The following is a 57,671-nucleotide window of genomic DNA, read 5'->3' on the forward strand; positions in this document are numbered from 1 at the left end:
CCGAGGCGGTGAGCCATCCGCTGCCGCCGGGCAACTGGCAGCAGGTGGCGGTGCCAGGCCCGGATGCGGGCACGGTGCAGGGCAATGAACTCCAGCTGCCGCCGCGCGCGGTGTATTGCGCCCGACGCAGCTGACCGTTTTCTCCGGTGGCGGTACTTGCGGGGACGGGGCCGAAGCGCCCCGTCCCTTTTTTGTGGGTGGGCTTCCGGCGAAAGGCATCCACGCATGGCGTGGATCTACCCAGAGACACCCCAACCAGTAGATCCACGCCATGCGTGGATGGGCCTTGCCGACCAACGGCCGGCATCCGCGCAAAAGAAAACCCGCTGCCTGCGCAGCGGGTTTCCGATGAGTCGCTGCCGGCCAGCGGCCGGCACTACCCGGTCGTGGTCAGAACTTGTAGTTCACGCCCAGCATGTAGGTGCGGCCCCACTCGATGTATTCCAGCGGGCGGTCCTTGCTGCCGGCGTAGGTGCGGTACGGCTCGTTGGTCAGGTTGCTGCCCTGCAGCAGCAGGGTCAGCCCGCGCAGGCTGCTGCTGTCGCTGAAGGTGTAGCTGACCTGTGCATCGGTCACGTTCTCGCCGACCACGTAACGCAGCGTGCGATTGCCGTTGAAGTTGCCGATCTCACCGATGAAGTCCGAACGGCGGCGCTGGCTCACACGTGCTTCAAAGCCGCTGCGCTCGTAGTAGGCGGTGAAGTTGTACACGCGCTTGGACAGTCCCGGCAGGCTGATCGGGTCGGTGCCCACACTGGAGGCGCTCTCCGGATCCAGGATGGTGATGTCGCTCTTGTTGAAGGTCGCGCTGGCCTGCACGCCGAAGCCGCGCAGGCTGTCGGTCAGCATCTCCAGCGGGAACGACCCGGTCAGCTCCAGCCCCTTCAACGTGCCGCCCTTGCCGTTCTGCGGCGTGGAGAAGGTGCCGGTGGTCAGCACCGGTGCGGTCATGCCCGGCGGTGGCACGTAGTTGCCGAGCAGGCCGCTGAAGTCGTAGTTGTCCACCGATTGCGTGTAGACGTAGCTCTTCAGGTCCTTGTAGAAGATCGCCGCAGCCACGTAGGCCTTCTCGCCGAAGTACTTCTCATAGGACAGATCCAGCGCGGTGGCGCGCCACGGATCCAGCAGCGGATTGCCACCGCTGCCACCGGGGCGGCCGTTGTTGGTATCCACGCCGAATTCCAGGCCGGCACGCATCTGGTCCACGCGCGGGCGCGCGACCTGCTTGGCGGCGGCGAAGCGCAGCGTCTGCTGGTGCGGGAACATGAACGCCAGGTTCAAGCTTGGCAGCCAGTCCTTGTAGGTCCTGCCGGCAGAGAAGGGCTGGATGTTGCTGCCCGCCGGCTGCGAGCTGTCCCAGTAGCGCGAATCCGAGCTCTGGTCGGTGTGCTGCATCTGCACGCCGATGTTGCCGCGCACGCCGACCACGCCGATGTCGGTGTTGATGTTCAGGCGTGCCCACGCCGTGGTGATCTTCTCCTCGACCGTCCAGGATTTCGGAATCAGGTAGTCCAGGTTGTCGACCGGGTTGAAGGTCATGTAACGACCGACGGCTGCCGGCACATTCCACGACGGGATGTAGCCGATGCCGGCGAAACCGAGGTTGACCGGGCGGTACTGCAGGTCCGGTGCGATGGTGGATTCGCCTTGGGCGCCGAGCAGGATGTTGCCTTCGGCCTGAGCCTTCTGCTTGCGACGGTCGGCATAGTTCACGCCCACGTCCACATCGGAGAACCAGCTGGACATTGCCTCGGGAACCGGCAGCGTGGCCGCCAGCTTGGCGCCCTTCAAGCGGTCTTCGACCTCTGGCACCTTGCCGTAGCCGGAACCATAGATCGTGTTGGTCAGGAACAGGCTGTCCGGATTGGAATAGTCGCGCCCCGGCGTGATCTGCGAGAAGCTGTTGTTGTTCACCACCAGCCCGATCGTGTCGAACTGCGGGCGCGGCACCAGCTGCAGGTTGTTTTCCAGGTTGATCTCGCGGCGGGTCGCCTTGGAGTAGTTCAGGTCGGCGACCAGCTTCACGCCACCGACGTTGAACTCGTTGTTCCAGCCGAACGCATCGATCTTGTCCTTGCGCTTGTTGTACATGCCGCGCACCAGCGGGTATGCATTGTTGATCGTGCCGCCGGTGAAGCTGCCATCGGCATTGCGGCCGACATTGCTGAACACCGGCAGGATCGCGTTGGGGTTGTTGCTGTCCTCGCCGTTGCCGCTGAGGCTCAGCTCGAACTGGTTGGCGGTGTCGATCTGCTCGGCTTCGGTGTGGAACGCATCGAAGGTGCTGGTCCAGCTGTTGCTGGGGCGGAACTGGATCGTTGCCATCACGCCGTCGCGCTTGTTGTTGCCGGTGCGGCGCAGGGCCTTGATGCCATCGGTGAAGTAGGTGCCAGGTGCGATTCCGCGACGCTCGCCCTTGTCGGTGTGTTCGGTGGTCCAGGGCTCGTACAGGCCGACCTGGTTCTCCTGGATCGGCATGTCGCTGTGCGCATAACCAATGGCGATGCCCAAGGTGTTGTCGAAGAACTGGTCGATGTAGCTGGCGCTGAAACGGTTGCCATACGGGTCGATATTGGCGGCGCGGCCCAGGGAGCTCTTCTGGTAGCGGCCGCTGACCGCGATCACCCGCTCGCCGAAGCTGAGCGGGCGTGCGGTCTGCATGTCGATGGTGCCCGACAGGCCTTGGCCGACCAGCGCCGCGTCCGGGGTCTTGTACACGGTCACGCCGTTGACCAGCTCGGACGGGTACTGGTCGAATTCGACGCCGCGGTTGTCGCCGGTGCTGACCACTTCACGGCCATTGAGCAGGGTGGTGGCGAAGTCGGGCGACAGGCCACGCACACTGATCACCTGCGCACGGCCGGCCACACGCTGCGCGGCCAGGCCGGGCAGGCGCGAGATGGATTCGGCGATGCTGACGTCGGGCAGTTTGCCGATGTCTTCGGCGGAGATCGCTTCGACCACCGAGGTGGCGTCCTGCTTGATCGCGATTGCGTTCTCGATGCCGCGGCGGATGCCGGTGACCTGCACCGTATCCAGGTTGGTGGCGGCGGTGGCGGCCGGCGTGGTGGTGCTCTGCGTGGACTGTGCCGACGCCAGCGTCGGCGCCAGGACAACGGCCAGCGCGATGCTCAGCGCGCTGCGCTTGTGGTTCAACATTTTCCCCTCCCAGGCAATGTTGCAGATCGATTCGTGAACGTCCCGGAGTGACCGTGGACGTGCGACGCGGTGGCCGCTGTCGTCGCCGCTATGGTAGGCAGCGCGTTCTTCGCGGGAATCACCCTGCATACGTATTCAATGGCGTTTGCAGGGATGTAATCGCTTTCAGGTTCTGTTTGCGGTAGTGCCGGCCGCTGGCCGGCAATCGCGTTCACCGGGTTGCCGGCCAGCGGCCGGCACTACCGGGGCATTCAAAGCGGCGTGAAACGAATGGCCTGCCCACCCCCCGGTGCCAGCACCAGCGTCAGCACCTCGGCGCTGGTCACCTCTCGGGTTTCGCGCGCGAATGCGAAGGGATTGCTGCGGAAATCCGCGCCCTCGCCATCGCGGTAGATCTCGGCGCGATAGCGCACGCCCGGCTCCAGGAAGCCCAGCGACACCGGCAGCACGCGGCCGTGCTCGTCGGTGATGCTGCCGAGGAACCAGTCGCGGCTGTTGCGGTCGCGGCGCACGATCGTCACGTAGTCGCCCACTTCGCCATCGAGCACGCGGCTCTGCTCCCAGTCCACGGCGACGTCTTCGATGAAACGGAATGCCTCGCGATGCTGCAGGTAGTGCTCGGGCAGGTCGGCGGCCATCTGGATCGGGCTGTACAGCACCACGTACAGCGCCAGCTGGCGTGCCAGCGTGCTGGGAATGGCCTGGCCGTGGCGGCCCTTCAGGCTGAGGATGCCGGGGGTGTAATCCATCGGCCCGGCCAGCATGCGGGTGAACACCAGGTTGACCTCATGTTCCGGCGGGTTCGGCGGCTGGCCCCAGGCGTTGTACTCCATGCCACGTGCGCCTTCGCGCGAGATCCAGTTGGGATAGGTGCGGCGCAGGCCGGTGTCCTTGATCGGCTCATGCGGGTTCACCGACAGGTGCCGCCGCGCCGCTTCCTGGACCACCTTCAGGTGGTGGCGCGCCATGAACTGCCCGTCATGCCACTCACGCCACAGCGGGCCGCCCGAGGGATTGCGGCGGTCGACCTGACCGTCGTCGCAGACGTAACCGGTCTTGAACTGGTCCACGCCCAGCCGCGCATACAGGTCCAGCGCGGCGCCCAGCTGGTCCTCGTAGTGCTCGATGGCGCAGCCGGTTTCATGGTGGCCGATCAGGTGCACGCCCTTGTTCTGGCCATACGCCGACAGCGCTTCAATGTCGAAATCGGGCGTGGCACGGGTGAAATCGAAGTCGTAGCCATTGCCCACCCACATGCCGTCCCAGCCCGGATTCCAGCCTTCCACCAGCACGCCACGGAAGCCGTGCGCGGCGGCGAAGTCGATCACCTTCTTCGTCTTCGCGGTGGTGGCCGCATGCTTCGGCCCGGTCGCCCAGCTCTCGTTGTCCAGGTGCATCGACCACCACACCCCCAGGTACTTGGCCGGCTTCACCCAGCTCACATCACCCAGCGCATTGGGTTCGTTGAGGTTGAGGATCAGGTCCGATTCGACCAGGCCGCCGGCACGGTCGGCAATCTGCAGCGTGCGCCACGGCGTGGCGAAGGGCAGGCCGCGGCGCACCTTCCAGCCTTCGGCCGAGGGCGAGAGCTGCGCGCGCAGGCGCTGGCCCTCGGTGCGGCGCAGCCACATGCCGGCGTAGTCGACCAGCGCAGCCTCGTGAATCGCCACGTGCAGGCCATCGCGGCTGCGCAGGGTCATCGGCGTATGCACCAGCGGAACCTCGCGCAGCGGCGTGCGCTGGTACAGGTACTCGTAGTGGATCGGTTCGCCGGCAGGGATCCACCACGCGGTGGAATCCTGCGCGATGGCGAACTCGGTCAGCTCGTCATCGATGATCGCTTCGTGCAGGTTCGGCTGCTCGGGGAACACATAGCGGAAGCCGAGGCCATCGTCGTAGATGCGGAACACCACATCGAGCCGGCGCTTGCTGCCGGTGGTCTCGGCCAGATGCACGGTCAGCTCATTGAAACGGTTGCGGGTAATCCGGCGCTCGCCCCAGGGCTGTTCCCAGCGGTCATCGACGCTGCGTTGCTGTTGGCCGAGCAGGGCGAAATCCCGGTCCAGGTGCCCATCGCGCAAGGCAAAGCCCAGCTTCGAATCTTCCACCACGGTCTCGCCGAAACGCTCGACGCGATAGCGCGCGGTGCCACCGTCCAGCACCAGGCTGACCTTGAGCACCTTTCCCGGTGATTCGACGCTGGCCACCTGCGGCGCGGCCTGCGCCAGCGTGGCCAGGCCCAGCAGAGCCAGACCGAGCAGGTGCGCGAACACCGCGCGTACAGCAGTGGGTGACATCGGCATTTCCCCTCCCAAGGCGCCGTTGGCAGACCCGGACCATAAGCCAGCGCGGCAGGCCCGCTACCGCGCAACGCCATGAATACGTATGCAGCTGGACGCAGCCGACAGCCCCGCGTCTACCATGGGGCCAAGGCACCTTGAGGGAGGGGCCGCGCCCGCCCGCCGACAACGACGGTGCGGACCTACAACGCGTGCAGAGAGGGAGGGAGGCCGACGGGCGAAAGCCGGTCCGCCGCTTCGATGCTGAAGATCATTTGCCTGACCGCTGCCCTGGGGGCAGCGCTGGAATCGACCGCGCAGGCGGCCGACCTGCAATTCGACGGCCGCCATGCGCGCGCCGAAGCCGCTGCCAACGGCAGCTACGTGCTGCATGCGCCGAAGGCTGAGGTGCGTATCGCGCCCATGCCGATGCGCAGCCAGACCGGCAGCGTGATGTTCGATGCACTGTTCGCGCTGGCCCAGCAGGAGATGGACCAGGACCGCGTGGATGCGATCCGCGATCCCGCGTTCGATGAAGGCCGGCCGGTGCCATGCGAGTGCTTCCAGACCGGCGCGCGCTGGCCCTACGTGTGGACCCGCGATGTCAGCTTCGCCGCCGACCTGGCGCTGGCGCGGCTGGACCCGCAGCGCACCCGGCAGTCGCTTCAGTTCAAGCTCTCGGCAGCGCGCGATGGCCATACGCCCGGCCTGTTCGTCGCGCAGGACACCGGTTCCGGCGGCAGCTGGCCGATCAGCAGCGACCGGGTGGTGTGGTTCCTGGCGGCACGCCACCTGCTGGACGATCGCGCGTTTGCCGACCAGGTCTGGCAGGCGCTGCAGGGCACGCTGGCGCAGGACCGCGCGATGGTGTTCGACGCGCAGGTGGGCCTGTACCGTGGTGAGACCTCGTTCCTGGACTGGCGCGAGCAGACCTATCCGGACTGGACCCGCGAGGACGTGCGCTTCATCGGTGATTCCTACGCACTGTCCACCAACGTGCTGCACTACCAGGCACTGCGCCTGGCCGAACGCCTGGCCGGCCAGCACGGCGACGCCCGCGCGGCCGAGTACAAGGCGTGGGCCGATGCGCTGGCACAGCAGATCGATGCACGCTTCTGGCGCGAGGATATCGGCCAGTACATGAGCTACATCGGCGAAGCCGCGCACCCGGTGCCGTACGTCAAGGTCGATCTGCTCGGGCTGTCGCTGGGCATCCTCGCCGAGGTGCTGCCGCCCGAGCGCGCGCGCCGTGCACTGGCTGCCTACCCGATGGGGCCAGCCGGCAGCCCGGTGGTCTGGCCGCAGGAATCGCAGCAACCGATCTACCACAACCGCGCGATCTGGCCGTTTGTCAGCGCGTACTCTCTGCGTGCGGCGCGGCAGCTGGACGATGCGCCGCGCATCGCCGCTGAGATCCGTTCGCTGATGCAGGGCGCGGCGCTGGCCGGTTCCAACATGGAAAACTACGAACTGGTCAGCCAGGCCGTGCATGTCGAGGAAGGTGCGCTGAGCGGCCCGGTGGTCAACTCCGAACGCCAGTTGTGGTCGGTGGCCGGCTACCTGTCGATGGTGCTTGAAGGTGTGTTCGGTGTGCAGGACGATGGCCGCGTGCAGCCCAAGCTGCCGGCCGTGCTGGTGCCGGAGCTGTTCGGCACGCACCCCCGCATCACGCTGGAAGCCAACGGCAGGCGCTATGTGCTGGAGCGCCCGCAGAACGTGGGCGATGGCCTGCTGGTGGCCGGCAGCGCCATCACACGTGGCACGACTACCACGGTGCAGCTGGTCGCCGACCCGGCAGCAACCGTTTTTTCTGCCACGACTGCGGATGCCAACGCACGTGCGCCCGCAACACCGGCGGCACCGCAGGCTCTGCGCAAGGGCACGGGCTGGAACGTTCCGGTGCAAGCCGAGCAGGTTCTGTGGAAGGACGGCAGGGCCCTCGTCGCCAGCAATGGCCCGGTGCACATCAGCGACGATGGCCTGCAGCACTGCCTCAGCCTGACCCTGCGCGAGGGTGCGCTGGAGTCGCTGCACAGCCCGACGCTCTGCGTCGGTCCGCAGCAGGTGCTGAAGGGCGAGGAACGCTGGCAGTTCACCTCGGTCAAGGCCGGGCAGGTGCGCCTGCGCCTGCAGTACCGCAACCCGAACGGGCCGATCAACACCGGCGTCACCGCTGCGGTCAAGCAGCTGGTGCTGCAGTGCCCGGGCCAGCCATTGCAGCGGCATACGGTCACTCTGCCGCACAGCGTGGCGATGCAGGACTCGACCTCGGCGACATTCACGGTGCCCAAGGGGCAATGCACGGTCGCGCTTGAAGAGGGCTTCAACATGAGCGCGCTGCAGCACTTCGCGCACTACACCGGCGGCAAGGGCGGGCGTGATGGTGTGCTCAACCAGGCCCAGGTGCAGGCACTGACGGTGGCGCCGGTGGCGATGGAAGAGGGCGCACGATGAGTCGTCCCGCCAAACCGCAGTTGTCGTTCTGGCAGATCTGGAACATGTGTTTCGGCTTCCTCGGCATCCAGTTCGGATTCGCCCTGCAGAACGCCAACGCCAGCCGCATCTTCGAGACACTGGGCGCGGACATGGACGCGGTGCCCGGGCTGTGGATCGCGGCGCCACTGACTGGCCTGCTGGTGCAGCCGGTGATCGGTTACCTGTCCGATCGCACCTGGACGCGCTGGGGCCGTCGCCGCCCGTTCTTCATGATCGGTGCGGTACTGACTACGCTGGCGCTGCTGGTGATGCCGAATTCGCCGACGCTGTGGATCGCCGCCGGTACCTTGTGGGTGCTGGACGCCTCGATCAACGTGTCGATGGAACCGTTCCGCGCCTTCGTCGGCGATCAGCTGGCGCCGCGCCAGCGTCCGGCCGGCTATGCCATGCAGAGCTTCTTCATCGGTGTGGGCGCCATCGTCGCCAGCTTCCTGCCGTTCATCCTGGCCCACTTCGGTGTTGCCAATACCGCAGCTGCCGGCGAAGTGCCCGATACCGTGCGCTATGCGTTCTACTTCGGCGCGGTGGTGCTGCTGGCGGCGATCACCTGGACGGTGGTCAGCACCCGCGAGTACTCGCCGGCGGAGCTGGCCGGGTTTGACGATGCCGAGCCGCCGGCGCACCACGCAGGGGCTGCGATCAGTGGCCCCGCGCCGTGGGCACAGGTGGCGCTGTGGCTGGGGCTCGGCGTGGTGCTGGCGCTGCTGATCGCCTGGCGGCAGGGCGACAGGATGCTGTATGTGCTGGCAGGACTGTGCGCCGGCTACGGCCTGCTGCTGGCGGCCGCGCGTGCGTTGCCGGCCACGCATATGCTGGCCGCCATCGTCGGCGACCTGCGCGCGATGCCGGTGACCATGCGTCGCCTGGCGTGGGTGCAGTTCTTCTCGTGGTTCGCGCTGTTCGCCATGTGGATCTACACCACCGCTGCGGTGGCCGGTACCCACTTCGGTTCGACCGATCCACAGTCGGCCGCCTACAACGAAGGTGCCAACTGGGTGGGCGTGCTGTTTGGCGCCTACAACGGCTTCGCTGCGCTGGCGGCGGTGCTGATTCCGCCGATGGTGCGTGCGATCGGCCTGCGCTGGAGCCACCTGGTCAACCTGTGGCTGGGCGGCGCCGGCCTGGTCTCGCTGATGTTCATCCGCGACCCGCATTGGCTGCTGCTGTCGATGGTGGGTGTGGGCTTTGCCTGGGCCTCGATCCTGTCGTTGCCGTATGCACTGCTGTCCGACAGCGTGCCGGCGTCGAAGATGGGTGTGTACATGGGCATCTTCAATTTCTTCATCGTGATCCCGCAGCTGGTGGCGGCCAGTGCGCTTGGCTTTGCCCTGCGTGCATGGCTGGGTGGCCAGCCGATGCATGTGCTGGTGCTGGGCGGCTGCAGCCTGTTCCTGGCCGGCCTGTGCGTGCTGCGGGTTCCGTCCCGTCCGGAGGTGGTGTGATGCGCGGTGTGCTGTCTGTTGCTGTTTCCCTGGTACTGCTGGCCGGCCATGCGGCGGCCGCGCCACGCCCGGACTATGTGGGTACCACCGAACCGTTCGCCAGCGATGCGGTGTACTTCGTGGTCACCGACCGCTTCGTCAACGGTGACCCGTCCAATGACCATCGTGACCAGGGTGGCGCGCACCGCACCTTCGACATCCCGGTGCCGTGCCCGGACAAGGTGGACGGCAACATCGGCTACCTCGGTGGTGATTTTCGCGGCGTGCTCGACAACGCGCAGTACATCCGCAACCTCGGTTTCGGCGCGGTATGGATCACGCCGATCGTGGACAATCCGGACGAGGCGTTCACCGGCAGCAAGCCGATCAGCTGCACCAGCACGCTGACCGACCGCGGCAAGACCGGCTACCACGGGTACTGGGGTATCAACTTCTACAAACTTGATGAGCACCTGCCCAGCAAAGACCTGGATTTCGCCGGGTTGACCAAGGGCCTGCACGGTGCTGGCTTGAAGGTGGTGCTGGATATCGTGGGCAACCACGGCTCGCCGGCCTGGACCATGCCGACGCGACAGCCGCAGTTCGGGCAGATCTTCGACAAGGACGGAACGCTGATTGCCGACCACCAGAACCTGCCGCCGCAGAAACTGGATCCGAAGCACAACCCGTTGCACGCGTTCTACAACAACATCGGTCCGGTCGACAGCAAGGACGGCTCGATCTTCGACGGCAACCTGGCCGAGCTGTCGGACTTCAACCAGGACAATCCGGCGGTGATGGACTACCTGGTCGGCGCCTACCTGCAGTGGACCGCGCAGGGCGTGGACGCGTTGCGCATTGACACCATCGGCTGGCTGCCACACCCGTGGTGGCATGAATTCGTCAAGCGCATCCGCGCCGAGCATCCGGGCATGTTCATGTTCGGCGAAGCGTTCGACTACGATGCCGCGCGCATCGCCGAGCACACCTGGCACGCCAACGCGAACGTGAGCGTGCTCGATTTCCCATTGCGCGGCGCACTGGAGCAGACCTTCGGCACCGCCGCCAAGGGCTTCGAGACCCTGGCTGAGCCACTGCACCTGAGCGGTGGCCCGTATGCCAATCCGTACGAGCTGATGAGCTTCTACGACAACCACGACATGCCGCGCCTTCAGGCCAGTGACAACGGCTTCATCGATGCGCACAACTGGCTGTTCACCGCGCGCGGCATTCCGGTGGTCTACTACGGTTCGGAGACGGGCTTCATGCGTGGCCGTGCCGAGCATGCCGGCAATCGTGCGTACTTCGGCCAGCCGCGTGTGGATGCGGCGCCGAAGAGCCCGATCTTCGCGCCGCTGCAGCGTATCGCCAGGCTGCGCGAAGCCACCCCGGCGCTGCAGCGCGGCCTGCAGGTGAACGAGCGCCTGCAGGGCGATGAGGCAGTGTTCTTCCGCGTGCTGCAGCATGGCGAGGTGGCGCAGACCGCGCTGGTGCTGCTGAACAAGGGCGACCAGGCCAGGACCCTCACCGTGGCGCGTTTCGTCCAGTCCGGCCGCTGGCGCGATGCGCTGGACGGCGGTTCGTTGCAGGTGGATGCATCCCTGAAGGCCGACGTACCCGCGCACGGCGTGAAGGTCTACGTGCTGGACGCCGCCGTGCAGCAGCCGGCATTGCAGGCCGAGCTGGACAAGGCGATGGCCGACCAGAAGGCGCGGGATCAGCGGCTGGGGCGGTAGTGCCGGCCGCTGGCCGGCAACCCATGAATCCATGGCACCTGCCTACCGCTCTGGTGGGTGCCAACCTTGGTTGGCACGCTTTTCGAGCAGTCGAGCAAGCTCGACTCTACAATAGGCACCCCTCACGCCCCGCCGTATCGCCATGACCGACCTCGCCCCGCAGACCCCGATCGAAACCCTGCTGAAGGCGGCGATGGACGGGGCGGTGCCGATCCGCGCCTTCATGGAGGCCTTCGTCGCTTCCGAGGTAGTGCTGCTGACCGGCAGCCTGGTCACCCCGGACGGCAGCGGCTTCGACCCGCTGCTGTTCGACAAGCAGGGCACCCTGCATGTGGCGGTGTTCACCGAGCCGTCGCGGGTGGGCGTCTACAGCCAGCAGGCCGAACACCAGATCCGCTGGCTGATGCTGGACGTGCTGCGCCGCGTGCCGGGTGGCTACGGCGTGGTGATCAACCCGGGTACTTCGCTGGGCTTTGAGATCTCGCCCAGCGGCGTTGGCGAGATCCTGAAGGACTTCGCCCAAGGCTGAGTTGCCGTCGCGCCATTTGTAGCGTCGAGCCATGCTTGTATGTTCCTCCCGGCTCCTACGAGGTATGTAGGAGCCAGGGTGGAGGGACCGTCAAGCATGCATCTGCGGATACTAGCCGACAGACGAGTCGAGCGATCCCCATCCCGCACACGAACGTCGATAAAGGATCGTACGGCCCCCAAAGGGGATCGTCGATGTAGGCAAGCTAACGTCGGTGCGGTACCACCCCAGCCCCTTAAAGATAGCTGGGAGCCGTACAAATGTCTGATTCTCTCGATATTGGCGTGGACGTGGACTCCAAGGAGTTCGTACCGGCAGTGGCCGACCGCAAGGCCGGCGACAGGATCGCCAACACCCGGGCCGGCATAGCCCAGTGGCTCAACACCTTGCCCCAGCGATGCCGGATTGGCATGGAGGCGACGGGGCGGTACTACGAGTTGTTGGCTCGGATGGCTGGCCAGGCAGGCCACGTTGTCTATGTGATCAATCCACGTCTGATCAAGCACTACGGCCGGGCGACGGGCTCGCGTGGCAAGACGGACGCCATGGACGCCGAAGCGATCGCCCGGTACGTGAAGAAGGAGAACGATCGCCTGCGTGAATACGTACCGCGTACCGACGAGCAGCAGCAGATGCACGATTTGCTGCGCAAGCGGCAGACGCTGGTAAAGACACGCGCGCGCCTGGAGCAATCCTTCGGGGTAAGCAAAAGTGCCCCCGGGGAGCTGTCAGATCTGTTCTGCGCTCTGGCTGGGACGCTGTCCGAGCTGGAAAGCGAACTGCAGCGCTTGGGTCGCGATGGAGAGCATGGCACGCTCTACAAGCGCCTGTTGACCATCCCTGGTGTCGGCCCTGCCGTCGCCGCTCACCTGATCTACTACATGACGCGCTGGCCGTTGGCCAACGCCAACGCGTGGATCGCCTGCACCGGCCTGGATCCCCGGCCTAACGAGTCTGGCGGCAGAACGGGACGGCGTAGGCTGTCCAAACAGGGCGCGCCAGTGCTGCGCCAGATGCTCTACATGGCCGCCATGGGGCTCAAGCGGTGTCGTCGGGGGCAACCGCTCTACGACGAGCTGTCAAAACGCGGTCACCCCAGCACCGCCGTCTTCAACATCCTGGCCAGAAAGCTGGCCAGGATCGCCTGGGGTGTCTTCAAAAGCGGCCGGGACTTCGATCCGGCCATGCTGAAGGTGGGTCAAGCCTGCTTCCAGCAGGCTTGACCACGAACATAGGATCTCGACTGCCTTTCGCGCATGGCCTGATGTGTCGAGCATGGCTCGACTTTACAGAAGGCTTCCCTTCGGGCGCCGTCCATGATCCCCTTGGGTGACATCGGGATCGAGGCATTGCCATGGAATTCAGGGGACTACCTGCCGACGCACCGGAACGGCAGCAATTGGCCCAGTGGTACCACGCGGAATGGGGCCAGGACGCCGGCCTGACAGTGGAACAGGAACTGCAGCGGCTCAATCCGCCACAGGACGCCGAAGGTTTCCCGCACCTGATCGCCGTATTCGATGACGGTCAGGTGGTTGGCGCAGTCCAGCTCAAGCGGCGGGAAATGCAGGCGTTCCCACAGTACGAACATTGGCTGGGCAGCGTGTTCGTGGCCGACAGCCATCGCGGGCGTGGGCTGGCTGGCGCGCTGGTGGAGCAAGCAGCGGCGCAGGCGGTGCGGATGGGGGTTTCCGATCTCTACCTGCAGACCGAGGCCCTGGACGGTGGGCTGTATGCGCGGCTGGGCTGGAAGCCGCTGCAGGAAGCCGACAACCGCAGCTATCGCGTGCTGGTGATGGTGCGCAGGTTGGCCGCATGAGCGTATCCACGGCACGCCATTCCCGCTCGGCCCTGATCTTCCTGATCGCGGCGATCGCTGCCGCGCTGGTGTCCATGCCCCTGCTGCGCGCGGTGGGCATGGTGCTATGGCCGGTGTTCGTCATTGCCTGGCTGATCAACCTGGGCGCGGCCTGGCATCTGGCCCAGTGGGCGCGCCAGCAGCGCCGTTCGGCGTGGGCATTCGGGTTGCCGGCGGCGCTCGGTACCGTCGCCTCGATCGTGGTCTATGTGCTGCTGGCGTTGCTGGGGCCGAAGGCCAGGCCTCAGCCGGAAATCACCGGCTGAGTGCTTCGTTCCACTCGTTCCACAGGACACCGTCCACGGCGGTGAGCAGTGTCTGCTGGACCTCGATCAGCGTGTTCATCTCATCCAAAACCGCCTCCAGGTCGGTGATTGAGATCTCGAATCTGGCCGTGCACTGGCTCATGGCATGTACGTGTTCAGTGCCATGCGCTAGCTCGATGGCTTCCTGGAGGACATGGGGCGCGTCGTTGAGAGAGAGCCGCAGGCGAACGTCTTCATCGCCCGTAATGAGAACACTGTTCCCATCCAGCTCCAATTCGAGCTCAAGACCACAGTCGGCCAATACCTCGGCTGCCCAGTTCAGTGATGTGGAGATTCCGTGTGCGGCGAAGTAGATATGGCTGGATGTCATCGCGGCCTCTCGAAGGTTCACGGAGAGTATCGCTTGCCTTGAAATGGAATCTGGTGGTGTCCCTGCATCTCTGGCCAATCAGGACTTTAAATGACGCAATTGGGCGTGGCATGTCGTTTCTGTCTGCAGCAGTGATGCCAGCCATTTGACTGGCACCACCGCATACCTCACATCGTTACCTTGCGCCGGTTGTCATCGCTCACCCGGTCGATCAGCTTGTTGTAGGGATCGAAGCCTGCTTCGTCCGGCTTTTCATCCACCGTCACTGTGATCTTCGGATCGGCGCTGGTGATGTGGTGGCGCTGCAGGTACAGCACCTTCTGGTCGCGCTCCTTGCCCGACGGCCCATTGGCGAACACGCCGACCTCGACCCAGTCATCCATCTTTCCGTCGCTCTCCTTGCCCTTGCCGTCGGCGTACTGCTTGGCGGCGTGCAGGTCCAGGGTCACGTCGTAGCGGCCGTCATCGCGCTTGCGGGCGCTGGCGGCCATCACGCGGTTGTCGTAGAAGCTGATCTTCTCGAACAGGTCGGTGACCAGCTGCTGGCGGTCGGCCGGGGTCTCGGCGCGGATGTAGTCCAGCAGCTCGCGTGAGGTGGTGTACGGCGGTTGCTGGTACCCCTTGTCCTGCAGGAAGCGCTTCAATGCGCGGTTAAGCGCCTGCTCGCCGATCTCCTCGCGCAGCCGGTAGAACACCAGCGAACCCTTCTGGTAGTGGATGTACTGCTGATTCTCCACACGTTCCAGCGGCTGTTCCTCGATGGCCTCGCCGCCGCGGCCGGACAGATAGCCGTCCAGTTCGCGCTTGAGGAACTGGCGCATGTGCTGGCGGCCGTACTCCTGCTCCATCACCATCAGCGCAGAGTACTGCGACAACGATTCGGACAGCACCGTCGCGCCCTGCACGTTGGCACCGATCACCTGGTGCGCCCACCACTGGTGCGCGATCTCGTGCGCGGTCACGTAGAACACGTAGTCCACCTTGTCCGGATCGCGCAGGTCGGCGATGAAGCCGATGGCCTCGGAGTAGGGGATGGTGTTGGCGAACGACTGCGCGAAACGCGCATAGCCCGGGAACTCGATGATGCGTACCTGGCGGTGCTGGTAGGGCGTGAAGTTCGCTTCGTAGTAGGTCAGCGACTTCTGCACCGCTTCGATCATCCGGTCCACGTTGTAGCCGTGCGCCGGGTCGAAGTAGACCTCGATCGGGATGTCCCTGTACTTCGCCCTGCGCACCTCCCAGCGTGCCGACAGATAGGCGTAGAAGTTCAGCATCGGCCGATCCATGGCGTAGCTGAAGCAGCGGCGGCCATTCACCGTGGTCTCCTTCTGCAGGTAGCCCGGCGCCAGCGCCACTTGGTCCGGCGCGGTGCAGACCGTGGTGCGGAAATCGAGCCAGTCGGCATCGTTGGAAATGTAGGTGTTGGCGCGCGCGGCTTCGTCTTCCAGCTTGGGCATGCGCCGCGGCTCACCCAGGCCGCGCTTGCGCCGCTCGTTGCGGTCGCTGATCTCGGCGCCTTCGTTGTAGCCGAACGACGGCAGTACGCGGCTGTTGAAGAACGTGCCGTTGTCGACGATGTTGCTCGGCGCCTGGCCGGCGGTGATGCCGTTGGGTTTCTGCACCACCCGGAAGTGGACGTTGCGGCTTTCACCCGGTTGCAGTGGCGCGGCCAGGCGGTAGATGCGGTAGCCAAGGTCGGCGTCGTGCATCGACAAGGTCTGCCCACCCAGGTCAGCCGCGACCAGCTGCTTGTCGTCGCCCATCGAGACATGCACGTCCTGGATTGGCACGGCATGCGTGTTGCGCACCGTCCAGTTCGCATCGATCACCATCGACTGCGATTCGGGGAACAGGTCCACGCGGTTGTCCACCGCCACGATGCGAGGCTGCGGCAAAGTGCGGTACTTCGACAGCTCGCGCTCGTAGCGGGCCTGCAGATCCAGCTGCTGGTCGGGCGAGATGAACTCGTTGCGGATGTTGGTGCTCCAGTACAGCCAGCCGCCCACGCCGATGAAGGCCAAGGCCGCTACGCCAGCGAAGACCCCGGTCGGGCCGCGCAGGCGGCGGCCGGCCAGGGCCAGGCGCTGGCGCAACCCTTGGCTGACACCGCGCACCCAGAATGCCGATGCCAGGCACATCAACGTCAACAGGAACAGGGCCCAGTAGCCCTGGAACGCCAGCTGCCCGGTCAGGAAGTGGCCGTAGCCGTTCATGTCCGAATAGGGCGCGTTGGGCCAGCTGCCGAAGTTGTACAGGTTCTGCGTGTAGTCGAGCAGGCCGAGCACGCCCTGGCCGATCATCACCACGATCAGCAGTGCGTAGCCGACGAACTTGTTGTTGGTGAGCACCTGCAGCACCAGCGCCAGGCCGCCCATCAGGATGTAGACCACCGAATCCAGGGCCAGGCTGCGCAGGTACAGCATCGGCTCCAGATGCGTGTATCCCTTGGCCAGCTGCACGCCCATCGCCGCCAGCGCGCCGGCGGCCTGGAAGCAGATGATCACCGCCAGCAGTGCGGTGAACTTGGCCAGCAGCGGCACCCAGTTCGGCACCGGCATGGCATCGGTCACTTCATTGATGCGCGCGCTGCGTTCCTTCCAGACCAGCTCACCGGCGAAGAACAGCACGATGATCACCAGCAGCCAGCTGAAGGCGCCCTGCAGGCCCATGATCATCTGCGAGGTGACCGGCCAGATCGAGGTGCCGTACAGGGTCTGCCGGAACAGCGCGCTGGGCAGGAAGTTGGCCAGGCCGAGCACGAGCAGCACGATGAACGGCACGCTGCGCAGGACGCCACGTGTATCGAAGCGGACCTGGCGCAGGAACTGCTGCCACGCCGTGGTGGTAGTGAACGCCGGTACCACGCGCGGCAGCGTTGCGCGGGTGGGGCGGACGGCGCCGGCATCGGCAACCGGTTGCGCCTGCCTGCGGCCCCAGCGCCGACGGCCACTGCCGCTGCGTTCGGTGCGGAACAGCGCGAAGGTGGCGGTGAACAGCGCGGCAGCCACGCCCAACCACAGGGCGCGATTGGCCAGCAGGTAACCGGCCAGCTCGGGAATCCCGTTGTTGCGTTCGGCGGTGGACCAGTAGCGGATCGTGCGGCCCAGTGCGCGCATGCCCAACGGTTCGCTCAGCACCGCGATCCACGTGTTGTCGATGTCGCGCAGCAGGGCCGCGCTGGCGCCGTACAGCACCAGGTAGGCCACCAGGCCGATGTAGACCCACAGGATCGAGCGCGTCAGCGCCGCCAGCAGCGACAGCAGCGCGGTGGTGAACAGCAGGTTCGGAATGACGATGACCGCGAACGTCCACGCATAGCCCTGCCAGCTGATCGGGCCCATGCGCTCGGGATCGACCCACGGCATGAACGGCGCCAGCCACAGGCCGAACGCGATCAGGACGTAGACCAGCAGCCCGGCCGCCAGGGCGGCAGCGATGCGCCCGGCCAGGTAATCGCGGCGCTTCACCGGACTGGCGAAGATCAGTTCGGCGGTGCCGAGTTCGAAGTCACGCAACAGCGCATTGCTGACGAACAGTGCGGTGACCAGCATGCCAAGCAGGGTGAAGATGCCCAGCATCTGCGCGATCACGGTGGGCGCGTTGCTGTGCACGTTGCCAGTGCCGCCACCGATCTGCACGGCGTCGCTGGAGGCGGCGGCGAAGGCGAGCAGGGCGAACAGCCCGGCCAGCAGCCACAGCAGCGGGGAACGCAGCTGCTCGCGCAGCTCGAAGCGGAAGAAGTTGAGGATCATGGCGTGCTCCGCTCAGGCTGCCGCGCGGGCACGGGCCTGCAGGCGCAGGCGCTGGAAGTACACGTCCTCGAGGTCGGGAGCTACGGCCGCAAAGCCGTCGCCGGGGTCGTTGGCGCTGTGCACGTGGATCACCGGGCGGCCACCGACCAGGCGGGTCGACAGCACCACATAGCGCGCTTCGTGGTCGGCCAGTTCAGAAGGATCGACCTGCTTGCGCCAGACCTGGTGCTGCAGGGCGTCGATGGCTTCGGCAGGACGGCCGGTCAGCAGCACCTGGCCCTTGTTCATGATCGCCATCGTCGGGCACAGATCGGTTACGTCCTCGACGATGTGGGTGGACAGGATCACCGCCACGTTCTCGCCGATGGCCGCCAGCAGGTTGAGGAAGCGGTTGCGTTCTTCCGGGTCGAGGCCGGCGGTGGGTTCATCGACGATCACCAGCCGCGGGTCACCCAGCAACGCCTGGGCAATGCCGAAGCGCTGGCGCATGCCGCCGGAGTAGGTGCCCAGCTTGCGCTTGCGGGCGTCCCACAGGTTCACCTGCTGCAGCAGTCCATCGACCACCTCGCGGCGCTGCGCGCGCTGGGTCAGGCCCTTGAGCACCGCGAAATGCTCCAGCAGGTCCAGCGCGCTGACTTTCGGGTACACGCCGAAATCCTGCGGCAGGTAGCCCAGCCGGCGGCGCACCGCGTCCTTGTCGCGCAGTACGTCGATCGGCGCCTCGCCTGGAATGGTGAGGGTAGCCGTGCCGCTGTCGGCCTCCTGCAGGGTGGACAGCGTGCGCATCAGCGACGACTTGCCGGCGCCGTTGGGGCCGAGCAGGCCGAACATGCCGCGCGGAATGTCCAGGTTGACGTTGTTGAGGGCATGCACGCCGTTGGCGTACGTCTTGGACAGCGAATCGATCTTCAGCATGCGACGTACACCTTTCCATGGGCGATGTCTGCGCGTTATCCGCGCATCAGCCTCCGTGCGCATCCGCCGTTGGTCATGGGGGGAGAATTCCGTCGTCGCACGTTGGGGCGTGGGGCGGTGGCCTGGCAGCGCTTACCCGCGCAGCGAAGATTCCCGCACCACCAGCTTCACCGGGATGCTCTGGCTCTCCACCGGTTGCCGGCCGATCAGTGCCAGCAGGCGCTCCACCAGCAGCTGTCCGGCCTGCTTGGTGTCCTGCTGCACGGTGGTCAGCGCCGGGGATACCGAGGCCGCCAGTGGGATGTCGTCGAAGCCGGTCACCGCCACGTCCTGTGGCACCCGCAGGCCAGCCTCGCGGAGCGCGCGCATCGCACCGATGGCGATCAGGTCGCTGGCGGCGCAGATCGCATCGATCGGTTCACCGCGCGCCAGCAGCACCTGGCAGGCCTCCTGGCCGGAAGCCTCGGTGGTGATCGCATCGTGCTGCAGCGCCGGCTCCGCAGCCAGGCCGTGGTCCTGCAGGGCCGCGACATGGCCGCGGTAGCGCTCCTGGAATTCGGGGTAATGGCTGGAGGCATGGCCGAGGAAGGCGATGCGGCGGCAGCCCTGCTGCAGCAGGTGGGTGGTGATGTCATGCCCACCCTGGAAGTTGTCGCTGCCGATCGAGACGCCGGGCTGGCCGGGCAGGGCGGCGCCCCAGCGCACGAAGTGCGTGCCCTGTTCAACCAGCCGCTGCAGGCGGTCGCGCGATTCGTGGTAGTCGCCGTAGCCGAGCAGGATGATGCCGTCGGCCTTGTTGCTGTCCTCGTAATCGGCCTGCCAGTCGGTGGACAACTGCTGGAACGAGACCAGCAGGTCCTGCCCGTGCAGGGCGCAGGCGCGGGTGATCGAGCCCAGCATCGAGTGGAAGAACGGGTTGATCAGCGAGTCGTCGTTGGTCGGGTCTTCGAAGAACAGCAGGGCCAGGGTGCCGGCGTTGCGCAGGCGCAGGCTGGAGGCGTTCTTGTCGACCTTGTAGTTCAGCTCGCGGGCGATGCGCAGGATGCGCTCGCGGGTCTCGGCGTTGACCATCGGGCTGCCACGCAGCGCCCGCGACACGGTCGGCTGGGAGACCCCGGCCAGGTGGGCGATGTCCAGGGAGGTGGCTTTGCCTTTGATCGTCATGGGAACGGATAGGGAACGTGCAGCGATCATGATGCCATGAGGCTGGCCCTCCGCTCGCAGGTGCGCTCCTGTCTGGATGAACGGGATTGATGTTGAAAAATGTGACCAATTTGTCACTTTGACCTGATTTGCACAAAAGCGCATTCAGCAGATGGACAGCTGCCATGGCATGGCCCTAGAGTCCGCGCACCAGGGGACAACAAGGCAGTTGACGTGGGCAGTAACGGATCAGGGATCGATCTGCAGGAGTCACTGTGCGTGGACGATGGAGGCGCGCTGGCGTGCTTCGTCGCCCTGTTGGGGTTTCTGGATCGGCCTGCCGACCCCGACCAGCTCCGGCACCAGCTGGGCCACCCCGAAGGCCGTATCGATACACAGGATCTGTTGCGCCTGGCCAAGCGGATGGACGTCAAAGCACGCGTGGTACAGGCGCGGGTAACCGCGCTGCGCGACCATCCGTTGCCCGCCATCGCCTGCCTGGCCGACGGGCGCTATACGCTCGTGCTCAAGGCCGACGCCGAGAACGTGTTGTGCTTCGACGCGGCGGCCGACGGACGCCCGGTCACGCTGTCCCTTGGCGAGTTCTCGCAGGAGTTCGATGGCCGCCTGTTGCTGATGACCACGCGTGAAAGCGTGGCCGGCGCCGTGAGGCGCTTCGATGTCGGTTGGTTCATTCCTGCCCTGGTGAAGTATCGCCGCCTGCTGCGTGACGTGTTGGTAGCCTCGTTCTTCCTGCAGTTGATGGCACTGATCACGCCGCTGTTCTTCCAGGTGGTGATCGACAAGGTACTGGTGCACAAAGGCATCACCACGCTGGAAGTGCTTGCCCTCGGCCTGCTGGTGGTTTCGGTGTTCGAAGTGCTGATGGGCGGACTGCGCACCTACCTGTTTTCGCACACCACCAGCCGCGTTGATGCCGAACTTGGCTCGAAGCTCTTCTCCCACCTCACGCATCTGCCATTGGCCTATTTCCAGGCGCGCCGGGTGGGCGATTCGGTGGCGCGCGTGCGCGAACTGGAAACCATCCGCGAGTTCCTCACCTCTTCGGCGCAGACGGTCGTGCTGGACCTGTTCTTCGCCATCGTGTTCCTGGCCGTGATGTGGCTGTACAGCCCTGCATTGCTGCTGATCGTACTGATCACGCTGCCTCTGTACGCGGTGGTGGTCATGGTGGTCGGGCCGATGCTGCGGCGCCGCCTGGATGAAAAGTTCGTGCGCGGTGCCGAAAACCAGTCGTTCCTGGTCGAAGCAGTGACCGGTGTGGAGACCATCAAGGCGCTGGCGGTCGAGCCGCAGGCGCAGAACCGCTGGGACAAGCAGCTGGCGGGTTACATCCAGGCCAGCTTCCGCGCCAGCATGCTGGCCAACTGGGGCTCGCAGGCGGTGCAGCTGATCCACAAGCTGGCCACCGTGGCACTCCTGTTCTTCGGCGCGCGGCTGGTGATTGACGGCAAGCTGACCGTGGGCGAACTGGTGGCGTTCAACATGCTTGCCGGGCAGGTTGCCGGGCCGGTGCTGCGCCTGGCGCAGTTGGCGCAGGACTTCCAGCAGGCGCGCATTGCCGTGGAGCGGCTGGGCGACATCCTCAACTCCCCTACCGAACCGGCCAGCTCACCCTCGCGTGCCAGCCTGCCGGCAGTGGATGGCCGCATCGCGCTGGAGCACGTGTCGTTCCGCTATCGGCCTGAGGGGCAGGAAGTGTTGTCGTCGGTCAGTCTGGAGATTGCTCCGGGTGAGATCCTCGGCGTGGTCGGGCCCTCGGGATCCGGCAAGTCGACCCTGACCAAGCTGATCCAGCGCCTGCACACCCCGGAGCGCGGCCGTGTGCTGGTGGATGGTGTCGATCTGTCCATGGTGGATCCGGCGTGGCTGCGGCGACAGGTGGGTGTGGTGCTGCAGGAAAACCTGCTGTTCAACCGCAGCGTGCGCGAGAACATCGCCATGGCCGACCCGGCGATGCCGATGAGCCGGGTGGTGGAGGTGGCCAAGCTGGCGGGGGCGCACGACTTCATCCTGGAGTTGCCCGAGGCCTACGACACGCGCATCGACGAGCGCGGCGGCAACCTCTCCGGCGGGCAGCGTCAGCGCCTGGCGATCGCTCGCGCGCTGGCCATCGACCCGAAGATCCTCATCTTCGACGAAGCGACCTCGGCGCTGGATGCGGAGAGCGAGGAAGTCATCCAGGACAACCTCAAGCGGATGTCCGCTGGCCGCACCGTGATCATCATCGCGCATCGTCTTTCGGCGGTACGCCAGGCCAACCGCATCGTGACCCTCGAACGTGGCCGCATCACCGAGACCGGCACGCACGAGGATCTGCTCCGCGCGGGAGGCCGTTACTCACTGCTCTACACCAAACAGATGGGCCTGCCCGCCGTGGCGGCCCCGCTGAACTGACCACCGCGGGCCCAGCCAAGGACAGCACGCATGTTGAAGGGACTGAGGCATCACCTGGGCATCCTGCGCGAGAGCCTGCGCGCGGAGCGTGCGCAGCCGGACCAACGCGACTCGGCGGCGCCGGACTTCCTGCCGGCGGCGCTGGAGATCCTGGAAAAGCCCCCGAACCCGATCGGCCGCACCGTTCTCTGGCTGCTGATCGCCTTTCTCGCCATCGCATTGGCCTGGTCGTGCCTTGGCCGCCTGGACATGGTCGCGGTGGCCGAAGGCAAGGTGATTCCGCGCGGCAACGTGAAGGTGATCCAGGCTGCGGACCAGGGTGTGGTCCGTGCGATCCACGTGGTTGAAGGGCAGTCGGTGAAGGCCGGCACGCCGCTGCTCGAACTGGACCCGACGGTCAGCCATGCCGAAGTCGAGCAGGCGCGCCAGGCGTTGCTGACCGCGCAGATCGATGTGGCACGGGCGCAGGCCGTGGTTGACCACGTTGCCGGTCGGGCCGGTCGCTTCATCGCACCGGAGGGAGCACCTGACAGCATCATTGCCATCCAGCAGGCACTGGTGGCCGCCAAGCAGCGCGAGTTCGATTCCACTGTGGGTGGCTTGCAGCAGGAGCGCAGCCAGCGCGATGGCGAGCACGGCATGATCCTGGCCGAGATCGCCAAGCTGGAAGAGCAGCTGCCGCTGGCTACCGACCAGTTGAACAAGCTGGAGGAGCTGAGCCGCGACAACTATGTGCCGCGACTGCAGGTGGCCGAAGTAAAGGAGCGTGTTGTCGGCATGCGCCAGGACCTGGCGATCCGTCGCGAAGAGCAGCGTAAAGCGACCGCTGCGCAGCTGGCGGCCAGCCAGCAGATGAGCAAGAGCCGCAGCGAGTTCGCACGTGAAGCACTGGACGCCCTGACTGAGGCGGAAGCGGCACGCGCGTTGCGAGGCGAAGAATTGAAGAAGGCCCATGACAAGGCTGGGCACACGGTATTGCGCGCACCCGTGAATGGCGTCGTGCAGCAACTACAGGTGCACACCATCGGCGGCGTGGTGAAGCCGGCTGACGCGCTCATGGTGCTGGTGCCGCATGACGGCGAGCTGGTGGTCGATGCGATGCTGCCCAATCGCGATGCCGGCTTCGTCCGCGACGGGCAGCCGGTGGAGGTGAAGCTGGAGGCCTATCCGTTCACCCGCTACGGTGTGGTGGATGGCGTGGTCGAGACTGTGGGCCGTGATGCGGTGCAGACCGAGAAGGAGGGGTTGCGCTATCCGGCGCGCGTGCGCCTGCTGCGGCCCTGGATCGAAGTGGATGGCCGGCGCCGCGCGCTGGCGCCGGGCCTGGCCGCAACGGCGGAAATCAAGACCGGTGACCGCCGCATCATTGAATACCTGTTGTCGCCGCTGTCCAGGCGCGTGCAGGAAGCGGGGAGGGAGCGATGAGGAGAATGCCGTTCTGGCAAATCCTGGGCGCTTCAGTCCTTTGCCTCACTGCGGCATCCCCGGCAAACGCGCGGGAGCGTCACGTCTGGGCAGCATCCGAGCTGGAGAAGATGCTTATCGCATTGGTCCTGGAGCAACCGCGCCACGGTAGTTGGCGTGGCGTCGAACGCTCGGATGTCGAGCGAAGATTCGGTGTACATCTGTCATCTCTGGATGTCAACTCGAGAACGATTCAGTCGAGGCTGCTGACACGTGAAGGGTGGTCCGCCGCAATCAAGGTGGAGTACAGGCGGGAAGGTCGCGCGGTGAAATTCGACGCATTGGCGTCCCGCCGATTCAACGATCTTGAACGGCCATGCACGTTCAAGGCTGACGCAATGACGTCTTCAATGCTGGCTGCGGGATTCCATGGAGGAAGGAACGCCGCGCCGCTCAGCCCGGATACCCGAACCTACTCTCGGGGTTCCGTCTCTGTCCATATCACGACGTTCGACGCGGCCATCAATGCCGCGCTGCCTGAACAGTGTGTAGATACCCTGACCATAGCCCCGCCGGAGCATGACAATGTCTGAACTTAGCATCAGGTTGAACACCTTGCTGGACCAGTTCGCATCGCGAAATGCGGATACGCGTACCGCAGCGCAGAGGCTACGTCAGGCAATTTCCTCGTCACCAAGCTTGGTCAAGCGCTTCGAATCGGCTATTGCCGAGGGCAAGTTGAAAACGATTGAGTTGCTGCCTAGATCGGCGACCGAAAGAGCTCATATGTCGGACGAGGGAGTGCTCGCGATAGGCCGGGATGCCGTCGTGGGCAACGCGACCACTGAGTTCATGGACCAGCTCCGCGATACCTTGGGGCACGAGATCGCGCATGCGCACTATAAAGGCTACGACTTTGCCTTGAATGTGCTGAGTGAAGAAGTAGAGAAGCTGGCGTTTGAGAGAACAGAGACTCGCAATTACACCGCGGTCCTCCAGAATTTCCTTGCTGCCGCACGAAGGAATGAGGCTGTCGCAGCTATCGGAGGCTGGAACGCCAACATTTCCAAGATGATCGCAGACAGTGGAGGCCGTCCTCTAGACCGAGCCGCAGTTCTGGAGAGGATGGCCCAAGTTAATCCGCGATGCGTCATCGAGGTCAATGGCGTCTATCAGATGGCTGCCGGAATCGTGCTGAATGCCGATCTCACTGCAAATGTTTCAGATCAATCCGTTGAAGCATTCGCAAAGTGCTACTTTGATGGCAGCAAGGGAAGCCTGGGGCCTCAAGGAAAGTCTTCCTACACCGATTACTACTTGTCCTACGGCGTCAGCCTGATTGTGCGCATGGAGCGCTACAACAACCAGTACGGGGATCCCGACAGGGCACTGGTACAGATCAATCTTGCCGCTCTGGGAACGACAGAGGCAGCGCTGGAGGTCGCGGGTCTGACATTCCAAGGCAAAGGAGATATCTTCTTCTATACCGACCTTGGTGGTGGCCCGAACAACGGCTTCCAGCGCAGCGGAACCACGACGGGGCCGCGATTTGATCCGGACCAATGGAATGCCTTCTTCGATCGTACGCGCCTGCAGCAGATTGCCCAGGCGGGTGCGCTTGGTGGGGTGATTGGTGGCGCAATCTCTTCTGCCCTGAAGTTGAATGACCCGGCATGGCAGGTCATTTCCTCGGCAACGCTGTCGACCATCGGAGAGAACTTCGCCGAGGCGATCTCGGCCAGGGGCCTCGGGGTTCGGCTGTCCAGTGGGGACTTCAGCAGCATTCTTGCCGATCTTCCTGAGGAGTTTCAGGCCAATCTCAGGAGCGCAGGGGCTGGAGCTGTCTCTTCCTACCTGACCGCAGAGCTGTTCAGGACACTGGGTATCGAAGGGACGCTCGGTGAAATTGCACAGACCGCTGCTGGTGCAGCACTGAGTCAAGTTATCCAGAATGCGAACCTGATCGCCGATGGTGCCAAGATCAGCGTGTTCGAAGGTCTGGGTGCAACGCAGATATTCAACGCAGTCGGTGGCTACGTTGGCGCACGGCTGGGCGCTAGTTTGGTCAAGTTCGATACGGTCGGAGGGCAAATCGGTGCACAGGTTGGTTCGGCGATCGGCGCCTATGTCGGTGCGTCCGTTGCGACCACCTGGGCTGCAGCAGGTAGCAAGGTCGGAGGTGCCGCGTATGGCGCAATCGGAGCGGCAATCGGTGCGCTGGTGGGCTACATCCTGGGCGGGCTCGTTGGCTCGTTCTTCTCAAGTGGCAAGCCGCGTTCGTGGGCGTCGGTCAGCTGGGAAGAGGCATCGGACGGCTTCGTGGTCACCGGCATTCGTTCCCGATCGGGTGGCTCCAAGGCTGGGGCGAGGGTTCTTGCCAATGCCGTAGCGGACAACCTCAACGCGGTGCTGAAGATGTCGGGAAGCCGTGTGGCTTCGGGGGCCAGCATCGATGGCGGTACCTACGGTACCTACGGAAAGGACTATCGATACTGGTCTGCAACGCCCGTCGGGTTTGCGACGGCTGAGGAGCTTATCGGTCACGGCTCTGCGCTGGCTCTGGCGGGGATGGCGGACAAGATGGTTGGCGGAAACATCTATATCAAGCGGGCCATCGTCCAACATCTGGGCATGTTGCCTTCGCCTCGCGGTTTCAATGTGACGTCAATGATTGGCGACTTGGCCATGGCTGCTGATTATGGTCAGTATGTAATGGATCCTTTCCAGGTCAATTCGCTCATCGCCGGTGCGCCAGACAGCGGGTTGGCAGCTCAATGGGCGATCACGCTTGCGCGTGCGATCGAATTGGGCCTCAACAAGCGCGCATCGACCGATTGGACAGGGGGATTTGCAGCGTGGATGGACCAGCTTCCTGACGGTGAGCTGGACGGGCGTGGCTTGAACGCCGCGAACGTCAGTGCGCGATACAATGCCATTGATGGCAGAAAGTTCGTCCTGACTGGCGGAAGCGACGAAGAGCTCTTCTCGATCAGCGACACCATCGTCACCGCGGATAAGGATCGCATTCTCGGTGGCATCGGCAACGACAGCATCATCGTCAATGGTGCCACGCTGTCCAGCACCACCGACCTGCTGATCAATGGCAAGGCCGCCCCGGCCACCCATCGCATTGGCATCGCTGCGGTCATTGATGCCGGTGCTGGCGACGATCTGGTCCGCGGCGGAGACCTCGGCAACGATCTGCTCGGCGGCAGCGGCAACGACACCCTGGTGGGGGGCCTGCTCGATGACTGGCTGCTTGGCGGTGACGGCAACGACGTGCTGTTCGCCGGCAATGTCACCAATGTGAACTTCGCCATCGGTGATGCCAGCGCACAGGCGCTGGCGATCGCCGCGCGTGGTGGCAACGGCAACTACCTCGACGGCGGTGCCGGCGACGATCGCCTGTATGGCGGCACCGGTTCGGACTGGCTGGAAGGCGGCGCCGGCAACGATCTGCTGGTGGGTGGCGAGGGCGGCGACATCATCGCCGGTGGCGCCGGCGATGATCGGGGTGCCAATGGCGAAGCACGCCTGTTCGGTGGGGGCGGCGCGGACCAGTACCTGTTCCGGCTCGGTGACGGCCGCGACGTGATCTACGACGAAGAGGGCGCAGGCGCCATCCGTGGCAGCGGCGACAGCTTGAATGATCGCCTCGCCAAGATCGCCAATGGACAGCTGGCGCGCAACTGGGCCGGTGGCGGCGAGTACGAGGTCAACGGTTCGGTGAAGGGCGGTGAGGACGCGATCGTGTTCGGCACCGGCCTGTCGCTGCAGAACATCCAGATGCGCCGCTCCTCGGCCAGCGGTGCCGGCAACGACCTGATCATCGCCCTGGTCAGCTATGACGCCGCCGGCAACGCGACCCTCACCGGCGATGAGCTGACCATCAAGGACTGGTTCGAATCCTCGCATCGCGTGGAGTGGCTGCGGTTTGCCGATGGCGAGGACATCCGCATCGGCGACATGACCTCGTACATCATCGGCACCGGTGGCTCGGATGTGATCCTGGGCACCTACGGTGCGGACTTCCTCTATGGCGGCGCCGGCAATGACGAGATCCGGGGCCTGGCCGGCAATGACTTCGGCAATGGTGGCTCGGGCGACGATTTCGTTGCTGGCGATGGCGACCAGGACTGGGTGATGGGCGGCTCCGGCAACGACCAGGTGCTGGGCGGCGCGGGCAATGACACGGTGTTTGGCGATGATGGCAATGATCGTGTGTATGGCGGTACGGGTTCGGACCTGGTGGTCGGCGGCCGTGGCAACGACGAAGTGGTGGGCGGTGAAGGCGATGACGTCTTCCGCTACCAGCGCGGCGATGGCGACGACATCGTCATGGACGACTATGTCGACAACTGGGATCTGGTCTGGGAAAGGGGCGCCTATGTCAACGGCTATGTGCGCAATGCCGATGGCACTGTCAGCAAGGATGGCGTGGTCTACTTCGATGGCTCCTCCTGGATCAGCCACAACGACTGGAATGATGAGGCGCAGGTGCTGCGCCGGCACAAGGGCGCGCTCAATGGCCTGATTGCGCGCAACGCGGGTGTTGATTCGCTGGAGTTTGGCGTTGGCATCGACATCCAGGATGTGATGTTGCAGCGCGATGGCAATGACCTGCGCCTGGTGATCGGCCGCGATGGTGAGAAGGAGCGCCTCTCGGCGTCCAGTGACCGCATCACGATCAAGGACTGGTACGCGCTGGGTGGATCGATCGAGAACATGGTGTTTGCCGCGACCGGCCGCCATGCGCTCACCGACATGACCCTGCTGGGGGGCGGCGATGGCAATGACACCATTGCCGGTACGGCCGGCAAGGACTGGTTGACCGGCAACGGTGGCGATGACGTCATCGACGGCGGCGCGGGCAATGACCTGCTGATGGGCAACGAAGGCGACGATACGCTGCGTGGCGGTGCGGGTGACGACATCCTGTACGGCGGCCAGGGCGATGATCTGCTGCACGGCGGTGCCGGCGCGGACACCCTGTTCGGCGGCGGTGGCGTGGACATCGCCTCTTACGCGGGAAGTGCGGCGGTGCGCGTTTACCTGGAAGGCACGTTCGCCAATACCGGCGACGCCAAGGGAGATGTCTACAGCAGCATCGAGGGTATTGAAGGCAGTGCCGGTGCCGATCGCCTCGGCGGCAGCATCGGCGCGGACGTGCTGCGCGGTGGTGGTGGCGCGGATGCGCTGTACGGCGGTGAGGGCGACGATGCCTATGAGTACAACGTCGGCGACGGTAGTGATGTCATCTATGAAGGCGCCTTCTATCTGGATGAGGTGATGTCCAGCTCAGGGACGTTTGGATCAGCCTACACGGCGTCCTGGGAGTATCTGGGCCTTGGCGAGACAACGGCGGGCAACAAGCATCAGTATCGGTTGACGGTCAAGGAGATCGCATCCGGCACCATTGTCTACCAGAGCGTGGACAAGGTGGACTTCCTGTTTGACGCCCCAGTGGCGAACGCGCCAGCCTCCACCACGTGGCCATCGGCGCAGGGGCAGTTCCGTTCGTCGACCTGGCGAAACGGGCCAAATGGGCAACAGATCGTGCGCGAAGTGTTCCAGGCCACCGACGGGGGCCAGGATACGCTGGTACTGGGAGCAGGGCTCAGCCTCTCAAATCTTCGGTTGGCGCTGAGCGGGACGACGCTCCAGGTGGATGTCTTCGCCGCACAGAACGGTACGATCAAGCTCGCCAATCATACGAATGCCCAGCGTCGCGTCGAGTTCATGCAGTTGAAGGACGGACTGGTGCTGGATCTGCGCCAGTTCCGCCAGCTTTCCCAAGGCGGTAGCGCGAGTGACGATGTATTGTTCGGGTCCGATGGCGCGGACACGCTTACGGGTCTTGCAGGTCACGACGTGCTGGCGGGTGGAGATGGCAATGACACGCTGCGGGGCGGCGACGGCGACGACACGCTGGAGGGCGGCGCCGGTGCCGACATCCTCGACGGCGGCAGCGATCGCATCAGCCTCGGCCAGGCCGCGGTGGCGGGTGAAGCCTATGGCGATACCGTCCGATACGTGACCTCCACTGCGTCGCTGGTGCTGGACCTGGCTGCGGGTACTCTGTCGGGCGGGCACGCCGATGGCGATACTCTGGTTGCAGTCAACGGCGTCAGCACGCTGGAGAACGTAGTTGGCAGCGACGGCTTCGCCGATACGATCAGTGGTGATTCACGCGCGAATCGCTTGATCGGGCTGGGTGGCAACGACTGGCTGGATGGGCGGGGGGGCGACGACGTGCTCATCGGTGGTGATGGCAATGACACCCTGATGGGCGGCGACGGCAACGACGCGTTGTCCGGTGATGCCGGCGATGACCGGCTTGAAGGTGGCGGGGGCAACGATGTGCTGGCCGGCGGCGCCGGTGCCGACGAGCTTTACGGCGGGCTGGGCGACGACCAGATCAGCGGCGATGTGGGCAACGACAAGGCTTGGGGCGGCGAAGGCAATGACACCCTGGGGGGCCAGGACGGAGACGATCAGCTCTATGGCGAGGCCGGCAACGATACCCTGGTGGGCGGCGCAGGCGACGACCTGCTGGATGGCGGCACCGGCAACGACACCCTGGCCGGTGAGGCCGGCAACGACCTGCTGCGGGGCGGGGATGGCAATGACACCTACCTGTTCGATCGGGAGGGTGGCAACGACCGCATCGAAGACGCACTGGGCGTCAATCGCATCGTGCTGCAGAACGTGGCCAACCACGAGGTCTGGCTGCAGAAGGTGGGCAACGATCTGCTGGTCAGCGTGATTGGAGGCAGCACTCGGATCACCATCGCGGGCTACTACACCGGCGCCAGCCGGATCACCGAGATCGCGACCGGTGCAGGCTCGCTGTTCCTCGCCCACGCCGAGCCGCTGCTTGCGACAATGGCGGCAGAGTCGGCGTCCGTGCCGGCTGGGATGTCCTCCAGCTTGCAGGGCATGCTCGGCAGCTACTGGCAGAACTCGAGCAAGCCGGCACCGCTGGTCGAAACGCAGTACCTGGCCACCGACGAGGACGTGCCGCTCAGTGGCAGCGTCAATGCCGTCGACCATGACGGGAACATCACCGGGTACACGGTGATCACCGCCCCCGGCATGGGGACCGTCACGCTTAATGCGGCCACCGGCGCCTGGGTCTACACGCCGGCGGCGGACCGCCACGGCAATGACCATTTCGTGGTCCGGGTCACCGATGCCGACGGCAATACCGCAGACCAGATCGTCGATCTGGAGGTGCGCTCGGTCAACGACGCGCCCAGCGACATCCTCGCACCCGGTCCGCTGGCCGTGGACGAGAACGCCGCCAACAACCTGTCGCTGGGCCGCTTCGGCCATGTCGATCGCGACGGCGCGGAAGATACGGCCAGCTTCACCCTGATCAATGATGGCGGCGGCCGCTTCAAGCTCACCGCCGATGGCACGCTCAGCGTTCGTGATGGCACCAAGCTGGACTATGAGACCGCCACCGCGCACACCATCCGGGTGCGCGTGACCGACGGCGCGGGCGCGTGGTTCGAGAAGGACTTCAAGATCGACGTCCGCAACGTCAACGAGGCGCCGTTCACGCCGACCCGGCCACCGAACACTGCGGCCGTACTGGCCGGCGAGAAGACCGGGGCCGGTACGGTGGTGGGCACCTTCGTGATCGGGGACCCCGACAAGACCACGCCGACCCTGCAGCTGGTGACCAACCCGGGTGGCCTGCTGGAAGTGGTGGGCAACCAGGTGCGTGTGCGTGCGGGCGTTGCGATCGACTTCGAGACGCTGGCCGCCGCGCAGGGCGCGACCCTGGTCGATCTGGATGGCGATGGCATCAAGGAGGTGCTGCTGACCGCCAGCGTGAGGGCGTACGACGGCAGCCTGGCATCGGCCTCGACGCTCAGCTTCACCTATGCCATTGAAGATGAGAACGAAGCGCCGACGGCGGTGGTGTTCGCGGCCACCACCACCAGCTTCAGCGAAACCGATCGCGTTCCCACCGGAACCGCGCTGCCGGCGATCCTGCTCGGCACGCTGTCGGCCACCGATCCAGACACCACCGCCGGCAGTGATTTCGCCACGATGGTGTTCAGCGTGTCCGACAGCCGCTTCGAGATCATCAACGGCAACCAGCTGCGCCTTAAGGCCGGTGCGATCGTTGACTATGAAGCGGGAGGCAACGTCACCGTGACGGTCACCGCGACCGATCGCGGCGGCGCCGGATTGAGCGTCAGCAAGCAGTTGGTCTTCACCGTGGTCAACCGGGATGACTACCTGTACGGCACTGCCGCTGGCGAAACGCTGGTCGGCCAGGCCAACCGGGACGTGATCCAGGGGCTCGGCGGCAACGACATCATCAACGGCGGCGGTGGCAACGACGACCTGTACGGCGGCGATGGCGATGACAATCTGCGCGGTGAGGCTGGCGACGACAAACTGTGGGGCGAGCTGGGTCGCGACACGCTGTACGGTGGCGCAGGCGTCGACGAACTGCGTGGTGGTGATGGCGATGACAACCTGTATGGCGAAGACGGTGATGACCGCCTGTACGGCGACGCCGGCAATGACATCCTCGATGGCGGTGCCGGCAATGACCTGCTGGAAGGGGGCATCGGAAATGACACGCTGCGCGGCGGCGTCGGCAACGACATCCTGCGCGGTGGCGATGGCGACGATATCCTCGATGGCGGCGTCGGTGCCGACACCCTGTCCGGAGGCGCCGGTGTCGATACGCTGACCTACGCCTCGGCGACGGCGGGCATCGTGCTGAACCTGGCTACCGGAACACATGGCGGGGCGGCCGCCGGCGATGTGCTGGAAGATGCGTTCGAGCGCGTGATCGGCAGTGGGTTCGACGACGTCATCACTGGTGGCGCGGGGGATGATTACATCGAGGGTGGCGCGGGCAACGACAAGCTCTACGGCGGCGCTGGCAATGACACGCTGTATGGCGGTGATGGTGACGACCTGCTCGATGCGCAGGCAGGCAATGACACCCTGTATGGCGGCGCCGGTAACGACATCCTGATTGGTGGCGATGATAGCGACGTCTACTTGATCGACCGCAACTCCGGTGCCGACGAAATCCGCAACTACGACTCCAGTGGCGACGATATCGACGTCATCGGCTATCGCGACATCAGTCGCAATGATCTGTGGTTCAGTCGAACCGGCGACGATCTGGTGATCTCGGTGATTGGTACCAGTGTGGTGACCACGATCAAGGGCTGGTACACCACCACCAACGCCAATGATCGCGCCAACTACAAGATCGATTTCTTCCTGGCCGGCGAGCACGCCAGCAGCACGATCAATGCAGAGGCACTGGTCTCGTTGATGGCCGGCCGCACCAAGCCCGCCACGGTCGCGGCCTATCAGGCATTGCATGCCGACGGCACGTTCGAGAACCAGTGGCGGCACTACTGGGATGGCAACGGCCTGCCGTCGATCAGCATCGTGCCGGATCAGTCGATCAACGAGGATGGCCAGGTCGCCCTGCAGTTCACCGTCGGTGATGACCTGACCCCGGCGTCCGGGGTCACCGTACGTGCCGTGGCGGTGGATGCCACTGACCTTACGACGGTGGTGGCCTGGATGAATACTCCGACCATCACTGCGGGGGCCAACGGCGAGCGCACGGTGACGCTGGTGCCCAAGAGCAACGCCAGCGGACGCGTTGCGATCAAGCTGATCGCAACCGATGCCGGTGGGCTGGTGACCGAGCGCGTGTTCTTCATGAATGTGGCGCCGGTAGTGGACGCGCCGGTGATTACCCGTGCCGTGCAGGTCGGCAAGACACTTGATAGTGGCACGCTGACGCTGGATGTGCAGGCGGCGCTGTCCGATGCCGATGGTTCGGAGACCCTGGAGATCCGCATCTCGAACCTGCCGACCGGGCTGACCCTGAACAAGGGCACGAACCTGGGCAACGGCGTGTGGTCGCTGACGCCGGCGCAGCTGGCCGGTCTAGCGCTGGTCGGTCCGGCCACGTGGTCGGCCGACCTGACCGGCACTGCGGCGCTGACGGTGACTGCCATCGCCAAGGAGACCGCGACGGGCAAGACCAGCAGCACGACGCAGACCCTGTCGGTCACCATCAATGCGCGTCCGACCGACATCACCGTGGACCGTACGCTGAGCACAGTCGAGTCGACCTCGGATGCACCGGTGGCCAATGGCACCGTGCTGGGCAACTTCGCACGGGTGGATGCGGACAATGACAGCTTCACCTTCAGCCTGACCAACAACGCAGGCGGGCGCTTTGCGATTTCCGCGGCCGGGGTGCTGACGGTGGCCAATGCCAGCCTGCTCGACTACGAGGCCAACACCTCGCACCAGATCGTGGTGCGGGTGACCGATTCGGGCGGGTTGACCCGCGACAAGACCTTCACCGTCGCGGTGACCAACGTCGATGAAGCCCCGGCCACGCCGACCGTCTCCAGCCAGCCGGTGGCGATTGCTGCGGAGAATGCAGCATTGGGTGGTGTGGTGATTGCCAACTTGGCTTCCAGCGGTGGCAATGGCACCTACAGCTATGTGCTGGAGGGCGACGCGCGCGGCTGGTTCACCCTGGTCGGCAACCAGCTGAAGTTCCGTGATGGCCTGGTACTGGATTTCGAGGCGCTGAAGGCCGCCGGCATGACCCTGAGCGATGCTGACAGCGATGGCCGCCAGGAAGTGGTGTACTCGGTGTCGGTGAAGGCGGTATCCGGTGGATTGACCTCGGCAGGTGCGCGCACCATTACCGTACGCCTGGAGGACGTCAATGACGCGCCTCATGGCATCACTGCCGACCGCTCGCTCAGCATTGCCGAGAACTCGGGCAACGGCACCGAGGTCGGCAGGTTCAGCGGCCAGGACCAGGACGTTACCGACGGTCTGACCTTCATCCTGGTCAACAACGCTGGCGGCCGCTTTGCCATCACCGCGGCTGGTGTACTGAGCGTTGCCAATGGCGGGCTGCTGGACTACGAGGCCGCCACTTCGCATGCAATCACGGTGAGGGTGACCGACACCCACTGCGCGACCCGCGACCAGGTGTTCCAAGTGGGCGTGTCCAACGTCAACGAAGCACCACGAACGCCGGACGTCGTACAGCACGTGGCGCTCACCTCCGAGAACACCGGCGTGGCCGGGCAGGTGGTGGCTACGTTGTCCTCATCTGATCCGGATGGCACCGCGCCCTCTTATCAGATCATCAACGATCCTTTCGCCTGGTTCGTCATTTCCGGAAACCAGCTCAAGTACAACGTCAGCAGCTTCGATTTCGAAGCGGTTGCACCGTACCTGCAGCTGATCGACGGCGACGGCGACGGCCAGCTGGAGGCTTACTACAACGTCACGGTCCGTGCCACGGATGGTGCGCTGGTGTCGGGCAATCGCGAGATCACGGTACGCATCGAAGACGTCAACGAGGCACCGACGACCTGGGGCCAGAGTCTGACGCTGGCCGAATCGGCGCCGGGCGCGGGCCAGACCGTGTTCCAGTTCACCAACTGGTCCGACCCCGACAGCCAGTGGTACAACCGCGACCACCGGTTTGCCATCACAGGTGGTGCCAGCAACCTGTTCGGCATCAACGCCACCACGGGTCAGATCGCGCTGCACGGGCAGCTGGACTATGAAACCGCGCAGAGCCACCAGATACAGGTGACGGTCACCGATCGTGGTGGCTTGTCCAGCAGCACCTGGGTGACGATCAATGTGCAGAACGTCAATGAGCGGCCGACGGTCGTCCAGACGCTGGATAGCAACTACGTGTACGTGCTCTGGGGAAGTGACCAGGAGGACATCTTCAGCCGTCTGGTGATCACCAGTGCGGTGGAGCTGGTGAGTACTACCGGCCAGTACTGGGACACCTACACCAACGAGACATCGTTCTTTGACTATGGGACCACGTCGAGGGCCATTTCCGGTGATGGCTTCCTGAACGGCTATTACTACAACGGCACGCTTGCCACGCGGATCGTGAATCGTGGAAACCGGCGCCAGGTGAATGACGGAAACTGGGGCGATCCGCGCGGAAGCGGCGCGGGCTACTACCAGGAGACCTACTACGACACCTACTATGAAATCGTCATCCAGAGCGTGGACAGCTCTGGTCTCTGGAGTGATCCGCTGAAGTTTGTCGTCAACGAGTTCGGTGCACGCCTCGGTCCGGTCGTGCTTGACCTGGATGGCGACGGCGTGGAGACCGTGGGCTGGGCGCAGAGCGCCACGCGCTTTGACATGGACGGTGATGGCGTGCGTGATCTGACCGGTTGGGTCGGGCCGCACGACGGTCTACTGGTGCTCGACCGCAATCGCAACGGCACGATTGATTCCGGCGCCGAAATCTCGTTCACGATGGATCTGGAGGGGGCCCATTCCGACCTCGAAGGTCTGGCTGCCTATGACAGCAATGGTGATCGGCGTCTGGATGCCAATGACGCCCGCTTCGGAGAGTTCCAGGTCTGGCGTGACGCCAACCGCGATGGCATCAGCCAGGCGGGTGAGCTGTTGACGTTGCAGCAGGCCGGCGTGGCGTCGATCAACCTCGATGCGCGCCGTACCGGGCAGATGCCGGGTACATCGGCGGACAACACCACCTATGCCAACGGTCAGTACACCCGTACCGATGGCACCCAGGCGGCGCTGTCGGACATGTTCTTCGCTTTCGGCGAGCGCGATGAGGAGGGCAACGGTGACGGCCTGAATCTGAATGCTGGCGCCGGCAAGGGCGGACGCGACCTGGGCAGCGGTGATGCCGCCTCCGGCCGGGTCAACCGTCGAGGCGGCGATCCACGCTTCGCGCCTGCAGCTGACCTGCCGCAGGCCCCGGTGGCGCAAGCAGTGACGGAACCGGGGGATCGTTTCGGTGGCGTTGAGCCCACAGCCGCCGAGCGGATGCAGCAATCGGCTCGTTCGGAACATCGTGCTCCCATCGACGAAAGCATTCCCTCCGGCCAGGCATCACAGCGCTCAGCCTTGCATGACAATCTGGCGCTGGCACAGAAGAAGCGGTTCCAGATGATCGAAGCGATGTCCACGTTCGACGCCCAGCCCTATGCCCAGGGCATCAGCACAGCGGCGCGCGATCCGGCCACCATGGAACTGTTGACCGCCATTCCCGACTACAGGATTTCCCGTTCATGATCACGTCCACGACCGCCACCGCCACCGCCACCACCACCGACGGGGCGCCGCGCACCGTTGCCGAGGCCCTCGGCCAGATCGTCTGGCTGCTTTCACAGTCGCCGCTGCACCGTGAGATGCAGTTGAAGGACCTCGAATGGTCATTCATGCCGCCGCTGCTGAAGGAGCAGTTCCGGGTGTTCCGTTTCGGCACCCTGCCGCCGTTGCCGGGCATGCAGGAGGCCGGTGCGGCCTTCGCCGGGGTGACCCAGCAGGCGCTGGAACAGTTGCCGCTTGGAGTTGCAATCTGGGCCAATTTGTCAGAGGAGGCCGAGCGCAAGCTGGAAGCCGGCGAGCGGCTGGAACTGGACGACTGGAACAGCGGCGATCGCCTGTGGCTGATCGAGTTCATCACTCCCTTCGCCCAGCCCGGCAACGGCCTGGCCGAGGCCATGCTGGGCGATCTGCTGACCGGGCCGTTCGCGGGGCGCAGTCTGTCCATGCATCGGACCGATCCGGCCACCGGCCGGCGTGACAAGGTGACCCTGGGCGGCGTGCCGTCGCAGGCGGCCTGATCCGGGAGAGGTGAACGTCCGCCCCGGTCGCCACGCTGGCGGTCGGGGGAGTAGAGGCAAGCCCGGTGGGCCGGGGCTCGATGATAGAATGCCGGGTTTCTGGCAGTGCCCACCCATGGGCGGCCGGGTATCGGCAACTCCGGCTGTGTGCTATGACAGGCACCAGCCCCCGGACAATGGAATCACTTACCTATGGCGCGCGGCATCAACAAAGTCATCCTGGTCGGCAACCTCGGCAACGACCCGGACGTGAAGTACACCCAGAGCGGCATGGCGATCACCCGCATCAGCCTGGCCACCACCAGCGTCCGCAAGGACAAGGATGGCAACCAGCAGGAACGTACCGAATGGCACCGCGTGGTGTTCTTCGGCAAGCTCGGCGAGATCGCCGGCGAGTACCTGCGCAAGGGCAGCTCGGTCTACGTCGAAGGCAGCCTGCGCTACGACAAGTACACCGGCCAGGACGGCGTGGAGAAGTACTCCACCGACATCGTTGCCGATGAAATGCAGATGCTGGGCGGCCGTGGTGAAGGCGGCGGTGGCGGCGGTGGCGGCAACTACGGCGGCGATCGCCCGCAGCGCCAGCAGGCGCCGCGCCAGGAGTACGGCGGCGGTGGCGGTGGCCAGCGCGGCGGCCAGGGCGGTGGCTATGGCAACCAGGGCGGCAACCAGGGTGGCGGTTACGGCAACCAGAGTGGCAACCAGCGCCCGCAGCCGCAGCAGGCGCCGCCGATGGATGACTTCGCTGACGACGATATTCCGTTCTAGCGAATACTAGATCGAGAGTGGTGATATAGATCCACGGAGAGCCCCGTTTTTACGGGGCTTTCTGTTTTTCAATGGTTCTTGCACTGTTGAGAATTTCATATATAGTTGTGTGCATGGGGAAAAAGTAAAAAAAGGGCGATGCCCATGCTGTCAGTTCATGTGCTTGGCGAAGGGGAGCGAGTCCCAATGCTCCATGATGAGCAGGGCATGCCTTTGTTCTATCCGACCCTGTTCGCTACTTCCCAGCTTCGGAATGCAGGGGCGGCCGTAAACACGATCCGGAACAAGCTTGCCGATCTCCTCGTGCTCTTGCGCTGGGAGCAGGCCAATGGCCGAGACCTGATTACAGAGTTCCGCAGCGGACGCTTTCTCTCGGTTGCAGACATAGTTTCGCTGCGGGATTTCGCCAAGCTCGACATGCGGGAGTTGAGTTCTGCTGGAGACGGTGAAAAGGAACGGGGCGTCGTCGTAGATTTCCTTGAGGCGCGAGTTTCCTCAAGTCGGGCTCTGGCCACCATTGGTGGGCAGCAACACTTCAATCGGATCAGCACGTTCGCCGACTATCTGGAATTTACGGCTTCAGTCGTTACACAGCATCAGAACCCGTCACGGACCGCGCAGGAAATCGCGCGGATGGCCAGGACCATCCGTAAACATCGGCCCCGCGGGTTGGCAAAGCAGAGGGCCGACGAATCGGATCTGCGCTCCCCCCTTCTGAGTTGGTCGAGCGATTCATGGCGATAGGTGCCGAGGGAAACCCGCGAAACCCGTTCCGGCACCCGGAAGTCCAACTGCGAAATGCTATTATCTTCGGGCTGCTGCGGCACACCGGAATGCGGCGAGGGGAGCTATTGAGTCTGCGGCTCGATCAATTCGATTTGGGCCATGAGCCGCACGTCTGGGTTCGGCGCAATCAGGACGATAAGCATGACTCGCGGCGCTATCAGCCGGTAGCCAAGACCAAGGAGCGTCCGCTGCCGCTGCCTGAGATGCTAGCCAACCAGATCGACCGTTACATGTTGAAGGTGCGCCCCAAGATCGGCCCCGCCAGACGGCACCCCTACCTGCTTGTCTCGCACAGGAAGGGCAGCACATGGGGTAAGCCGCTCTCCGCCTCAGCACTAAGCAGTCAGATCTTTTCCCGGATGCGCGCGGTTGACTCCGCCTTCGAGGCTATCCATCCCCATGCCTTTCGACACCACTTCAACTACGAGCTTTCCGTCAGCATTGACAAGCACAACGCCAAGAGCCGGTCAGGGGAAGATGCTGAGGCGTCGCCGATCAGTGAGGCTAAGGAACTGGATGTTCGTGCGTTCCTGAATGGTCATCGCAGCAAGACCTCGGGAGCGACGTACAACCGGCGCCACATCCGTGAAGCCAGCGACAAGGCTGCTCGTCGGGTGCAGGCAGGTCGTCCCAAGACCAGCGATAACTCTAAGGAAGACGGCGATGGTCCGCGTTAAGCCAAAGCAGGTCGATGCCGAGCGGAAGTCGATAGCTCGAGCAGTGTCTAAGGACGGTTATCCATTTGAACCTACGGATGACCACTGGCGATTGAATAAGGACGTGCAAATCGCGCTTGGTCTTCCAGGGGCTATTGACGCTATAGCCGAAGCTGGCTTTCGCGCCACGCTGTTGCGCTATGCGGAAGAGGCATCTGCTCGTCATACGCGAAATATGGAGACGCGTTTCAAGCGATACTTGCGGGACACCGGAGCGTCACGGGTGACGGTGTCCGACCTCATCAATTGGCGCGCCAGCCTTGCGACAGACGAGCAATATCAGTTGGGTGGGCTGAAGGGATTTCTGCTTGCATGGTACGACTACGGGTTTGAAGGCATCACCGATGAAGTCGTTGATCTACTACAGGGTTGGCGAATACAGGGGAACGAAAAAGGCGTGGCCGTCGCCAGTGGTTGCCCTGAGAGTGGACCTTACACCGACCTTGAGATGGCTGCGATCTTGGATTGGGCGAATCTTGCGGCAGCACGGAAGGACATCGCATTTGAGGACTACGCCTATCTGCTTACCTTGGCGATGACCGCGCGACGTCCTGTCCAGATTGCAGCACTTAGGGGACGGGACATGATTCGGGAGACTGGTGAAGGTACGCCAATGTTCAGGCTCAACATTCCGCGAGCAAAGCAACGCGGCCTCGCGTTCCGTGGTGCCTTCCGGTCTCTTGCCATTCTTGAAGACCTATATCTGGTGCTTCGGCAGCAGCATCGACAGTCCGTCGCCGCAGTTTCCGAAGCTATTGGGCGAACAGTAGACCCCGTGCTGGCAGGCGAAGTGCCGATCTTTCTAAATCGCAAGCGTATCGAGGGTGTGGAACACGTCGACGAACTCACTGACCTTTTGATGGGCAGTGCGCCCGACCAGCTGCACGCAAAGATCGACTCGTTCGACTCCGCTCTGCAGCGTTGCGCTAAGGCGTCGACTGCACGTTCGGAGCGCACTGGCGAGTTCATTCGTCTCTCAGCAATTCGATTCCGACACACACGGGGCACCAAGCTTCGTCGAGAGGGCTTCGGTGCAGTCATCATTGCTGATCTGTTGGATCATTCCGACACTCAGAACGTGCGTGTGTACACGGAGAACACTGCTCAGGAGGCGGTGGTCATCAATGAGCTGGTGGGTGCCCAGCTCGCTCCCTTTGCGCAAGCCTGTCTCGGTAAGCTTGTCCGCTCTGAACGTGAGGCAATTCGCGGTGACGATCCGCGAAGCCGGGTGCCGAACGACCACCAACACGCGGTGGGAACCTGTGGGAACTATGGCTTCTGCGCTAGTGGCTACCGTTCTTGTTACACCTGCTATCACTTCCAGCCGTGGATCGACGGGCCGCATGAAGAGGTGTTGGTGGACCTATACGCTGAGAAGGAGCGCACCCGGGAGGCAGGCTGCACAGACGTCATCGTAAACGCAAATGACCAGTTGATCCTCGCCGTCGAGCATTGCGTTTCGATGTGCAAGAAGGCTAGGGATCGGATGCCTGAAGCGACTTTGTTAGAGGCGGACGCCCATGGGTGATGTCGTCCAATTCGTGCCTCGCGCTGAGCGCGATGCAAGTAAAAATCTAGCCGAGTTCATCCGCTTGGCAAAAGAAAGCCTGACAGCATTCGCGAATGGTGGTGCTTGGGATCGCGACAAGTGGCAGCAAAACGAAACCGTAGTTGTATTCGCGACGAAGACTTCGCCTCTGAACTCATACTCCTTTACGCCCTTCGCCGAACCATTCATGCAGTTCGCAAAGGCATACGTTAGATACCGGTATAGCCACAGACCGGTCAAGAGCTTGGCAATGATGCTCCAGGCGCTTCGCTGCGTGGAGGCAGGGTTGCTGGCGTCTTGTAGCCGAGCAGATGTCGGCCTCCTGAGTGGTGCGGTAATGGACGTTTGCGCCAACAAGTGCAAGGAGTTCTACTCCAGCGAGGATGTGCACCACAAAACCGGGCTCCAACTTCAAGCCGTATTCGACTTCTTGCGTGAGAAGAGTCTTGTCTTGTCGTTGCCAGCTTGGAAGTCTCCTTTCAAGAAGCCGGTCATCCTGACCGAGGATCTCGGCGAAGCAGGGCAGGCCCATCGCATGGCAAAGCTTCCCTCTAATGAGGCAATGCTCGCAGTTGCTGACGTGTTCGCCCAGGCCGACGATCGAGAGAGCCAGTTCTACTCGTCAATCTTCATCCTGCTGATGGCAGCGCCCGGCCGCATCTCCGAAGTCCTCAAGCTGCCTACTGATTGCATTCAATGGGAGGCGGACGAAGGTGGGAAGCTTCAAATGTTCCTGCGCTGGCATGCGGTCAAGGGCAAAGGCGCGACGAAGAAGTGGGTTGTACCCGCCATGCATGACGTCGTGCAAGAGGCTGTCCGGCGGTTGGTCGAAGTCGGTGATCCGGCACGTGAGGTAGCAAAGACGGCGTTCGAAGGCTCAGCACAATTGTCGAGAGAGGCCGGCGCGTCCAACCTCATCAAAGAGTTTGGTGGCTTTTACTGGCCATTCTTGGATGAGAAGAAGGTGCTGAAGGCTTGGGACGCACTATGCCTGCACCGAGAGAATGAGTTCAACCGCGAGAGGGAAATCAAGCCAAACTCATGGCGGATTCCCGACGCTAACGAGGTGAACAGGCGCTTGGGCGCCGGCCACCGATTATCGCTATTTGATCGCATGGGTCTGCGGAATTCGGATGGCACGCGCATCGTGTTGACCTCGCACCAGCTCCGTCATTGGCTCAGCACGATGTCAGAGCGGGCGGGCATGGACGACTATACCCTGGCGCAATGGGCTGGCCGTGCAAAGGTTTCCGACAATCGTCATTACGACCATCGCTCGCCCGAGGAGCGCCTGGAGGCTGCCCGAGGGCTGCTTCCGATGCAGCTTGCTCCATTGCTCGAGCGCATCAAGCATCGTCAGCCGGTGACATATCAGGAGCTTGGGGTTGATCGGCTAGGAACGGCCAAAGCAACGCTCTACGGCATGTGCGTGCACGACTACGCCATGGCGCCGTGCCAGAAACAGCGCGAGTGCATGACCTGCAAGGAGCATGTTTGCGTCAAGGGCGATCACGTTACGCTAGATCGGATTCGTCTCTTGGAAACGCAGACGGAAAAACTGCTCCAACACGCCATGAAAGCTCATGATGATGGCGACTTTGGCGCCGACCGCTGGGTTGACAATCACAAGTGGAAGCTCGCGCACGTCAAGGCAATGCGGATGGCCTTGGAGCATCCCAATATTCCGGAGGGAGCGGTCCTCAGGGTCCCGGACGGGCACGATCCCTCTCCAGTTCGTCGCGCCCTTATGGATCTTGATGTGGTGGAGATGCCCTCCATGGAGGCGCTTGGTCCGAACATAATTCCCTTGGCCCTGACCTGATCGCCATGCCAAAAAGGATCATCACCAAGGCAACGCTCCCAAAGATCATGCGTGAGCTAGATCGCTGGCAAGGCAAGCTCACTTGGCCACTTTTCTGCGAGCGTGTCGCAAAGGTGCTGAACGTCGCAGCGATTTCGAAGCACACGATGTACCTCTACCCCGCCATCAAAGAGCGGTTTCAGCAGCGACAGAAGGACTTGCGAGAGGCAAGGGATGCACTCCCGCGAGACTTCACGCTAGATTCCGCGACCCGGCGGATTGCTGATCTGGAAGCACAGGTAAAACGGCTAGAAGAGACGAATAACCGGCTGTTAGACCAGTTCCGCAGATGGCAATACAACGCCTATGCGAACAACGTCAGGATGGATCTTCTCGCTTTAGATAAGCCGCTGCCTGAGGTGAACCGCTCAGGACGCCCACGTGGGATCCCGAGGCCTAGGGTGTCCAAAAAGACATGATCGGTTTGCAACCCATTTGGAAGATCTTTCTGTATCTCAGCGGCTTCAAGCAGGGCGCCAACGGGCCGACATCATCTCTACAAGTTCAAAAATGGCTATGAATCAAATGAAAGATACCAGAACGGCCGCGGGCCATATCGAAGTCCCTAAGGCATCCGACACCGTGCTCGCCAGCTTCATCTGGAAAAATGCCGAGGACCTGTGGGGCGACTTCAAACACACCGACTTCGGCAAGATCATCCTGCCGTTCACGCTGCTGCGCCGCCTTGAATGCGTGCTGGAACCCACGCGCGATGTCGTCCGCGAGACCCACGCCAAGTTCAAGGACAAGGGCCTGGATACCGACTTGATCCTGCGCCAGAAGGCCGGCCTTCCGTTCTACAACACCTCGCAGTACTCGCTGGCTACTTTGGGTGCGACCAAGACCAAGTCGAACCTCGAGGCCTATGTCGCCGCCTTCTCAGACAACGCACGCGTCATCTTCGACCAGTTCAACTTCACCGACACGATCGCCCGGCTCGCCCGCGCCGACATCTTGTTCAAGATCTGCCAGAACTTCGCCAATACCGACCTGCATCCGGATGTCGTGCCCGACCGGGTGATGTCCAACATCTACGAGCACCTGATCCGCCGGTTCGGCTCCGAGGTCAACGAGGCGGCCGAAGATTTCATGACGCCACGCGATGTCGTTCACCTGGCCACCACTCTGTTGCTCGATCCGGACGATGCGCTCTTTCGCAACAGTCCCGGCCTGATCCGCACCCTTTACGATCCCACTTGCGGCACCGGCGGCTTCCTCACCGATGCCATGAACTACGTCGACGGCTTCGCCGCTCAGGGCAAGGCCCCGCCCGTCCTGATCCCGTTCGGCCAGGAACTGGAACCGGAAACCCACGCGGTCGCGCTCGCCAACATGCTGCTGCGTCGCCTGGAAACCGAACCCTCTCGTGACCTGTCGGCCAACGTCGCCGGCCCCAAATCCACGCTCTCTCAGGATGCCTACGCAGGCCAGCGCTTCCACTACTGCCTCTCCAACCCGCCCTTCGGCAAGAAGTGGGAGAAGGACCAGGCGTTCGTCGAACGCGAAGCCAAGGAAAAGGGCTTCGAGGGACGTTTCGGTGCAGGCACCCCGCGCGTGTCCGACGGCTCAATGCTCTTCATTCAACACCTGATCTCTAAGCTGGAGCACCCCAACAAGGGCGGCGGCCGCGCGGCCATCATCCTGTCGGGCTCGCCCCTGTTCACCGGCACCGCAGGTGGTCATGGCCATAGCGAGTCGCAGATCCGCCGGTGGCTGCTCGAGAAGGACTACGTCGAAACCATTGTCGCCTTGCCAAACGACATCTTCTTCCGTACCGGTATCGGTACTTACATCTGGCTGCTGACCAACAACAAGCCAGAGGACCGCCGCGGCAAGATCCAGCTGATCGACGCTACCGAGATGCACAGCCCCATGCGTAAGGCCGAAGGTAACAAGCGCCGCTACCTGAGCGACGGGCAGATCCAGGACATCGCACGGCTCTATGCCGACTACACACCCGGGGAGAATGTGCGGATCGTGGACTATCGCGATTTCGGCTATCGCCGGATCAAGGTCCAGCGACCGCTGCGCCTGGTCGCCAAGGTGACTGAGGAAGGTCTTGCCACCTTGGCGACCAGCAAGGCCTTCGCCAAGCTTGATGAGACTGAGCAATCCGGTTGGCTCACTCTGCTGCGCAAGCATCTGGGCCAGACTTACCCCTATACCTGGTTCGCCACCTTGCCAGCTCTGGCCAAGAAGGCTGGCTTGCCGAAGATCGCAAAGGCTCTAGCGACGGCTCTGGAGAGCGCTTTGGGTGTGCGAGACGACAAGGCACCAGAAGTGGTGGACGCCGATGGCAACCTCGTTGCCGACAAGGACCTGGAAGATTTCGAGACTGTCCCGCTGGACCAGCCCATCGACACCTACATGGCTGCCGAAGTACTGCCCCACGTGTCCGACGCATGGGTGGACGCCAGCTTTACGGATGATGAGGATGGCCAGCGCGGCAAGGTCGGCTACGAGATCAACTTCAACCGCTACTTCTACAAATACGTTCCGCCGCGTGACCTGCACGAAATCGACTCAGAGTTGAAGGCCGTTGAGGCTGAAATCGCCGCACTGCTGGATGAGGTGGCGGAATGACCCCCGCCCTTTACCACAAGGCGTTCAAGTCATCTGGCGCGCCGTGGCTTGGGAATGTGCCCACCCATTGGGTGGTGAAACCTCTGTGGTCCATGTACAGGCAGAAGAAGATTACGGGATACCCCGAGGAGACGCTCCTCTCTGTCTATCGTGACCATGGTGTCATTGAAAAGAGCTCGCGGGACGACAACAAAAATCGTGCGTCAGAAGATCTGAGCGGCTACCAGCTAGTCGTGGATGGCGACCTAGTCACGAACAAAATGAAGACGTGGCAAGGATCGATTGCCGTCTCAAGCCTGCGCGGCATTGTGAGCCCCGCATACTACGTCTACACAAAGCTTCATGACGGCAATAACGCCTACCTCCACCACCTGTTGCGGAGCGTTCCATACATCACTGGCTACCAGTCGATCTCAAAGGGGATCCGTGTGGGCCAGTGGGATCTTGAGGCAGATAAATTTCGCCTGTTCCCCGTACTCATTCCACCTCGGCCGGAACAGGACGCCATCGTCGCCCACCTCGACCGCGCAACCACCCGTATCGACGCCCTGGTCGCCAAGAAGACCCACTTCATCGAGCTGCTGCGCGAGAAGCGCCAGGCCATGATTACGCATGCCGTGACCAAGGGGCTGGATCGTGGTGCGCCGATGAAGGACAGCGGGGTTGAGTGGCTGGGGGAGGTCCCCGTGACGTGGGATACCGCACCACTCAAGTCGTTCCTTCAGCTTCGTCGGGACATCGTTGGTACCGCCAGCGCGAATACCAGGCTGCTTTCGCTCACCTTGCAGGGCGTGATTGAGCGAGACCTGGAAAATCCCACCGGCAAGATGCCTGCTTCATTCGATGGCTACCAGCGCATTTCCGCAGGCGAGATGGTCTTCTGCCTGTTCGACATGGACGAAACGCCGAGGACCGTCGGCGTGGCCCAACAGGACGGGATGCTGACGGGCGCGTATACGGTTTTCCGGCCACAGAGCGACCTCTGGGCGCGCTACCTCTACTACTTCTTTCTCCACGTGGACGAGTACAAGCGCCTTAAGCCCTTCTACAAGGGCCTGCGCAAGACCATTCGACCTGGCCCGTTTCTCTCCATTCAGGTACCGCGCCCCAGGGATGGTGAAGCTGAGGCCATCGTCGCCCATCTCGACCGCGCTACCTCCCGCATTGACACTCTGATCGCCAAGACCGAACGCTCGATCGAATTGCTCCGCGAACACCGCACCGCCCTCATTACCGCTGCCGTCACCGGCAAGATCGACCTGCGCCCTGCGGCCTAAGGACACGCCATGCATCCTGCCTTCACCGACACCGCCCACCGCGAGAAATACTTCGAGACGTACATCGTCAAGCAACTCGCCGCGCGCGGCTGGAAGATAGGCGATACCAACGACTACGACCAGAACCATGCGCTCTACCCGGAAGACCTTGTGGCATGGATCCAGACCACACAGCCTTCGAGGTGGGAAAAGCTGGTGGCGAGCAATGGCGAAAAGGCGGTCACCACTCTCATGGACCGCCTTGCCCAGGCCTTGGACAAGGAGGGCACCGTCCACATCCTGCGCCATGGTGTGAAGATCGCAGGGGCAGGCGAAATCAGTCTGAGCGAAGGCCTGCCTGAGGACACGCGCGATCCGTCGGCCTGGGACCGCTACAACGCCAACATTCTGCGCGTGGTGCCGCAGTTGAAGTACCGCCCCGGCAGCACGCTTGCCATCGACCTGGTGTTCTTCATCAACGGTCTTGCGGTGGCGACCGTAGAGGTCAAGACCGACTTCACCCAGTCCGCCTCGGCTGCTGTCGAGCAGTACAAGAACGATCGACTGCCCGTGGATCCAACCACGAGCCGCGTTGAACCCCTGCTGATCTTCAAGCGTGGCGCCGTCGTTCACTTCGCCATGTCCGACAGCGACATCCAGATGTGCACCAAGCTGGATGGCCAGAACTCCTACTTCCTACCCTTCAACCAAGGCCGGGACGGTCGGGCGGGCAACCCCATCCGCGAGGACGGTGAGTATCCGGTCGCCCACTTCTGGGAGCAGGTCTGCCAGCGCGACAACTGGCTGCGGATCTTCCATGGCTTCGTGTACACCGAAAAGAAGGACGTGGTGGACGTGGCTGGCAACCACTCCCGCAAGGAGACGCAGATCTTCCCGCGCTTCCACCAGTGGAAAGCGGTCACCCGCATGATCGACGACGCCAAGGCCAAGGGCCCTGGCCAGTCCTACCTGTGCGAACACTCGGCAGGCTCCGGTAAGACCAGTACCATCGCCTGGACGGCGCATGACCTGATCCGCCTGCGCACCGATGCTGGCGTCAACCTGTTCCACTCGGTCATCGTGGTCACCGATCGCACGGTGCTCGACAAGCAGCTCCAGTACGCAGTCCAGCAGATCGATCATCAGAAGGATCTGATCGCGGCCATCGGGGAGAAGGACAGCGGCGTCAGCAAGTCCAAGGAACTTGCCGAAGCTCTGGAACGTGGCACCCCCATCATCGTGGTGACCATCCAAACTTTCCCTTACGCGATGGAGCAGATCCTGACCAACGGGAAACTCGCTGACCGCAACTTCGCCGTAATCATCGACGAGGCCCACACCAGCCAGACCGGCACCGCCGCCTCCAAGCTGCAGGCCACGCTTGCCCTCCGCGACGCCAAGGCCATGGAAGGACTCACCGTCGAGGAGCTACTGGAGAAAATTCAGTCCTCGCGCGTGCGCCCCAATAACGTCTCCTACTTCGCGTTTACTGCCACGCCGAAGCACGCCACGTTGACGCTGTTCGGCACGCGCCCTGATCCGGGCAAGCCGGCTAGTAAGGAGGACAACCTGCCCGTGTCCTTCGACAAGTACCCGATGCGCCAGGCCATCGAGGAAGGCTTCATCCTCGATGTGCTGCAGGGCTACTTGCCCTACAAGACGGCGTTCAACATGGCCGAGCCTGAGAAGGACGGCAAGCGCGTGGAGGGTAAGGCGGCCAAGCGGGCGCTGGCCAAGTGGCTCTCGCTCCATGCCACGAACGTCACCCAGAAGGTCGAGTTCATCGTCGAGCACTTCGCGGCCAACGTAGCCCCTTTGCTGGGGGGCACGGCTAAGGCCATGATCGTGACGTCCTCGCGCGCGGCCGCCGTGCGCTACAAGAAGGCATTCGACGCGTATATCAGGGCCAACCCGCAGCACAAGCCCTACCAAGCGCTGGTGGCGTTCTCCGGCTCACTCACGGGCAATGAGGTCATGCACGCCTCCGACGAGCAATTGAAGAACGACCCGTTCGCGGCGCAGGACGATGAGCAGTTTACCGAAAGCACCATGAACCCTCGTCAGTACGGTACCGACCTGCGCAAGGTGTTCGATCGTCCTGAGTTCCGGGTCATGATCGTGGCCAACAAGTTCCAGACCGGCTTCGACCAGCCCAAGCTGTGCGCAATGTACTTGGACAAGAAGATCGCCAACCCGGTGGAGATTGTCCAGACGCTCTCCCGACTCAACCGCACCGCGCCCGGCAAGGACACGACCTTCGTCGTGGACTTCGTCAACGATCCGCAGTCGATCCTCGACGCCTTCGCCATGTATGACGCAGGCGCCAAGATTGAGAAAGCGCAAGATCCCAACGTGGTCTATGACCTGCAAGCCGACCTGGACAAGGTGGGGGTCTACACGCAACGCGAGGTAGAGACGTACACGGCCATCCGCTTCAAGTCAGCCGCGGCCTACGCCGCAGGCGACCAAGCCCAGCACAAGGATATGTACGCGGCCACTAGCCTGCCTACCCAGCGGTTCAACGATGCGCTGAAAGCCGCCCGCACCGCCATCCAGGCCGCGGAGGCAGACTTCGAGGGCGCCAAGGCACAGGGGAACGAAGCCGGTATGAAGGCGGCCGACGCACGGCGCAATGCGGCGGCTGAAGTGCTCCAGAAGCTACTGGACTTCAAGTCGGGGTTGTCCCGGTTCGGCACTCTGTACACCTATATCGCCCAGACCATCGACTTCGGCGACCCCAGCCTGGAAGGATTCGCCAGCTTCGCCCGCCTGCTGTCCAAGCGCTTGAACGGTGTGCCGCCTGATCAGGTGGACATATGCGCGTTGCTGCTGACCGGCTTCGACATCAAGTCGCAGGACAAGCCCGCCTTGGGTGGTGATGACGGTGATGATCAGAAGCTGATACTGAAGCCCGTAGGCCCTGGGGGCGGTGGGCAAGCGCAGCTACCCGTCTACTTGCGTCAGGTGATCGCTAAGCTCAACTCGATCTTCGGTGAGGCCACGGCACTGACCGACAAATTGGCCCTGGTGAACCACGTCGCCGACATCGTGCGCGAGGACGCCAACACCGTGGCCCAAGTCAAAAACAACCCGCGGGATGTGGCCATGGCAGGCAACATCAAAGGCTCAGTCCAGTCGGCCTTGGTCAGGGCATTGGACTCGCACAGCACGCTGGCCGCCCATGTGTTGAAGCACGACCAGCAGGCACTGGTCCCGCTGGTGGGGCTGATCTACGAGTTGGTCAAGGCGGGGCAGAACATCGACCGGACGGAACTGGGGGCGTAATCAGCAGTCAAGAAAGCCGGGCAGAGTGTCGAAATTGCACGTTAGAACTAGCCCGACGAGCCGTTAAATCGATAGTTCAAGTCCCTTTTGTCTAGGAAATCGGTGAGGCATGTGATGGAATTGTCATGTAAAGCAAGTACTTGAATGCGAATTGATCGTCTGGATCGGTCTTTTATGTGTGCACAACCGTTCTGATCGAACGCTCGTTCGCAGCAGAAAAGAAAGCCCCGCTCATGCGGGGCTTTTCTTTATCCGGAATCCCTTCGGAGTTGTGCCCCGCAGCATCGGTTTTCGTGCACCGCGACTTGCAAACAGACAATTTCCTCCCCTATGGTGCAATCGATTGCATTGCTGTGAATCGTTGCGTTTGATACCGGTTGGGAGGCCGGCAGGTGGATGTCCATCCATTCGATCAGACCGGCCCCGGCGACGGGCCTCACGCGGCGCGATGCGTTGCGCATGGCGGTTGCTGGAGGCGTAGCTCTGGGTACTGCGGGAGCGTTGCCTGCATTCGCCGCCACCGCAGCGCTCAAGGGCAACCTGAAGCACTCCGTGGCCCGCTGGACGTTCCCGCAGCTGTCCGTCGCCCAGCTTTGCGCGACGGTGAAGGACATCGGCTTTGCCGCGATCGACCTGGTCGGCCCGGAAGACTGGTCCACGCTGAAGGCGAATGGCGTGTACAGCTCGATGTGCAACGGCGCGGAGCTGGGCCTGACCAAGGGCTTCGCCGGCCGCGAATTCCACGACCAGCTGGTGGAGCGTTACACGCGGCACATCGATCTGGTCGCCGATGCCGGCTACCGAAATCTCATCTGCTTCTCCGGCAACCGCAACGGCATGGACCCCGCCGAAGGCATGGCCAATGCCGAGGCCGGCCTCAAGCGCATCCTCGGGCACGCCGAGAGGCGCGGGGTGGTGCTGGTGATGGAGCTGCTGAATTCCAGGGTCGATCATCGCGACTACCTGTGCGACCACTCGGCATGGGGCGTGGAGCTTTGCCAGCGACTCGGCTCGGACAACTTCGGCCTGCTCTACGATATCTACCACATGCAGATCATGGAGGGCGACATCATCGCCACCATCGGCAAGCATCACGCCTGCTTCAAGCATTACCACACCGCAGGCGTGCCCGGCCGGAACGAGATCGGAGACCAGCAGGAGCTCCACTATCCGGCCATCTGCCGCGCGATCCGCGACACCGGTTTCAAGGGGTATCTGGCGCAGGAGTTCACGCCTGCAGCGCCCGATCCCGTTGGCTCATTGCGCGAGGCGATCCGCCTCTGCGACGTCTGAAACGATATCCACCCAGGTGAGAAACCCATGGCAGATAATCATTACGACGCCATTGTTGTTGGCTCGGGAATCAGTGGCGGTTGGGCGGCGAAGGAGCTGACCGAAAAGGGCCTGAAGGTCCTGATGCTGGAACGCGGACGCAACATCGAGCACGTCAAGGACTACGTCAATGCGATGAAGGAAGCGTGGGACTTCCCGCATCGCAACCGGCCAACGCAGGCGATGAAGGCCGACTTCCCGGTGCTGATGCGCGACTACGGCCTGGCTGAGAATCTGGAAGGGATGTGGGCCAACGAACAGGACTCGCCCTACATCGAGACCAAACGTTTCGACTGGTTCCGTGGCTACCACGTCGGCGGCCGCTCATTGCTATGGGGCCGGCAGAGCTATCGCTTCTCCGACCTGGATTTCGAGGCGAACCTCAAGGACGGCATCGCGGCCGATTGGCCCATCCGCTACGCCGATATCGCGCCGTGGTACGACCATGTGGAAAAGTTCGCCGGCATCGCCGGCACGCGCGAAGGACTGGACGTGTTGCCGGACGGCGAGTTCCTGCCGCCGATTCCCTTGAATATCGTCGAGAAGGATGTGGCCGCGCGTATCAAGAAGGCCTTCGGCGGAACGCGCCATATGATCCACTCGCGCACTGCCAACATCACAAAGCCCATGCCGGAACAGGGCCGCGTCAACTGCCAGTACCGCAACAAGTGCATCCTGGGTTGCCCTTTCGGCGCTTATTTTTCCACCCAGGCAGCGACACTGCCGGCGGCGATGAAGACCGGCAACCTGACCTTGCGGCCGTTCTCGATCGTCAAGGAAGTGCTCTACGACAAGGACCGCAAGCGTGCCCGCGGTGTGGAGGTCATCGATGCCGAAACCGGCCAGACCTACCAGTACACGGCCAAGGTCATCTTCCTCAACGCGTCGTCGTTCAACTCGACGTGGCTGTTGATGAACTCGGCCACTGATGTGTGGGAGGGCGGGCTGGGCTCATCGTCGGGCGAGCTCGGGCACAACGTGATGGACCATCACTTCGGTGCGGGCGCCTCCGGCCGGGTCGAGGGTTACGAAGACAAGTACTACTTCGGGCGTCGCCCCTGCGGCTTCTACATTCCGCGTTTCCGCAACGTTGCGGCCGACAAGCGCGGCTATCTGCGCGGGTTCGGCTACCAGGGCGGTGCCAGCCGCACCGGCTGGTCGCGCGAGATCGCCGAGCTGAACATAGGTGCCGATCTGAAGGAGGCGCTGACCGTGCCCGGTGACTGGCGCATCGGCATGACCGGGTTCGGTGAAATGCTGCCGCACCACGACAACACGATCCGCCTGGACCGCGACCGCAAGGACAAGTGGGGTCTGCCGGTGCTGGCGATGGACGTTGCCATGCGCGCCAACGAACTGGCGATGCGCAAGGACATGGCCGCCGATGCCGCCGAGATGCTGGAGGCGGCCGGCGTCAAGGACGTGAAGATGCACGACAACGATTACGCCCCGGGCAAGGGCATCCACGAAATGGGGACCGCGCGCATGGGACGTGATCGGAAGAGCTCGGTGCTGAACCAGCACAACCAGGTCTGGGATGCACCCAATGTCTATGTGACCGACGGGGCCTGCATGACCTCCAGCGCCTGCGTGAATCCTTCGCTGACCTACATGGCGCTGACGGCTCGGGCCGCAGATCATGCGGTGCGCGAACTGAAAGCGGGGAATCTCTGATGGATCGCCGCGAGCTGTTGAAGATGATCGTCGCCGCCACCGGTGCGGCCATGGTTGGGTTGCCTGCCCTTGTGCAGGGTCAGGCACCGGCGGGCGCCACCAAGATTCATTTCTCCGATACCGACGTCGCTACGCTGGACGAGATCGCCGAGACCATCCTGCCGCGGACCCGGACACCAGGGGCGAAGGATGCCGGCGCCGGCCTGTTCATGGCGACGTTCGTCACTGACTGCTACACCGCCCGGCAGCAGGCGGCGTTCCGCGCAGGGCTGACCGATATCGACAAACGGGCCGGTGGCCGCTTCGTGTCGCTCACGCCGCACGCCCGCTCCGAATTGCTGCGCACGCTCGATGCAGAAGCCAAGGCACGTCATGCCGATGTGACCGAAACCGGTACGCCTGAAGAAGGCGAGGCGATGCCGCACTACTTCACGATGCTCAAGCAGCTGGCCATCTTCGGCTTCTTCACCTCCAAGGTCGGTGCCACCAGGGTGCTGCAGTACGTTGCCGTGCCGGGGCGCTACGACGGCGATCTTGCTTATGTTCCCGGCACGCCCGCCTGGGGGACCAGCTGATGGAGTGCAACAGGATGATCAAGCCGCTGCTGATCGCGGCCACCGTGCTGGCCGCCGCACCCCTGTTCGCGCAGAACGGTGCCGACGCCGCGCGCGATCCGAAGAAGACCGAGGTGTGGACGCCGGTGCCTGCGACCGTTGCCACGCCGCCAGGCAAGGCACCGTCCGACGCAATCGTGCTGTTCGATGGCAAGGATGTCTCCGCGTGGGAGTCGGAGCAGGGCGGGCGCGTGCCCTGGAAGATTGCCGATGGCGCCATGACCGTCGTGCCCGGCAGCAAGGGCATTCGCACCAGGCAACGCTTCTGCGACGTCCAGCTGCATGTCGAGTGGCGTACGCCCACCGACACGAAGGGCTTCGACGGACAGAACCGCGGCAACAGCGGCATCTTCCTGCAGGAGCTGTATGAACTGCAGGTGCTCGACAGCTACAACAACCCGACCTATGCCAATGGCCAGGCGGGTTCGATCTACAAGCAGGCCATGCCGTTGGTGAACGCCTCGCGCGCACCGGGACAGTGGCAGGCCTACGACATCCTCTGGAAAGCACCGCGCTTCTCGGCGGGCGGTGGGCTTGTCTCGCCCGCGCGCATCACGGTACTGCACAACGGCGTGCTGGTGCAGGACGACACTGTGCTGGCCGGCAAGACCGAATACATCGGTGCGCCTTCCTACGCGCCGCATGGGTGTGCGCCGCTCTATCTGCAGGAACATGACTCCAGGGTCAGCTACCGCAACATCTGGGCGCGCGAGCTGTAGGGGCACGCGGCCGGCGTGGTCGCCGGCCGCTTACTTCGCCAGGTAGCTGGCGATGTCATTGATCTCCTGCTGTGACAGCTGGGAGAAGGGCGGCATCAGCCCGCCGCCCTTGCTGATCTTTTCCTTGATCTGTGCGGGTGCCATGCGCTTGCCGATATCGGTGAGCGCCGGGAACGCGCCCGGCATGCCCGCACGATCGGCGCCGTGGCAGGCCACGCAGTTCGCGGTGTAGAGCTTTGCACCCGCAGCCGGGTCGTCCTTGCACCAGGCGGTTGTCGCAACGCTCATGCCGCCCAGGGCCACCGCCATTGCCAGGATCATTTTCATGTGGGGCTCCTTGATGCGTCAGCGCCGCGCACGGGCGGGCACGCGGGTGGTCAGGTGTTCACGCAGATAGTCCGCACCGGTCTGGATGATCCTGGCCGGATCGCGTGGCTGGTCGTGCTCGATGATGTACCAATGCACGCCGGCGGCTGCCGCAGCAGGCAGGATCGCGTTCCAGTCCAGCACGCCCTGGCCCACCGCGGCGAATCCGCCTTCGTCCTGGGCCTGGCCCTTCGGTGCATTGTCCTTGGCGTGTACCGCGAACACGTGGCCGCGGAACTTTGCCAGCATCACTGCCGGGTCCAGGCCTGCACGCGCGACCCAGGCCAGGTCCAGCTCGGTCTGCAGGTCTGGACCGGCGGCGGCGAACAGCAGCTCCAGTCCGGTCCTGCCGTCGAAGTCGGCCAGTTCGAAGTCGTGGTTGTGGTAGGCCAGGCGCATGCCCTTGCCGCGCACCTGCTTTGCGATGCGGCCCAGTTCCTGGCCCAGGGCGGTCCAGCCGGCGGCATCGCCCGGGCGATCCTTCTTGTCCAGGTACGGCACCACCAGCGTCGTGTTGCCGATCGACCGGTTGAAGGTCACCACCCCATCCAGGTTGCTGCGCAGCTCGGCCAGCGGCACATGCGATGAAATTGCCTTGATCGAATACCGGTCCAGCAGCTGCTTGAGCTCGGCGGCGCTGGTGTTCTGCGTGCCGACCGTTTCCACCGCATGGACGCCAGCGTCGTGGACGATCTTCAGCTGCTGCTCGAGCGAGCCGGCATCGCGCAGGGTGTACATCTGCACCGCGATCGGTTGCTGCGTGCTGGCGGCTTCGACTGCGAAAGCGGGCAGGGCAGCGAGCAGCAGGACGAGGCTTGCAGTTCCATGGACAAGGGCTTTCATCAACAGATCCTCCCGGGTTTCAACCGATGACGGTCCAGGCACGCGACCTGGCCGATGCAATGACACGATCGACGATCTGCGCCGAGCGCACGCCGTCCTCGAAGGTGGGCAGGCCCTGCGGCCGCTCGCCCTCGATGGCGCGATAGCTGTCGGCGACGAATGCTTCGAAGCACTGGGCGTAGCCCTGCGCGTGGCCGGCGGGTAGCAGCGACAGCCGGCGCTGTTCGGCACCGCCGGCGCCCGGCCCGCGCACGAAGACCTCCTCGCGCTGGTCGGGCAGGCCGATCCACAGGCGCTCGGCATCCTCCTGGTTGAAGGCCACGCTGGCCTTTGCGCCATCGATCTCGAACCAGAGGCGATTGTGGCGCCCGGCCGAGACCTGGCTGACCGTCAGAGATGCCAGCGTACCGGCACCGGTCCTGAACATCGCCGCAGCCACGTCCTCGCTCGTTACCGCCTGCATTGCGCTGGCTGCGGTTGGCGTGCTGAAGCTCTGTCCGCTGACGGCGCCGCGCTCGGCGATGACCGTAGAGAACGCCGCGCTGACCTCGACGAAGCGTTCGCCGCTGACCCATTCCACCAGGTCGCACCAGTGCGAACCGATGTCGGCGAATACGCGCGACGTGCCGCCCAACGCCGGGTCCACGCGCCAGTTGTTGCTGGCCGGGCCCAGCAGCCAGTCCTGCAGGTAGCTGCCGTGGATCAGGTGCAGCGGCCCCAGATCGCCGTGGGCGATGCGTGCGCGCGCTTCGCGGATCACCGGGTGGTAGCGGTAGACGAAGGGTACCGTGGCGACGAGTCCGTTCGACGTGGCCAACGCCGCCAGCGCCTGCGCATCGTCCAGCGTGGTCGCCAGCGGTTTCTCGCAGATCACGTGCTTGCCGGCTTCCAGCGCGGCCTGCGCCATCGCGCGGTGCAGATGGTTGGGCGTGCAGACATGCACGACCTGCACCTGCGGATCGGCGATCACCTCTTCGATATCCCGATAGGCGCGCGGGACATTCCACAGCTGCGCCATCTCACGCGCGCGCTGCGCTGACGAAGCGGCAACGCCGCGTACCTCGGCACCGGCGAGCAAGGCCGCGCGGCGGTGCACGGCGCCGATCATGCCGGCGCCGACGATGGCGATTCCAAGCGTTGGCATCGGCTCGAATCCTCAGCGTGTGGAAGATGCGGCGGCCACGGCGGGCCGGTCGCGGAACAGCAGCAGGAAGGCGATCAGAACCACCAGCGCGACGCCAGCCGGGAACAGCCAGATCTGCTGCCAGTCGGGGCCGGCCTCGGTGGTGAAGTGCTCCACCACCGCGCCGGACAGGAAGGTGCCGATCAGCATGCCCACGCCGTACGTGGCCAGGGTGATGAAGCCCTGCGCGCTGCTGCGCACGGCGGGGCCGGCATGGGCATCGGTGTAGATCTGGCCGGTGACGAAGAAGAAGTCGTAGCAGATGCCGTGCAGCACGATGCCGATCACCAGTAGCGGGAAGCCGCTGCCTGCATCGCCGAAGGCGAACAGGACGTAGCGCACCACCCACGCCGCCATGCCGACCGCCAGCATGGTCTTCACCCCCAGCCGCACGAACAGGAACGGCATGGCCAGCATCAGCAGTACCTCGGAAACCTGGCCCAGCGACTGCAGGCCCGCTGCGCCGCGCACGCCCAGGTCGTTGAGATACGGATTGGTGAAGTTGTAGTAGAACGACAGCGGGATGCAGATGGCGATGGAGGCCAGGAAGAACACCAGGTAGGCGCGCGACTTCAGCAGCCGCAGCGAGTCGAGACCCAGGATCTGCCCCAGCCCGGCATCGCGCTGCTGTGCCAGTGGCGGCGTGTGCGGCAGAGTGAACGCATACAGGCCCAGCACCAGCGATGCCAGCGCGGCCATGCGGAAGGTCAGTTCAAGCCGATG

General features: G+C 63.8%; 35 protein-coding genes (2 of these 35 cut by a window edge). 25 read left to right on the plus strand and 10 right to left on the minus strand.

Features of this window, described 5'->3' with window-relative positions:
- Window positions 1–134, plus strand: the final stretch of a protein-coding gene (locus ACZK13_RS05190; RefSeq protein ID WP_100437487.1) for an alpha-glucosidase. The gene continues 1,480 nt to the left of window position 1, outside the view; 134 of the gene's 1,614 nt are visible here — the last part of the coding sequence; its start codon lies beyond the left edge, outside the window; it ends in the stop codon at window positions 132–134.
- A gap of 256 nt (window positions 135–390) precedes the next feature.
- On the opposite strand, the gene ACZK13_RS05195 is transcribed toward ACZK13_RS05190, so the two are convergent.
- Window positions 391–3,159 carry a TonB-dependent receptor gene (locus ACZK13_RS05195; protein WP_478482324.1) on the minus strand — a complete coding sequence of 923 codons (2,769 nt, stop codon included), beginning with the start codon at window positions 3,157–3,159 and terminating at the stop codon, window positions 391–393.
- 251 nt (window positions 3,160–3,410) lie between these two features.
- A complete protein-coding gene (locus tag ACZK13_RS05200; RefSeq protein ID WP_478482325.1) occupies window positions 3,411–5,462 on the minus strand; it encodes a glycoside hydrolase family 97 protein in 2,052 nt (683 codons plus the stop codon).
- A 237-nt stretch (window positions 5,463–5,699) separates the two neighbouring features.
- Here ACZK13_RS05200 and ACZK13_RS05205 point away from each other — a divergent pair, with 237 nt between their 5' ends.
- The 7 genes from ACZK13_RS05205 to ACZK13_RS05235 all read left to right on the plus strand — a co-directional run bounded on the left by ACZK13_RS05205 (window position 5,700) and on the right by ACZK13_RS05235 (window position 13,744).
- The gene (locus ACZK13_RS05205) at window positions 5,700–7,892 is read left to right on the plus strand and encodes a glucosidase family protein (protein ID WP_478445551.1); all 2,193 of its coding nucleotides are present in this window, start codon (window positions 5,700–5,702) and stop codon (window positions 7,890–7,892) included.
- Window positions 7,889–9,376, plus strand: a complete 1,488-nt coding sequence (locus ACZK13_RS05210; protein ID WP_478482326.1) for an MFS transporter — start codon at window positions 7,889–7,891, stop codon at window positions 9,374–9,376. The genes ACZK13_RS05205 and ACZK13_RS05210 overlap by 4 nt, the downstream gene beginning before the upstream one ends.
- Window positions 9,376–11,091, plus strand: coding sequence for an alpha-amylase family glycosyl hydrolase (locus tag ACZK13_RS05215; protein ID WP_253144225.1), 1,716 nt, complete (start codon window positions 9,376–9,378; stop codon window positions 11,089–11,091). The genes ACZK13_RS05210 and ACZK13_RS05215 overlap by 1 nt, the downstream gene beginning before the upstream one ends.
- 142 nt (window positions 11,092–11,233) lie before the next feature.
- Complete coding sequence (locus tag ACZK13_RS05220; RefSeq protein WP_024956961.1) at window positions 11,234–11,620, plus strand: SseB family protein; 387 nt, start codon at window positions 11,234–11,236, stop codon at window positions 11,618–11,620.
- A 260-nt stretch (window positions 11,621–11,880) separates the two neighbouring features.
- On the plus strand, window positions 11,881–12,843 hold the full coding sequence (locus tag ACZK13_RS05225) for an IS110 family transposase (RefSeq protein ID WP_182266802.1): 963 nt from the start codon (window positions 11,881–11,883) through the stop codon (window positions 12,841–12,843).
- 131 nt (window positions 12,844–12,974) lie between these two features.
- Complete coding sequence (locus ACZK13_RS05230) at window positions 12,975–13,439, plus strand: GNAT family N-acetyltransferase (RefSeq protein ID WP_253145356.1); 465 nt, start codon at window positions 12,975–12,977, stop codon at window positions 13,437–13,439.
- Window positions 13,436–13,744, plus strand: a complete 309-nt coding sequence (locus tag ACZK13_RS05235; protein WP_005412552.1) for a hypothetical protein — start codon at window positions 13,436–13,438, stop codon at window positions 13,742–13,744. Before ACZK13_RS05230 ends, ACZK13_RS05235 begins: the two co-directional genes overlap by 4 nt.
- On the opposite strand, the gene ACZK13_RS05240 is transcribed toward ACZK13_RS05235, so the two are convergent.
- The 4 genes from ACZK13_RS05240 to ACZK13_RS05255 form a co-directional block, all read right to left on the minus strand.
- Window positions 13,734–14,135: a hypothetical protein gene (locus tag ACZK13_RS05240; protein ID WP_253145358.1), complete on the minus strand. Its 402-nt coding sequence runs from the start codon at window positions 14,133–14,135 to the stop codon at window positions 13,734–13,736. The two genes, ACZK13_RS05235 and ACZK13_RS05240, sit on opposite strands and share 11 nt — an antisense overlap.
- Window positions 14,136–14,281: 146 nt before the next feature.
- On the minus strand, window positions 14,282–17,866 hold the full coding sequence (locus tag ACZK13_RS05245) for an ABC transporter permease/M1 family aminopeptidase (RefSeq protein ID WP_478482327.1): 3,585 nt from the start codon (window positions 17,864–17,866) through the stop codon (window positions 14,282–14,284).
- 12 nt (window positions 17,867–17,878) lie between these two features.
- The gene (locus ACZK13_RS05250) at window positions 17,879–18,781 is read right to left on the minus strand and encodes an ABC transporter ATP-binding protein (RefSeq protein WP_024956967.1); all 903 of its coding nucleotides are present in this window, start codon (window positions 18,779–18,781) and stop codon (window positions 17,879–17,881) included.
- A gap of 132 nt (window positions 18,782–18,913) precedes the next feature.
- Window positions 18,914–19,945, minus strand: coding sequence for a LacI family DNA-binding transcriptional regulator (locus tag ACZK13_RS05255; protein ID WP_032129583.1), 1,032 nt, complete (start codon window positions 19,943–19,945; stop codon window positions 18,914–18,916).
- Window positions 19,946–20,203: 258 nt separating this feature from the next.
- Between ACZK13_RS05255 and ACZK13_RS05260 the strand changes: the two genes are divergently transcribed.
- The 17 genes from ACZK13_RS05260 (at window position 20,204) to ACZK13_RS05340 (ending at window position 54,556) form a co-directional block, all read left to right on the plus strand.
- Window positions 20,204–22,342 (plus strand): type I secretion system permease/ATPase, encoded by a 2,139-nt coding sequence (locus tag ACZK13_RS05260; RefSeq protein WP_235202901.1) that lies wholly within the window; start codon window positions 20,204–20,206, stop codon window positions 22,340–22,342.
- A gap of 30 nt (window positions 22,343–22,372) precedes the next feature.
- Window positions 22,373–23,767 carry an HlyD family type I secretion periplasmic adaptor subunit gene (locus ACZK13_RS05265; RefSeq protein ID WP_125893699.1) on the plus strand — a complete coding sequence of 465 codons (1,395 nt, stop codon included), beginning with the start codon at window positions 22,373–22,375 and terminating at the stop codon, window positions 23,765–23,767.
- Between the two features lie 5 nt (window positions 23,768–23,772).
- On the plus strand, window positions 23,773–24,339 hold the full coding sequence (locus ACZK13_RS05270; protein ID WP_125893701.1) for a hypothetical protein: 567 nt from the start codon (window positions 23,773–23,775) through the stop codon (window positions 24,337–24,339).
- Complete coding sequence (locus ACZK13_RS05275) at window positions 24,332–36,859, plus strand: cadherin domain-containing protein (protein WP_478482328.1); 12,528 nt, start codon at window positions 24,332–24,334, stop codon at window positions 36,857–36,859. The genes ACZK13_RS05270 and ACZK13_RS05275 overlap by 8 nt, the downstream gene beginning before the upstream one ends.
- Complete coding sequence (locus tag ACZK13_RS05280; RefSeq protein WP_180837913.1) at window positions 36,856–37,413, plus strand: toxin-activating lysine-acyltransferase; 558 nt, start codon at window positions 36,856–36,858, stop codon at window positions 37,411–37,413. The genes ACZK13_RS05275 and ACZK13_RS05280 overlap by 4 nt, the downstream gene beginning before the upstream one ends.
- Window positions 37,414–37,605: 192 nt before the next feature.
- The gene (locus tag ACZK13_RS05285; protein ID WP_180837914.1) at window positions 37,606–38,181 is read left to right on the plus strand and encodes a single-stranded DNA-binding protein; all 576 of its coding nucleotides are present in this window, start codon (window positions 37,606–37,608) and stop codon (window positions 38,179–38,181) included.
- Between the two features lie 207 nt (window positions 38,182–38,388).
- Entirely contained in the window at window positions 38,389–38,925 is a 537-nt protein-coding gene (locus tag ACZK13_RS05290; protein WP_478482329.1) for a hypothetical protein, read from the plus strand.
- Entirely contained in the window at window positions 38,916–39,644 is a 729-nt protein-coding gene (locus tag ACZK13_RS05295) for a site-specific integrase (protein WP_234799142.1), read from the plus strand. Before ACZK13_RS05290 ends, ACZK13_RS05295 begins: the two co-directional genes overlap by 10 nt.
- Complete coding sequence (locus tag ACZK13_RS05300; RefSeq protein WP_478482330.1) at window positions 39,631–41,211, plus strand: site-specific integrase; 1,581 nt, start codon at window positions 39,631–39,633, stop codon at window positions 41,209–41,211. The genes ACZK13_RS05295 and ACZK13_RS05300 overlap by 14 nt, the downstream gene beginning before the upstream one ends.
- Window positions 41,204–43,054 carry a hypothetical protein gene (locus tag ACZK13_RS05305; protein WP_099596160.1) on the plus strand — a complete coding sequence of 617 codons (1,851 nt, stop codon included), beginning with the start codon at window positions 41,204–41,206 and terminating at the stop codon, window positions 43,052–43,054. The genes ACZK13_RS05300 and ACZK13_RS05305 overlap by 8 nt, the downstream gene beginning before the upstream one ends.
- Window positions 43,055–43,618: 564 nt before the next feature.
- Window positions 43,619–45,676, plus strand: coding sequence for a type I restriction-modification system subunit M (locus ACZK13_RS05310; protein WP_011051909.1), 2,058 nt, complete (start codon window positions 43,619–43,621; stop codon window positions 45,674–45,676).
- Complete coding sequence (locus ACZK13_RS05315; protein WP_011051908.1) at window positions 45,673–46,953, plus strand: restriction endonuclease subunit S; 1,281 nt, start codon at window positions 45,673–45,675, stop codon at window positions 46,951–46,953. Before ACZK13_RS05310 ends, ACZK13_RS05315 begins: the two co-directional genes overlap by 4 nt.
- Before the next feature lie 9 nt (window positions 46,954–46,962).
- A complete protein-coding gene (locus ACZK13_RS05320; RefSeq protein WP_099596161.1) occupies window positions 46,963–50,217 on the plus strand; it encodes a type I restriction endonuclease subunit R in 3,255 nt (1,084 codons plus the stop codon).
- A 396-nt stretch (window positions 50,218–50,613) separates the two neighbouring features.
- On the plus strand, window positions 50,614–51,510 hold the full coding sequence (locus ACZK13_RS05325) for a hydroxypyruvate isomerase family protein (protein WP_180837915.1): 897 nt from the start codon (window positions 50,614–50,616) through the stop codon (window positions 51,508–51,510).
- Between the two features lie 27 nt (window positions 51,511–51,537).
- Window positions 51,538–53,223, plus strand: a complete 1,686-nt coding sequence (locus tag ACZK13_RS05330; RefSeq protein WP_125893709.1) for a GMC oxidoreductase — start codon at window positions 51,538–51,540, stop codon at window positions 53,221–53,223.
- Window positions 53,223–53,798, plus strand: coding sequence for a gluconate 2-dehydrogenase subunit 3 family protein (locus ACZK13_RS05335; RefSeq protein ID WP_478482331.1), 576 nt, complete (start codon window positions 53,223–53,225; stop codon window positions 53,796–53,798). Before ACZK13_RS05330 ends, ACZK13_RS05335 begins: the two co-directional genes overlap by 1 nt.
- Before the next feature lie 14 nt (window positions 53,799–53,812).
- Complete coding sequence (locus tag ACZK13_RS05340; RefSeq protein WP_253145364.1) at window positions 53,813–54,556, plus strand: 3-keto-disaccharide hydrolase; 744 nt, start codon at window positions 53,813–53,815, stop codon at window positions 54,554–54,556.
- Between the two features lie 30 nt (window positions 54,557–54,586).
- Here the strand turns inward: ACZK13_RS05340 and ACZK13_RS05345 are convergent, their stop codons facing one another.
- The 4 genes in view from ACZK13_RS05345 to ACZK13_RS05360 are tightly spaced (at most 19 nt apart) and all read right to left on the minus strand, a layout consistent with a single transcriptional unit that may run on beyond the window.
- Window positions 54,587–54,883, minus strand: coding sequence for a c-type cytochrome (locus ACZK13_RS05345; RefSeq protein ID WP_125893715.1), 297 nt, complete (start codon window positions 54,881–54,883; stop codon window positions 54,587–54,589).
- Between the two features lie 18 nt (window positions 54,884–54,901).
- A complete protein-coding gene (locus ACZK13_RS05350) occupies window positions 54,902–55,765 on the minus strand; it encodes a sugar phosphate isomerase/epimerase family protein (protein WP_478482332.1) in 864 nt (287 codons plus the stop codon).
- A gap of 19 nt (window positions 55,766–55,784) precedes the next feature.
- Complete coding sequence (locus tag ACZK13_RS05355; protein WP_478482333.1) at window positions 55,785–56,909, minus strand: Gfo/Idh/MocA family protein; 1,125 nt, start codon at window positions 56,907–56,909, stop codon at window positions 55,785–55,787.
- A 12-nt stretch (window positions 56,910–56,921) separates the two neighbouring features.
- Window positions 56,922–57,671 carry the 3' portion of a nucleoside permease gene (locus ACZK13_RS05360; RefSeq protein ID WP_478482334.1) on the minus strand. The gene runs 468 nt beyond the window's last position, so only the last 750 of its 1,218 coding nucleotides appear in the window; its start codon lies off the right edge, out of view; the stop codon is at window positions 56,922–56,924.

The sequence above is a fragment of the Stenotrophomonas sp. 99219_Sma genome (assembly GCF_056480785.1).

Excerpts from the sequence above, each read along its gene's own strand:
- ACZK13_RS05245 (WP_478482327.1), bottom strand. The coding sequence starts at position 17,866 with ATGATCCTCAACTTCTTCCGCTTCGAGCTGCGCGAGCAGCTGCGTTCC.
- ACZK13_RS05330 (WP_125893709.1), top strand. The coding sequence starts at position 51,538 with ATGGCAGATAATCATTACGACGCCATTGTTGTTGGCTCGGGAATCAGT.
- ACZK13_RS05235 (WP_005412552.1), top strand. The coding sequence starts at position 13,436 with ATGAGCGTATCCACGGCACGCCATTCCCGCTCGGCCCTGATCTTCCTG.
- ACZK13_RS05310 (WP_011051909.1), top strand. The coding sequence starts at position 43,619 with ATGAAAGATACCAGAACGGCCGCGGGCCATATCGAAGTCCCTAAGGCA.
- ACZK13_RS05265 (WP_125893699.1), top strand. The coding sequence starts at position 22,373 with ATGTTGAAGGGACTGAGGCATCACCTGGGCATCCTGCGCGAGAGCCTG.
- ACZK13_RS05340 (WP_253145364.1), top strand. The coding sequence starts at position 53,813 with ATGATCAAGCCGCTGCTGATCGCGGCCACCGTGCTGGCCGCCGCACCC.
- ACZK13_RS05325 (WP_180837915.1), top strand. The coding sequence starts at position 50,614 with ATGTCCATCCATTCGATCAGACCGGCCCCGGCGACGGGCCTCACGCGG.
- ACZK13_RS05195 (WP_478482324.1), bottom strand. The coding sequence starts at position 3,159 with ATGTTGAACCACAAGCGCAGCGCGCTGAGCATCGCGCTGGCCGTTGTC.
- ACZK13_RS05210 (WP_478482326.1), top strand. The coding sequence starts at position 7,889 with ATGAGTCGTCCCGCCAAACCGCAGTTGTCGTTCTGGCAGATCTGGAAC.
- ACZK13_RS05350 (WP_478482332.1), bottom strand. The coding sequence starts at position 55,765 with ATGAAAGCCCTTGTCCATGGAACTGCAAGCCTCGTCCTGCTGCTCGCT.
- ACZK13_RS05305 (WP_099596160.1), top strand. The coding sequence starts at position 41,204 with ATGGGTGATGTCGTCCAATTCGTGCCTCGCGCTGAGCGCGATGCAAGT.
- ACZK13_RS05275 (WP_478482328.1), top strand. The coding sequence starts at position 24,332 with ATGTCTGAACTTAGCATCAGGTTGAACACCTTGCTGGACCAGTTCGCA.
- ACZK13_RS05300 (WP_478482330.1), top strand. The coding sequence starts at position 39,631 with ATGGTCCGCGTTAAGCCAAAGCAGGTCGATGCCGAGCGGAAGTCGATA.
- ACZK13_RS05315 (WP_011051908.1), top strand. The coding sequence starts at position 45,673 with ATGACCCCCGCCCTTTACCACAAGGCGTTCAAGTCATCTGGCGCGCCG.
- ACZK13_RS05320 (WP_099596161.1), top strand. The coding sequence starts at position 46,963 with ATGCATCCTGCCTTCACCGACACCGCCCACCGCGAGAAATACTTCGAG.
- ACZK13_RS05335 (WP_478482331.1), top strand. The coding sequence starts at position 53,223 with ATGGATCGCCGCGAGCTGTTGAAGATGATCGTCGCCGCCACCGGTGCG.
- ACZK13_RS05220 (WP_024956961.1), top strand. The coding sequence starts at position 11,234 with ATGACCGACCTCGCCCCGCAGACCCCGATCGAAACCCTGCTGAAGGCG.
- ACZK13_RS05345 (WP_125893715.1), bottom strand. The coding sequence starts at position 54,883 with ATGAAAATGATCCTGGCAATGGCGGTGGCCCTGGGCGGCATGAGCGTT.
- ACZK13_RS05225 (WP_182266802.1), top strand. The coding sequence starts at position 11,881 with ATGTCTGATTCTCTCGATATTGGCGTGGACGTGGACTCCAAGGAGTTC.
- ACZK13_RS05280 (WP_180837913.1), top strand. The coding sequence starts at position 36,856 with ATGATCACGTCCACGACCGCCACCGCCACCGCCACCACCACCGACGGG.
- ACZK13_RS05230 (WP_253145356.1), top strand. The coding sequence starts at position 12,975 with ATGGAATTCAGGGGACTACCTGCCGACGCACCGGAACGGCAGCAATTG.
- ACZK13_RS05295 (WP_234799142.1), top strand. The coding sequence starts at position 38,916 with ATGGCGATAGGTGCCGAGGGAAACCCGCGAAACCCGTTCCGGCACCCG.
- ACZK13_RS05200 (WP_478482325.1), bottom strand. The coding sequence starts at position 5,462 with ATGCCGATGTCACCCACTGCTGTACGCGCGGTGTTCGCGCACCTGCTC.
- ACZK13_RS05285 (WP_180837914.1), top strand. The coding sequence starts at position 37,606 with ATGGCGCGCGGCATCAACAAAGTCATCCTGGTCGGCAACCTCGGCAAC.
- ACZK13_RS05290 (WP_478482329.1), top strand. The coding sequence starts at position 38,389 with ATGCCTTTGTTCTATCCGACCCTGTTCGCTACTTCCCAGCTTCGGAAT.
- ACZK13_RS05255 (WP_032129583.1), bottom strand. The coding sequence starts at position 19,945 with ATGACGATCAAAGGCAAAGCCACCTCCCTGGACATCGCCCACCTGGCC.
- ACZK13_RS05205 (WP_478445551.1), top strand. The coding sequence starts at position 5,700 with ATGCTGAAGATCATTTGCCTGACCGCTGCCCTGGGGGCAGCGCTGGAA.
- ACZK13_RS05250 (WP_024956967.1), bottom strand. The coding sequence starts at position 18,781 with ATGCTGAAGATCGATTCGCTGTCCAAGACGTACGCCAACGGCGTGCAT.
- ACZK13_RS05355 (WP_478482333.1), bottom strand. The coding sequence starts at position 56,909 with ATGCCAACGCTTGGAATCGCCATCGTCGGCGCCGGCATGATCGGCGCC.
- ACZK13_RS05270 (WP_125893701.1), top strand. The coding sequence starts at position 23,773 with ATGCCGTTCTGGCAAATCCTGGGCGCTTCAGTCCTTTGCCTCACTGCG.
- ACZK13_RS05215 (WP_253144225.1), top strand. The coding sequence starts at position 9,376 with ATGCGCGGTGTGCTGTCTGTTGCTGTTTCCCTGGTACTGCTGGCCGGC.